The organism is Flexivirga aerilata, assembly GCF_013002715.1.
Taxonomy (GTDB): domain Bacteria; phylum Actinomycetota; class Actinomycetes; order Actinomycetales; family Dermatophilaceae; genus Flexivirga; species Flexivirga aerilata.
On the sequence record NZ_JABENB010000001.1, the window covers coordinates 111368 to 168738 of the forward strand.

Below are 57371 nucleotides of genomic sequence, written 5' to 3' on the forward strand. Positions count from 1 at the left end.
TAGGTCACCACTGCCTCCGGCACCCGCTCGCGCAGCAGCACGACATACGCACAGACGACCGCATCGACCTGGTCCTCGGCGTCGCGCAGCTGCGACTTGCGGGTCGCGCGCTCGATGCCCGCCACCAGGTCACGCCACGCCGACGAGGAGACCAGCCGCATCTGCGGCCGGGCGGTGGACAGCGACTCCAGCAGCCGCACGAGGGTGAGCAGTTCGCCGCGCAGTTGCTCCAGCGTGCGCCCCGGCTTGTTCTTGTACTTCAGGGTGCGCCCGAGCCGGAAGAGCGCAATGGTCGCCGGGTGCGGGTAGACCTCGACCGCCCGGCGTGGCGCGGTCGACTCCGGGTCCATGTCGAGGCTCAACGCCGCGCAGAGCCGGGCACCGCGCGTGCCATCCGGGAACTTGCCGGTGTTGGTCGGGTGGGCGCCGGCCTGGAAGGGCGCGAAGTCGCGGCCGAGGTCCTTCTCCGCCCGGCGGCTGCCGGTGGGGTTGGTGACGACGAGCGGTGCGTCGACACCGACCACGCACCGGTCCTGCAGGTATGGCGCAACGCTCGCCGCGATCTCGTCGTCGGAGACGACTGCGGTCAGCAGCTGCAGCGCCCCGTCGTCGTCGAGCACGGCGACGCCGGACGGGTTGCGCGACCCCCACGCCAGGTCGAGACCCACGAAATACATGGCAGGCAGCATGCCGCATCGCCCCGTTGCGGGCGCATTCAGCTGGTCCGGCCGTCCTGCGGCATCAGCCGGAACAGCCGGATGCGCCGGTCACCGGCCCACTGCACATAGCTGTCGTAGCCGGGCCAGACCCGCACGATCCGCGGCCAGAGCCGCTGCCGCTCGGCGTCGTCGAGCGGCACCGCCACCACCGGCAACTGCTCGGTGCCGAGCTGGATCTCGGCGTGCGGGTTGTGCTCGAGGTTGAGCACCCACGCCGGATGGGCCCGCTGGCCGAAGTTGGAGCCGACCACCACGTAGCCGCCGCCGTCGCGCACGTAGAGCAACGGCACCTCGCGCGGGCGCCCGGTGCGGCGTCCGGTGGTGGTCAGGGTCAGCTGGGGCAGCACCGCGGTCGGCACCAGGTGGATCCGGCCGCCGGACCAGCGGGTCACCGCCTTGTCGACCGGCACCAGTGTGCGCACGACGAACGCGACGGGTTTGGCCTTGGTCAGCCCGCCGAGGAAGGCCGGCAGGTGCGGGTCTGTCGTCATACGACGTCAGACTAGGGGGCGGCCGCGCCCGGCGACGGCTCGCGCCGGGCCGCGTCTGCGCCGGGGCACCATTCGCTCGTAGCATGGCGAGCATGTCGAACAACTGGTACGACGTGCCGACCGGCCGCGACCGCAGCGACCCGGAGGCGCAGCGGGCGGCCAACGACGACTTCCTCGCGTCCTGGGACGACGAGCCGCCGGGCCCGCCGGACGACGGATACGACCGTTACTACGGTGACGGCGACGACGAGGGTGGTGGCCGCGGGGGCGGCTACGGCGGGCTCATCCCGGGGCTGCTGATCGGCGCCGGGGTGGCCGCGCTCTGCGCGATCGGCATCTACGTGCTGGCCGACCGGGGCGACAGTTCGTCCTCGCAGCAGCAGACGGTCTACACCTACACCCAGAGTGGCGCGGCCCCGAGCACGGTCACCCAGGCGCCGAGCACCCAGACGGTCACCGGCAGCGGCGGGGGCGCCACCACCACGATGACCGTGCAGGCCCCGCCGGTCACCGTGACCAAGAACGCTGGTGGCGGCGAGCGCACGGTCACCGCGACCAAGACGGAGACCAAGACCGACAACAAGACCGCGACGGCGACGACGACCGCCACCGCGACCACGACGGTGACCGAGCAGAAGACGGTGGTTCAGCCGCCGCAGACCACCACCGTCACCGTGACCACCAAGGGCAACGGAAACGGCAACGGCAACCCCTGACGGCTGCGGCGGTCAGCGGGCGTGCTGCTGCACCACGGCGCCCAGCCGCGGCAGCGCTGCCTTGACGTTGTCCTTGGCCTTGCCGCGCAGCCCGTTGTAGGCGCGCTTCAGTGGCTCCCGGTCGGTGGCGGCGGCGCGCCGGTCGGTCACCTGCAGCAGCGCGTCGGCGACCTCGTCGCCGCGGCCGCTGAGGTAGGACCCGAAGTCTCCCGCGCCGCCGAAGTCGGCCCAGAACGGCTCGAGCGCGGCCACGAAGTCCGGCAGCATCCGGTCGGTCGCGCTCGTCGCGATCGTCGGACTCACCTTGCGGACCGCGGCATAGCCGCCCTTGATCGCGACCCCGCCGAGTCCCTTCTTGTCCTTGACCTCGGCGTCGATGACACCCACCAGGTCGGCGACGACGGCGGGCCGGGTGTCGGCGGCGAGCAGGGATTGCGACAGGGTCACGGGAGTGCGCCTTTCGGGGAGGGTATGGCGGGAGTTACGCAGTCTAAGCGCCCGTCAGGCGGCGCGGCGCATCGCGCCCGCCAGGGCTGCGGCGCAGCCGCCCGTCATGGTTGCGGCGCAGCCGCCCACGCGGCGGGAAGCACGAACGCCGTGCCCCTCGGCGAGGGGCACGGCGTTCGCGCGTGGTCGGTGCGGTCCGACCTCTGAGTCTCGCGACTCAGAGGCGACCGTAGGCGACCGGGTTGCCGTAGACGGCCTGGATCTTCACGACGTCGCCCGGCTTCGGCGCGGCGACCATCATGCCGTTACCCATGTAGATGCCGACGTGGTAGGCGTAGGACGCGCTGCCGTAGAACACCAGGTCACCCGGCTGCGGGTTGGAGACCTTGGTCGAGGCGAACATCTGCGCGGTCGCGGTGCGCGGGATCGACTTGCCCGCCTGCGCGAACACGTAGGAGGTGAAGCCCGAGCAGTCGAAGCCGGCCGGGGTGTTGCCACCGTAGACGTACGGCGTGCCGAGGTAACGCTGCGCGATGGCGACCACACCGGAGGTGGAGGGCACCGTCGGCTGCGCCTTCGGCTGGCTCACCGGACGCTGGGTCGGCTGGGTACGCGGGGTGTAGGTGCTGCGCTGGGTGGTGGTCGCCACGGTGCGGACCTGCGAGCGCGACACCGACGAGGTGCGCGGACGCACCTGCGTCCGGGTGCTGGCGGAGGCCTGCTCGGTGCGGGTCTGCGCCGCGGCGGTGGTGCGCGCGGTGTTCTGCTTGCGCGGGGTGCTCTTGGCCTGGGTGGCCGGCTTCTTCTTCGCCTTCGGCTTCACGACGAGCGACTTGGCTTGCTCGGCGACGGCCAGCTGCGGCTTTGCCGAGACGCTGGCCAGCAGCTGCTTGGCCTGCACCGACTGCGCGGGAACGGCAGCGGCTGCCTGGTTCGAACCGGAGAACGACGCGACACCGGTGGCGGCGTCAGCGGCCTGCGGGGCGGCGATCGAGGCGACGATGCCACCGGTCACGGCCACGGCGGCGGACACCCGCGCGGTCGAGTTGAAGGTGGTCGAGAGCTTGCTCGGGGCGCGGTGACGACCGCGGGGGGCAATAACGGACACGAAGTACCTCTCCTGCGCCTACGAGGTGAGCTGTCGGGCTCGGGTGGAGATACCCGGTCTCGGCGCAACAATCCCCGTGATGCTGCGACGCTACTTAGCCCCAAGGACGGCCTCGGCCGCCCGATGGTGGTTCCCCCGCTCCTGCCGGCGGTGATCAGCACTCCCGGGTGGCTGGCAGGACTCGGCGTTGCCCTCCGGGGGACCTCCGGTCGGAGGGCCGCGGAAAACGGTACACGGGAGGGATTCCAAAGTCACAGCGAGGTCACGACCTGCCGGCGAGTCTGTGTGCGACGTGTGACACACCACCCGGAAAACCGCGGAACGACGCGGATCTTCAGCCGGCGTCCACGAAGACGTGGGACGCCACGTCGCGGGGTAACGAGACGGCATCGACCGAGCCGGCCTGCACCAGCACCCGGTCCCCGTCGAGGTAGGCCCGGACGGCGGCGCCGGGGGCGATGGCGCCCGCGGTGAGCACGCTGATCGCGTCCTGGTCGGCCTGGGCGGGCTCGCCGATCCGTCGTACGACGAAGTCGCCCGCGTCGATGGTCACCAGCTCGGTGAGCGGGCGCACCCCGTCGCGGAACTTCTCGACGGTCTCGGCCTCGCCGAGCTCCTCGAGGCCCGGGATCGGGTTGCCGTAAGGCGACAGGTGGTGCTCGCTGAGCAGCGCCAGGATGCGACGCTCCACGCGGTCGCTCATGACGTGCTCCCACCGGCACGCCTCGTCGTGGGCGAATTCGAGATCGACGCCGAGGACGTCGACGAGCAATCGCTCCGCCAGCCGGTGCTTGCGCATGACCCGGATGGCGAGCACGCGACCCTCGTCGGTCAGCTCCAGGTGGCGGTCGCCGGCGAGCGTCAGCAGACCGTCCCGCTCCATCCGGGCAACCGTCTGCGAGACGGTCGGGCCGGAGTGGCCGAGGCGCTCGGCGATGCGCGCGCGCAGCGGCAGGATGCCCTCTTCCTCGAGGTCGAAGATGGTGCGGAGATACATCTCCGTGGTGTCGATCAGCTCACTCACAGGCCTAAGCCTGCCACCTCGCCCTGACGGCTGCTCTTTCGGTCGGCACCGGCGGGCAGCGACGCGTCACGCGACCGTGTCGCAGCTGGAATTTTCTCCCGCTGTCGGGGAATGGTCCGGGGATCGGCCCCGTTGTATGGGGTGGATGTCGTGGACTCCTCCCCTCTGACCTCGGCATCCCGAACCGCCGGGTTCCACCGGCGGGGTGAGCGGGCCGCTTCGGTGGCCCAGCTCGGACGGCTGGCGCACTCCCCCTGGGCGCCAGCCGCTTCCTTTTCCCGGGGCGTTTCGGCGGGGGTCCCGGGGCGTTTCGGCGGGGGTCCCGGGGCGTTTCGGCGGCCACTTCTGCCCGGACCGGTGGCGTGATCTTTAACCCGTTGCGCTCGGCCGCCCCGGCGTTTTAGCGTTGCGGCACACGGGAAAGGAGGTGGTCCAAGAGTGAATTCTCAAAGGACGCGTGAGGTGGTTGCGCGCTAGCGCAACCTACGTGTTCGTCCCGGCTACCTCCGGTCAGCCGACTCAGGACGAAACGGACGTTCGGTAGCTACTCCAACGCAGCCACCGCAGCCCGTGGGTGTGCGATTCGTCCAACGCACAAGCCGGCACCGCCGGAGCCCACGGGCTGTCCCATGCCCGGGGGGCGGTTTCGCGTGCACACCTCGCAACCGTCGCGACTTCTGCACGCCGCTGGACACTCCGGGCCGTTCGCGTGCGCACCCCGCAACCGTCGCGACTTCTGCACGCCCCGGGCCACTTCGCGTGCGTACCCCGCAACCGTCGCGACTTCTGCACGCCTCTGGCGCCGTTTCGCGTGCGTACCCCGCAACCGTCGCGACTTCTGCACGCCCCCGGGCACTCCGGGCCACTTCGCGTGCGCACCCCGCAACCGTCGCGACTTCTGCACGCGGCCCCGCCATTTCCGCCGCCGCCAGTTCCCCCGCCGCCCCGTCTCAGGGCTGCCGGCGCTCGATCCGCCAGGCGCCGGGATCGCTCAGGTCTCCGTCGGCGCAGCGCACGTAGACCAGCCGGTCGTGCAGCCGGCTGGCCCGGCCGGCCCAGAACTCCACCTCGTCGCAGCGCACGACATACCCACCCCAGTGCACCGGCAGGGGCACGTCGTCGGCGCTGCCGGTGTCCGGCCACTTCCGCTCGTATGCCGCAACGGCGTCTTCCAACTCGATGCGCCCGGCGGCGGGTTCGGACTGTCGCGACGCCCACGCACCGATCCGCGAGCCGTAGGGCCGGTTCTGGAAGTACTCGGTGACCGTTTCCCGGTCGAGCTCCTCCGCGGTGCCGACGAAGCGGATCGCGCGGTACATCGCCGGCCAGGTGAGCGCCGCCGCAATGCGCGGATTGGCTTGCAGGTCAAGGCCTTTGCGGCTCTGCAGGTTGGTGTAGAAGCCCGGACCGGCCGGCGTCAGATAGCGCAGCAGCACGGTCCGCACGTGCGGCTGGCCGGCGCCGTCGACGGTCGCCACCGAGATCGCGTCCGGTTCGGGCACGTCACCCTGCTCGCCCTGCCGGATCCGCGCGTCGTCGACCCACCGCTCCACGACCGGCCAGGGCGCGGCCGGCAGCTCGCTCTCGTCCAGTCCCTCGCCCGCGTAGTCCCACCGCTTGATCGGCTGCATGCGCCCGACGCTACCGGTGGGAGACTGCTGCGCTGTGACCACCCAGCTCGTCATCCCCGACTCCCTCAAGCCCGCTGACGGTCGCTTCGGTTCCGGACCGAGCAAGGTCCGTGCGGAGCAGTTGGCCGCGCTGCAACGCCTCAGCCCCGAGGTGATCGGCACCTCGCACCGCCAGGCGCCGGTCAAGCAGCTGGTGGCGCGCGTGCGCGCCGGCATCGCCGAGCTGTTCGGGCTGCCCGACGGCTATGAGGTCGTGCTCGGCATGGGCGGCAGCAATGCCTTCTGGGACGCGGCCGCGTTCGGATTGATCCGCGACCGGGCCGCGTTCGGGGTGTGCGGTGAGTTCGGCGGCAAGTTCGCCTCGGTCGCCACCCGGGCACCGTTCCTCGGCGAGCAGACCGTGGTCGAGGCCGAGCCGGGCACCGCGGCCGTCCTGGGGCCGGTTGACGGCGCGGACGCCTACGCCTACGCGCAGAACGAAACCTCCACCGGGGTGATGACTCCCGTCCGCCGTGTGCCCGGCGCCGGCGCCGAGGCGCTGATGCTGGTCGACGCCACCTCGGGTGCCGCCGGGCTGCCGGTCGACCTGACCGAGACCGACGTCTACTACTTCGCCCCGCAGAAGGGTTTCGCCTCCGACGGAGGCCTCTGGCTGGCGACGATGTCACCGGCGGCGCTCGCCCGCATCGGCGAGCTCAGCGCCGATCGCTGGACCCCGGATGTGCTCAATCTGCAGATCTGCGTTGACAATTCGCGCCTCGACCAGACTTACAACACACCCGCGATCGTCACGCTCGCACTGCTCGCGGAGCAGCTCGACTGGATGCTCGCCCAGGGCGGCCTGCCCTGGTGCGTCGATCGCACCGCGGCGTCGAGCCGCACCCTCTACGGCTGGGCGGACGCCGCGGACTTCGCGACGCCGTTCGTCACTGACCCGGCCTCCCGGTCGCAGGTGGTCGGCACGATCGACTTCGACGGTGTCGACGCCGCACAGGTGGCGAAAGCGCTGCGCGCCAACGGGATCGTCGACACCGAGCCCTATCGCAAGCTGGGCCGCAACCAGTTGCGCATCGGCATGTATGCCGCGGTCGACCCCGCGGACGTCGCGGCGCTCACCGCCTGCATCGACTACGTCGTCGAACGTCTCTGACGACTCCCGACCCCGTGCCACCCGGCGCGGGCGCGTCGGCCACGATGGCCTGATGACCGGCGACCTGAACCTCACCCGGGACGAGTGCGCTGCCCGCAGCGCGGCCGTCACCACGCACGACCAGACCGTCGCACTCGATCTGAGCGCGGCCGCGGACCCGTCGGTCGCCACGTTCGCGTCGGTGTCGACGCTGCGCTTCACCAGCACGACCGAGCAGACCTGGCTCGACCTGGTCGCCGACGAGGTCACCGAGCTCACGGTCAACGGCACCCCCTCCCCCATCGCGTATGACGGGGCACGCCTGCAGCTGACCGGTCTGCACACCGACGGCAGCGACAACCTCGTGCGCGTGGCCGCGACGTGCCGCTACAGCCACACTGGCGAGGGCATGCACCGCTTCACCGACCCGGTTGACGGAAACACTTACGCCTACACGCATTTCGAGCCGACGGATGCCCGGCGGGTGTTCGCCTGTTTCGAGCAGCCGGACCTGAAGGCGCGCTTCACCGTCAGCGTCACCGCGCCCACCGACTGGCTGGCGTTCGCCAATCAGCCGGCTGTCGAGGAGACCGCGACGGCGCAGGTGCGCACGACGACGTTTGCCCCGACGCCTCCGCTCTCGACCTACCTCGTCGCCGTGGCGGTCGGCCCGTTCCACCAGGCCGAGTCGAGCTGGAGCATCACCCGGCCGGACGGCACCACCCAGCAGATCGACCTGCGGGTCGGCTGCCGCGCGTCGATGGCCGCGCACCTGCCGGCCGACGAGATCTTCCGCATCACCCGGCAGGGACTCGACTTCTTCGACGCGGCATTCGAATTCCCTTATCCCTGGGGCAAATACGACCAGTTGTTCCTGCCCGAGTACAACATCGGCGCGATGGAGCACCCGGGTCTCGTGACCTTCAACGAGAACGTCTATCTCTTCCGCGGCGACCCGACCACGGCGCAGCGCGAGTCGCGCGCCGAGGTGATCATGCACGAGATGGCGCACATGTGGTTCGGCGATCTGGCGACACCGCGCTGGTGGGACGACACCTGGCTGAAGGAGTCGTTCGCCGACCTGATGGGCTATCTCGGCGCGACCGAGGCCGCCGGATTCGACGGCTCCTGGCCGACGTTCGCGCTGCGACGCAAACAGTGGGCCTACGAGCAGGACCAGCTGCCGACCACCCATCCGGTCGTCGCGGACGTGCCCGACCTGGACGCGGCGCGGGTCAACTTCGACGGCATCACCTACGCCAAGGGCGCCGCGGTGCTCAAGCAGCTGATGTCCTATGTCGGGCGGGACGCCTTCTTCGCCGGCACCCGCGCTTACTTCCGGCGGCACGCGTTCGGCAACACCACGCTCACCGACCTCATCACGTGCCTGGAGGACGCCGCGGGACGTGACCTCTCCGCATGGGTGGACACCTGGCTGCGCACGTCGGGGCCGTCGACCCTGTCGGCAGCGCTCTCGGGCGACACGCTCACCATCACTCAGCAGTCCACGGATCCGCTGACCGGAGAGCAGGTTTCGCGCGATCACCGGGTGATCGTGAGCACCTTCACCATCGACGGCGCGGGGCTGCGCCGGACCACGTCACTGCCCGTCACGATCTCCGGCGAGACCACCCGCGTGGAGCTGCCGGACGACGCCCGGGCCGACCTGGTCGTGCTCAACGACGACGACCGCACCTACGCGATCACCGCGCTCACCGCCGAGGAGGCGCAGCTCGCCGCCGCGACCGTCGGCCGGGTCGAGCCGGGACTGACCCGGGCCGTGCTCTGGTCGGTGCTGTGGAACCTCACGCGCGCGGCGCAGCTGCGCCCGGCAACGTTCCTCGACGCGGTCCATGCCAACCTGCCGCAGGAGTCCGACGCAGGACCGCTCGCGATCGTGCTCGGCATGGCACGCACGGCGATCACCGACTACCTGCTGCCGCGCGACCGCGAGGCGGCCGGTGAGCGCCTGCTTCGGCTCACCGAATCCGCTCTGGCGACTGCAGATCCGGGCTCGGACCTGCAGCGGGCGTGGGCGTTCGCACTCGCCGCCGACGCCCCGCTGACACCGGCGGGAGGTCCCGCCGCCCGCCGCGTGCTCGACGGCGGCATCGCCGGACTGCCGCTGACGCCGACCCTGCGCTGGGAGCTGGTCACCGCGCTCGCCGCGCTCGGAGAGCTCGACGACGAGGAGCTGCTCGCCCACTACGCCGCCGACTCGACGATGACCGGTGCGACGGCATACGCCAAGGCGCTGGCCTCGCGCCCCGGCGTCGCGGTCAAGCAGGAGGTATGGCGCGAGCTCACCGAGGGCACTGGCCTCACCAACGACCGCCAGCGGGCGCTGCTGGCCGGCTTCGCGCACGCCGCACCGGAGGACGTGGCCGGCTTCCGCGACGCCTATTTCGCCGGGCTCACCACCTGGTGGCAGACGCAGCCGCGCACGATGGCCGGGCGCCTCGTGACCGGGCTGTTCCCGCGCACGAGCGCCGACGAGGGCGTCGCGGACAACCCGGTCGTCCTCGCCGCGCGCGACTGGCTGGAGCGCAACGCCGACGCGCCATACGTGCTGCGGCGTGGGGTGATCGAGCAGCTCGACCACACCGAGCGGCGGCTGCGGGCACAGCGGGCCTAGCTGACCAGGGCCTAGCTGACCAGCCAGGACAGCACGGTCACGCCGATCAGCGAGATGAGCGCGACGACGACCACGATGCGCTGCGTGCGCGGCTTCATCATCTGAGGTGATCCTCTCTGTCCTCGCTGTCACCGGTGCGGGACCACTGCGGCGAGCCGGTCATGCGACGCGCTCGGTCTCGGCAACGTCACGCGGGCGCACCTCGAGATGCGGGATCGGCCGGCCCTCCAGGCGCACCCGGAGGTCCTTGCTGCGCATCAGGTAGGTCATCGCGGCCACCACGGTAACCGCAGTGGCGATGCTGCCGACCAGGATGGTCCACCGGGCGCCGAACTGCGCACCGATCCAGCCGATCACCGGCGACCCCAGCGGGGTGCCGCCCATGAAGATCGCCATGTAGAGCGCCATCACCCGGCCGCGCATCACCGGCGTGACGCTCAGCTGCACGGTCGCGTTGGCGGTGTTGAGCATGGTGATCGCACACAGCCCGGTCGGGATCAGGAACACCGCGAACAACAGGTATGACGGGGCGAGCGCGGCGAGCGCCGAGAACACCGTGAAGCCGGCGAGCGCCATGATGAGGATCCGCAGGCGCGGTCGCTGGCGGCGGGCGGCCATCAGTGCACCGGCGAGCGAGCCGATCGCCATCACCGATCCGAGGAGCCCGTATTCGGCTGCGCCGCGGTGGAACACGGTCGTGGCCATCAGCGCGATGGTGATCTGGAAGTTCATCCCGAACGTGCCGAGCATGAAGACCATGAACATCACCAGCATGATGTCCGGGCGGTGCCGCACGTAGGCGAGCCCTTCGCGCACCTTGCCCTTGCCGCGCACCTGTGGCGCGGGGTCGAGCTCGGCCGGGTGCATCGCCTTCAGCGCGATCAGCACCGCGACGAACGACAGCGTGTTGAAGATGAGGGTGGGGCCGGTGCCGAGCAGGCCGATCAGCAGGCCGGCGACGCCGGGGCCGACGAGCCGGGCGGCGTTGAACGACGTGGCGTTGAGCCCGACCGCGTTGGTGAGCAGGTCCGGCGGCACCATCTCCGACACGAACGCCTGCCGGCCGGGGTTGTCCAGGGCGGTCGCGACGCCCTGCAGCGCCGCGAGCAGGTAGACGTGCCAGAGCTGCACGACGCCGGCGAGCACCAGCGCGGCGAGGATCGCCGCGGTGATCGCGAGCGCGGTCTGGGTGCCGAAGAGCACCCGGCGCTTGGGGAAGCGGTCGGTGATCGCGCCGGCGAAGGGGGCGAGGAGCACGACGGGCGCGAACTGCAGCGCGGTGACGATGCCGAGCGCGGTCGAGTCGTGGTCGGTGAGCTCGGTGAGCACCAGCCAGTCCTGGGCGGTGCGGCCCATCCAGGTGCCGATGTTGGAGACGAGCGCGCCGGTGAAGTAGACGCGGTAGTTGTAGACGGCCAGCGAGGCGAACGTGCGACTCACCTGGCGGTCACCACACGCTCCAGGATGTCGACCGCCTCGCGGACCACGGCGCACTCGTCGTCGGTGAGTGCGCCGAGGCGGTTGCGCACCCATTCGTCGCGGGACCGGCGGATCTCGGCCAGCCGCTCCCGGCCGTCGCGGGTCAGGTGCAGTCGCACCTGACGACCGTCGTCGGGGTCGGGCTCGCGGCGTACGAGCCCCTGGTCGACCAGCGCCGCGACCGTGCGGGTCATCGAGGGTGCGCTCACGCACTCGATCTCGGCCAGCTGCCGCGGGGTGAGCACGTCCTTGTCGAGCTTGACCAGGACCGTCGCCTGGTGCGGCGGAAGGAGCCCCTCGCCGGAGAAGCGGATGCGCCGGCTCATCCGCAGCACGACCGAGCGCAGATCACCGGCGAGCTTGCGGCGTTCGGCGGAAGTCATCTACTTAGCATAGCTCATTACCCGAGCTAACTACTTTCTCTTTCGCTTTCACATTCCTCCAGCGACCGGGCTCGACGCCCCACCCAGCCGCACTCCCGGTCGATATCATCGACTTCCCAGGAAACTTCCAGGAATGCGGAGGAAGGTGGCGGCCATGAGCGCACCGGAAGCCCGCCTGCTCGTCGTCGAGGACGAGACCAACATCCGCGAACTCCTCGCGACGAGTTTGAAATTCGCCGGTTTCGAGGTGCATACCGCCGCCAACGGCAACGAGGCGATCACGGTGGCCGGGAGCCACACCATCGATCTTGCGGTCCTCGACGTGATGCTGCCCGACATGGACGGCTTCACCGTCACCCGCAAGCTGCGCGGCAACGGCTTCGACGTCCCGATCGTCTTCCTCACCGCCCGGGACGCGGTGGAGGACAAGGTCAAGGGGCTCACGGTCGGCGGCGACGACTACGTCACCAAGCCGTTCAGCCTCGAGGAGGTGGTGGCCCGCATCCGCGCGGTGCTGCGGCGCACCCACGTCGAGGACGACGCCCGCTCGACCGTGCAGGTCGCCGACCTGGAGCTCGACGAGGACTCCCACGAGGTGCGCCGCGGCGGGCACGTCATCGAGGTCTCCCCGACCGAGTTCAAGCTGCTGCGCTACCTCATGCTCAACCAGGGCCGGGTCCTTTCCAAGGCACAGATCCTCGACCACGTGTGGGACTACGACTTCCGCGGCGAGGCCGGCATCGTGGAGAGCTACATCTCCTACCTGCGCCGCAAGATCGACGTCGGCGACGTGCCGGCGCTGATCCACACCAAGCGCGGCGTCGGCTACGTGCTGCGCGCGCCGCGCGAGTGACCGCGAGTCACACTGATTGGGTGACCCAAGGCAGCACCTCTCCCCTTTCTCGCGTACGCCGCGAGCTGCAAGCGATGCCGCTGCGACTGCGGGTCAGCGCGCTGCTCGTCCTGCTGCTCGCGGTCGCACTCCTCATCACCGGCGCAGCCGCGACCGCGCAGGTGCGCAGCTTCATGACGCAGCGACAGGACGCGGAGCTTCGCGCCGCCCGCGCCTACCTGGTCGACGGCGCGGTGAAGAACCGCGCGACCGAGCAGCAGGCGTTCGCCTACGTGCCGACCAACACCTACGCGATCTCCCTGCAGTCGGTGACCGGCACCGAGCAGAGCATGATGACCGGCCCGGGCGACCCCGAGAATCCCGCGTCGGTGCCGGCCATCCCCCGCCTCACCGCGTCGGACCCGCGCGTGCGCACCGGCCAGATCTTCACCGTCTCCTCCAGGTCCGGCGGCGGCCGCTGGCACGTGATCGCCGGCACCGTCGACGACTCGGGCCAGACCTATGTCTACGCCGTGGCGGTCTCGATGGATCACACCGACGAGGTGGTCGACCACCTCGAGCTGGTGATCGTGCTGGTCGGCCTGCTCGCGCTCGCCGCGTGCGCGGTGCTCGGCTGGTTCGCGGTGCGCCGCACCATGCGGCCGCTGCGGCAGATCGAGGACACCGCCCGCGGGATCGCCGAGGGCGACCTCACCCGCCGCGTGCCGGCGCCCCGCACGCAGGACGAGGTCGGCAGCCTCAGCAAGTCGCTCAACGTGATGCTCGCGCGCATCGAGGACTCCTTCGCCGTACGCCGGGCCTCCGAGGAGCGCATGCGGCAGTTCGTGGCGGACGCCTCGCACGAGTTGCGCACCCCGCTCGCCACGGTGCGGGGGTATGCCGAGCTCTTCCGTCAGGGCGCGGTCTCCGGGGAGGCCGACACCCGCGCGGCGATGCGGCGCATCGAGGACGAGGCGACCCGCATGGCCGTCATGGTCGACGACCTGCTGCTGCTCACCCGGCTCGACCGTGCGCCGCGCGAGACACCGGGCGGCGACAAGCCGCACCTGCCGATCGATCTCACCGTGCTCGCCGCCGACGCGGTGCAGGACGCGACCGCGATCGACCACGCACGCACGGTGCGGCTGCGCGGCGTCGACGGGCCGGTGGGTCCCACCCCGGCGCTCGGCGACGAGGCCGCGCTGCGGCAGGTGGTGACCAACCTGATGGCCAACGCGATCCGCTACACCCCGCCCGGGTCACCGCTCGAGGTGGCCGTCGGGGTGCGCGAGGGCATCGCCGAACTGCACGTGGTCGATCACGGCACCGGTGTGCCCGGCGAGTTGCGCGAGCGCATCTTCGAGCGGTTCTACCGGGCCGACCCGTCCCGCAACAGCGAGCACGGCGGCAGCGGGCTGGGCCTGGCCATCGTCTCCGCGATCCTGGCGCTCCACGGCGGCGGGGTGGAGGTGCGGGACACCCCCGGAGGTGGCGCCACGTTCGTGGTGAAAATACCCTCGACGGCAGACCCGGCGGGTTCGCACGACGAGAGCGCGCAGGCACAGGAGCCCCACAGTCTCGATGAAGCGGTGCGACAGCAGAGCGGACTTGAGTAGACCTCGCCCCGAGGGACAGTGGGCATCACACATTCAGGAGGGCATGAGCAGATGTCGTTCGACCAGCACCGGTCCGACCAGCCGCAGGACGACTCCGGGCGGCGCGCCGACGCCGACGCGACCGGGGCGATCTACTCCGGCGACGAGCACACCTCCCCCATCCCGCGCTCCCCCGAGCAGCCGTATGACGCAGGCCATCGCCCGGCCGACCCCTTCGCCCCGCCGCAGTCTCAGCAGCCTCAGCAGGGCGCTCCGCAGCAGTCTCAGCCCTACGGCGCACCCCAGCCTTCGCACCAGTCTTCGCAGCAGCAGTACGGGCCGCAGTACGGCCGGCCGTACGAGCCGGGCCCGCAGCAGACCTACGGCCAGCCGGGCCAGCACGGTGCGGCGTTCGGCGCGGCCCAGCACCCACAGCAGGCCGGCCCGGCATACGGACAGGGCGGCTACGGCGGCACGACGACGACGGCGCCCCGCAAGCGCGGGCGCAACTGGGCGGCCGTGCCGATCGCGGCGATCCTCGCCGCGGCGCTCGCGAGCGGCGGCACCTACGCGCTGACGCAGGACGACAATGGCGGCTCGACCGCGACCGGCGGCAACACCACCGTCGTCAACGCCAACCCCGCCGACTTCGCCGACGCGGGGTCGGTCAACTGGTCGGCGACCGCCTCCAAGGTCACGCCGAGCGTGGTGTCGATCACCGTGCAGAGCGGCAGCAGCGGCGACCAGGGCTCGGGCGTCATCCTCGACAAGGCCGGCAACATCGTCACCAACAACCATGTGGTGACCGGGTCGGGGTCCAAGCCGACCGTGCTGGTGACGCTCAGCGACAACAAGACCTACCAGGCCAAGGTGGTGGGCACCGACCCGAGCACCGACCTCGCGGTGATCAAGCTGCAGGACCCGCCGAGCAACCTCAAACCGATCTCCATGTCGACCAAGAAGCTCGTGGTCGGCCAGCCCGCGATGGCGGTCGGCAACCCGCTCGGCCTGGCCGGCACGGTGACCACCGGCATCGTGAGTGCGCTCAACCGGCCGGTGACCACCCAGGCGGCGTCACCGGAAGGCAGCGGCGGCAACGGCAACCCGTTCGGCGGGGACAGCGGCGGCAGCGGCGGCCAGTCCTCGCGGAGCACGACGGTGACCACCAACGCGATCCAGACCAGCGCCGCGATCAACCCGGGCAACTCCGGCGGAGCGCTCGTCAACGGCTCCGGTGAGCTGATCGGGATCAACTCCTCGATCGCGACTCTCGGTCAATCTTCAGCTTCCTCCCAGTCGGGCAACATCGGCATCGGGTTCGCTATCCCTGTGCCCGTGGTTCAGAACATCACCAGCCAGCTCATCAAGAGCGGCAAGGCCAAGCACGCCCAGCTCGGGGTGCAGGTGTCGACCCAGACCAGCACGGTCAAGGTCGGCGACGCGATCGTGCAGGCGGCCAAGGTGGTGAAGGTCAACGACGGCTCAGCCGCCGCCAAGGCCGGCATCAAGGTGGGCGACATGGTGGTGCAGTTCAACGGCAACCAGGTCGTGTCCTCCGACTCGCTCGTCGGCTTCGTCGGGGCCGAGAAGCCGGGCACCAAGGTCACGCTGACCATCGTGCGCGATGGGAAGCAGCAGGACGTCCCGGTCACGCTGGGTGAGGCATCATCCTCGTGACGCGGTGACGATAAGGGTCGCCGAGCAACTCTCCCTTCCTCCGTGTTCGGCGATCCTGACGGGGTGGATCCGGCTTGTGACGGGGCCGGATCTCGCGAGGGGCGCCTCCGTGGCGAGGGTCCGTGGGAGGGATTGAGCGTATAGTCGCTCTTCCCCCACCGACAGCCACGAGAGGCGCCCCTTTCGTCATGCCTGCCTTCGACACGCCCCGGGCCGACTCGTATGCCGACGAGCTCGCCCACGAACGCGCCTACCTGACCGCCGCACGCGCCGACCTGGCCCGGATGCGGGCGAGCGCGGAGGCGCTCGACGCCTCGCGGGGCAGCGACGCCGACTCGGCCGCCGTGCTCGCCGATGTCCTCGCCCGTCGCGTCGCGGCATTGCAGGACGACCCGCACACCACCCTCTTCTTCGGCCGGATCGACGGCGACTCGGAAGCCGCGGAGAGCCGGCACTACATCGGCCGTCGTCACGTGAGCAGCCCGTCCGGCGACCCGGTGGTGCTCGACTGGCGGGCGCCGATGTCGACCGCCTTCTACCGCGCCTCGCACACCGAGCCGATGGGCGTCGCGCTCCGCCGCAGGTTCGGCGTGGACCGCGGGCAGATCACCGCGATCGAGGACGAACACCTCACGGATCAGGGCGAATCCGAGGCTTCCAGCGAGATCCTCGCCTCGGAGATCGAACGCCCTCGCACCGGCCCGATGCGCGACATCGTCTCGACCATCCAGCCCGAGCAGGACGAGATCGTCCGCGCGGACCTGGCCACCTCGGTCTGCGTGCAGGGGGCGCCCGGCACCGGCAAGACCGCGGTCGGGCTGCACCGCGCGGCGTGGCTGCTCTACACCCACCGCGACCGGCTGGACCGCACCGGCGTGCTCGTCGTCGGGCCCAACCGCGCCTTCCTCGAGCACATCAACGCCGTACTCCCCGCCCTCGGCGAGGTGCGGGTCGAGCACACGACCGCGGCCGACCTAGTCGCGCATGCACCGGCGAAGGCGACCGAGCCGACGGAAGTGGCTGTGCTCAAAGGCGATCCGCGGATGGCGACCGTGCTGCACAACGCCCTGTGGGCACAGGTCGCTCGTGCGGACGAAGCCCTCGTCATACCGCGTGGAGTGCGCAAGTGGCGCATCCCGTCCTACGAGGTGCAGGAGATCGTCGACGAGCTCACCTCGCGTGGCGTGCGGTATGACGCCGCGCGCGCCATGCTGCCGATGCGCCTCGCGCACGCCGTGCTGCTGCGCATGGAGCGCGCGGGCGACTCGCCCGACGACCGTGTGCAGGAAGCGGTCGCCAAGTCGCCCGCGATGCGCAAGTATGCCGCGGCTCTCTGGCCGGCGGCCGACCCACGCCAGGTGCTCTTCGACCTCTGGTCGTCCGCCGATCGGCTGGCCGAGGCCGCGGACGGCGTGCTCTCCGAGCAGGAGCAGGCAATCCTGTTGTGGGACAAGGCTCCTCGCGGCAAGGGCAGCGCCAAGTGGTCGCCGGCCGATCTCGCCCTGCTCGACGAACTCGGCGACCTGGTCGAGCGGACCCCGAGCCTCGGCCACGTCGTGCTCGACGAGGCGCAGGACCTGTCGCCGATGCAGCTGCGCGCGGTCGGACGACGGTGTTCGACCGGATCGGTCACCGTGCTCGGCGACGTCGCGCAGGGCACCACCCCGTGGGCGACCGACTCGTGGCAGGAGGCGATGAGTCACCTCGGCAAACCGGAGCACCACCTGGAGGTGCTCGACCGCGGCTTCCGGGTGCCGGCGTCGGTCATCGAGTTCGCGGCACGGCTGCTGCCGAGCATGGCTCCCGGGCTCGGCGCGCCGACCTCGGTGCGCAGCAATCGTGGCGTCCTCGATGTGCGGCCCGTGGACGGCGCATCGAAGATTGCTACCGAGTTGCTCCAATCCGTCTCTGCCGCAATGGAATCCGAAGGATCGATCGGCGTGATCGCGCCCAACGCGCAGATCGAGAAACTGTCGAAGGCTTTGCAGGCAGGTGGCATCGACCACGGCCGGCTCGACGCCGACCACGGAGACGACGCCGACCACCGGGTCCAACTGGTCCCGGCCACGGTCGCCAAGGGTTTGGAGTTCGACCAGGTGGTCGTGGTGGAGCCGGCCGCAATCGCCGCCGCCGAGCCCGACGAGCGCACGGGTCTGCGACGGCTGTATGTCGTTCTCACCAGGGCGGTTTCGGCTCTCACGGTGCTGCACAGCGAGCCCCTCCCCGGCGAGCTCTGTGGATAACTTCTGCGGCGGTTCGGCGCGAGTGCCTAGCGTCGTTGCATGACGTCCGCACCCCGCGGACACCGTGTGGAGGGAATGACATGAACCCCAGTGGCATCGGCGCCTACGCCGTCGACAGTGGACAGCTCGACCAGCACAGCCGCGACGTGGCAAACGTCGCGGAGGAGATCGCCCGCCTCATGCAGGTGATGGACGGCAAGCTGCACGCCTTGCAGGGCACCTGGAAGGGCCAGGCGTCCGGTCAGTACGCGCAGCTGCACAGCGAGTGGTCGGCCGCGCAGACCAAGGTCCGGACCGCGCTGACCGACATCGGCCTGGCGCTGGGCTCGGCCAGCACCGCCTACTCGCAGGTGGAGACCGACGTCGCCCGCGCCTTCACCCCAAAGTGAGCCGGCCGGGCCGCCGGCGGCCCGCCACCTGCGGTCGCCGGCGGTCCTCCCCCGGCGCGCTCCGGCCGGCCCCTCAGAGCCGCGCGGCGAGTTCGGTCGCCTGGCGGATCGCGCGCTTGGCGTCGAGTTCGGCCGCGACGTCGGCCCCGCCGATGAGGTGCCGGGCGGCGTCCTCCGGCATCGCCAGATCGCGCACCGACTCCTGGCCGGCACAGACGACGATCGTGTCGACCTCGAGCAGCCGCTGCTGCGGCACCTCCTTGCCGGAGCGCACCGTGATGTGCAGACCGGCGTCGTCGATGCGGTCGTAGCTCACGCCGCCGATCATCTCGACCTCGGCGTCCTTCAGCGCGGCCCGGTGCACCCAGCCGGTGGTCTTGGCCAAGCCCTTGCCGAGCGGCGCCGGCTTGCGCTGCAGCAGGTAGACCGTCCGCCGCGGCTCGGCGTGGCGCTTCGTCGTGAGGCCGCCGACGGCCGCCGGATCGTCGGTGACGCCCCACTGCTCCTGCCAGTCGGCGAGCTTCTTGTGCTGGTCGTCGAGCAGGAACTCGCTGACGTCGAAGCCGATCCCGCCCGCACCGACCACCGCCACGTGTTTGCCGGCCTCGACCTCGCCGCGCAGCAACGCGTCGTAGGCGACGACGGTCGGGTGGTCGATGCCGGGGATGTCCGGCACCCGGGGACGCACGCCCGTGGCGACCACCACGTCGTCATACCCGCGCAGGTGGTCGTCGGTGACGGTGACGCCGAGCCGGACGTCGACGCCGAGTACGTCGAGCCGTCGGCGGTAGTAGCGCACGGTCTCGGTGAACTCCTCCTTGCCCGGGATGCGCATCGCCAGCCGGAACTGCCCGCCGATCTCGGTGTCGCGCTCGAAAAGCGTGACCTGGTGCCCCTTTTCGGCCATCGAGACCGCTGCGGCCAGCCCGGCCGGGCCGGCGCCGACCACTGCGACCTGCTTGCGCCTCGCCTGCGGCACCGGCAGCAGCACCAGCGTGGTCTCCCGGCCGGCGCGCGGGTTGACCAGACAGCTCGCCTTCTTGTTGGCGAACGTGTGGTCCAGGCAGGCCTGGTTGCACGCGATGCAGGTGTTGATCTCGTCGGCGCGGCCCTGGCCGGCCTTGGCCACGAAGTCGGGGTCGGCCAGCAGCGGCCGCGCCATCGAGATGAGATCGGCCTGACCGGTCGCGACGATCTCCTCGCCGACCTCGGGGGTGTTGATCCGGTTGGACGCCATGACCGGGATGCCGACCTCCCGGCGCAGCCGGGCCGTCCAGTCGACGAACGCGGCGCGCGGCACGGACGTGACGATGGTCGGCACTCGCGCCTCGTGCCACCCGATGCCGGTGCCGAACATCGAGGCGCCCGCCTCCTCCAGCCGCCCCGCGAGCGTGACGACCTCGTCCCAGGTCTGGCCGTGCTCGACCAGGTCGACCAGCGAGATGCGGTAGTCGACGACGAAGCCGGACCCGACGGCGTCCTTGACCCGGCGGACGATCTCGACCGGGAAGCGCATGCGCTTGTCGGCGCTGCCGCCCCAGGCGTCGGTGCGGTCATTGGTGCGGGCGGCGAGGAACTGGTTGATCAGATATCCCTCCGACCCCATGATCTCGACGCCGTCATACCCGGCCCGCTGCGCCAGCACGGCCGCCCGCACGTAGGCGTCGATCGTCCGCTCGACGCCCTTTGCCGACAGGGCCCGCGGCCGGAAGGGCGTGATCGGGGACTTGCGGCCGCTCGCCGACCGGATCATCGGGTGGTAGCCGTATCGGCCGGCGTGCAGGATCTGCAACAGGATCCGGCTGTCGTGCCGGTGCACCGCGTCGGTGATGCGTCGGTGCTTGTCGGCGGCGCGGCGGGTCCGCAGCAGGGACCCCGCCGGCAGCAGCCAGCCCTCGACGGTGGGCGCGAAGCCACCGGTGATCAGCATGCCGGTGCCCCCTTCGGCGCGCGCCGCGAAGTAGGCCGCCAGCTCCGGGAAGTGCTTGGACCGGTCCTCGTAGCCGGTGTGCATCGAACCCATCACCACCCGGTTGCGCAGCGTGACGCCGTCGATGGTGATCGGGGACAAGAGGTGGTCGTAGGCCATCAGCACTTCTCTCAGGAGGAGGTGGACCGGACGAGCGTGTCCGGCGTCGTTGTCGCATCGGCGCCAAGCGCGGCGAGCATCTCGTCACACCACTCGACGTAACCGCGTTCCTGCCGTATGCCGCCGCGCAGCACCAGCCACGCCGGGAGTTCGTCGTCGGACAGCCTTGCCGGGTCCGGGAAGTGCCTGCGCTCGTCCGCGACGTAGTAGTCGAGCTGCTCCGCGTGCACCGCCCGCTGCCGGACGATGTCGGCGACGATCGCCGCCCGGTCACCGAACGGCATCGCCCGCACCTTGACCGCGAACTCACTGCGGTGGGTCTCCCCGGGAGTCGGCTCGCGGGTCCACTCCACCAGTCGCCCGCGACCGGCGGTCGTCAGCCGGTAGACCTTGCGATCCGGCCGCACGCCGCCACCGGACTGCCGACGGATGGTCACCAGGCCGTCCGCGTCCATGCGCGCGAGCACCCGGTAGATCTGCTGGTGGGTGGCGCTCCAGAAGAAGCCGATCGACTTGTCGAAGCGGCGCGTCAGGTCGTAACCGCTCGCGGGCTGTTCCGCAAGTGAGACGAGGATGGCGTGCTCCAGCGACATGCGCTTAGCTTCATATGCAACAAGGTGCATGTCAACGGGGCGACGGGCCGGGGCGCGGACGTTGTGCGGACCGCGGGCCTACTCCGCAAGGTGGCGCAAAGGTGGCGCATTCCCGACACGGCGGATATCCGTCGCACCGAAGCCCTTATGAACGGACGCCCGTTCAAGTAGGTTGGAGACAATGGACATCGTTGCGACTACCAAGGGAGACCGTCGGGGCCCGAAGTTCCAGGCCCGACGGCAACAGCTCGCGCAGGCGGCCCTGGTGACCCTGGCGGAGTTGGGCTATGCCCGCACCAGCCTGCGGGAGATCGCCCACAACTCCGAGTTCTCGCACGGTGTCGTCCATTACTACTTCAGCGACAAGGCCGACCTCATCACCGAGTGCGTCGCGTCCTTCCGCGAGCTCAGCACCGACGCCTACGCCGACATCCTTGCCGAGCCGATGACCGCCGAGCAGTTCCGCGCGGCCGTCGTCGAGCGGGTGAGCGAGCGCGTCTCCACTGGCTGGCCCTACCACCGGATCTGGTACGACCTGCGCACCCAGTCGATGTTCGACGACGCCCTGCGCGACGACGTGCAGTCACTCTTCTCGATGTTCTACGACACGACCTGGAAGATCGTCAGCCGTTACGCCGAACTCGCCGGCACCAAGCCGGCCGTCGGCCCGGAGCTCAGCTACTCGATGTCCGACGGGCTGGTGCAGCGCGCCGTCTCCCGCTACATCCACGGTGACACCGAGGCGATCCCCGCGCTCCGCCGCGGCGCGAACAGCCTGTTCGACATCATCGTGCCGCTCAACGACCACAGTTGACGACCACAGCCTGACGATCACAGCCTGGCAACCACAGCCTGACGACGGGATTGTCGTCGCCCGCGGAGCGGGCGGCGGCCGCTTTTGTCAGAACTTCACCTGGGCGCCCATCACCACGGTGCGGGCCTCCGGAAGCCGGTAGTACTCCGCGGGATTGGCCGCATTGTGCGCCATCGCGAGGAACAACCGCTTGCGCCAGCGCGGCATCACCCGGTCGCGTCCGCTGTGCACGGTGATCCGGGAGAGGAAGTAGTAGACCTCGTCCGGATCCACCTCAATGCCCTGCTCGCGGGCCAGGCGCAGCGCGGCCGGCACGTTCTGGTCGTCCTGGAAGCCGAAGTTGAGCCGGAGGTGCTCGATCGCGTCATACGCGTCCCCGAGCACCGACGCCTCCACCCGGTCCTTCGGCGCCACGTGCGGCACGTTGTGCGACACCGCCGAGACGATGAACACCCGCTGGTGGATCACGCTGTTGAACGACGCGTTCTCCCGCAGCGCGATCGGCACCGTCGGCACATCGGGGTGCAGGAAGACGGCGGTGCCGGGCACCTTGGTCACCGGGCACGAATGCAGCCAGTCGAGGAACTCCTCGAGCGGGCCCTCCATCTCGGTGCGCCGCTCGGTGACGACGCGGCTGCCCCGCCGCCAGGTGAGCATCGCCGTCGCGACCGCGGCCGCGATGAGCATCGGCAGCCAGCCACCGTGCACCACCTTGGTCAGGTTGGCGGCGAAGTAGGTCACCTCCAACGACCCGAACAGCACCCCGACGGCCACCAGCCGCCACCGCGGCCACTGCCAGGCGGACTCGGCATACACCAGGAACAGCGTCGTGGTGAGCAGGAAGGTCCCGGTCACCGCCAGGCCGTATGCCGTGGCCAGCTTGTCCGACGAGCGGAACACCACGAGCAGCACGATCACGCCCGCGAACAGCACCCAGTTGACCGCGGGCACGTAGATCTGTCCGCTCTCGCTCTGCGAGGTGTGCCGCACAGTGAGCCGCGGCAGGTAGCCGAGCCGCTCAGCCTGCCGGGACACCGAGTAGGCACCCGAGATGACCGCCTGCGACGCGATCACCGTCGCCGCGGTCGCCAGCACCACCAGCGGCCACTGCAGCGCCGACGGCGCGAGCAGGAAGAACGGGTTGCTGACCGACGACGGCCGCTCCAGGATCAACGCGCCCTGACCGAGGTAGTTGAACGTCAGGCACGGGAAGACCAGGAAGAACCAGGCGCGCCGGATCGGTGACTTGCCGAAGTGACCCATGTCGGCATAGAGCGCCTCGGCGCCGGTGATCGCCAGCACCACCGCGCCCATCGCCACGAACGCGACATACGGACGGTCGACGACGAACTCCACCGCGTATGACGGTGAAAGCCCTTTGATGACAGCCGGATTGGGGATGACCTTCGCCAGGCCGAGGGCACCGATGGTGACGAACCACAACACCATCACCGGCCCGAAGAATCGCCCGACCACCCCCGTGCCGAACCGCTGCACCAGGAAGAGCACGGTGATGATCAGCGCACCCAGCGGCACCACCCAGTCCCGCAGCCCGGGCGCCGGCACCTCCAGGCCCTCGATCGCCGACATCACCGAGATCGCCGGCGTGATCACGCTGTCGCCGTAGAACAGCGACGCGCCGAACACGCCGAGCAGCATCACCAGGCCGAACCGCCGCCCACCGGGCCGCACATGCTGCCGGGCCAGCGCCGCGAACGCCATGATGCCGCCCTCGCCGTCGTTGTCCGCGCGCAGGATGAAGCTGACGTACTTGATGCTGACCACCACGGTGATCGACCAGAAGACCAGCGAGATGACGCCGTACACGTCACTCGGCGTTGCCCGGACGGTGTTGTGGTCGATCGAGAAGACGGTCTGCAACGCGTAGAGCGGACTGGTGCCGATGTCGCCGAAGACGACGCCGAGCGCACCGAGTGCCATCGTGGCGAACCCGGCTCGTGGGTGACCTGACCGGTCGGGGGTGTTCACGAGGCGCCATTGTCCACCAGTTCGCTGCAGGTATGACGAAGGCGGCCGCCCTCCCTTCCGGGAGGACGGCCGCCAACTTTGAAGGTCTCGCTCGATGACTCCCAGCGGAGGCCGGGGTCCCCGCGAAGTATCGGAGCGAGGAACGAGCGGAGAACTTCGTGGGGTGGCTCAGAAACTGTGCCTTCTGGACTTCTTCCTCACCCTCCGCTCCGGCCGGCGGCTACGCTCCTACGTCGCTGCGCCGCCAACCTACGCTGCGGGTTTCGTCAGAAGCCCATGTTTTCTGGGCTTCTTCCTCACCCTCCGCTCCGGCCGGCGGCTACGCTCCTACGTCGCTGCGCCGCCAACCTACGCTGCGGGTTTCGTCAGAAGCCCATGTCGCCCATGCCACCGCTCGGGTCCGCCGGCATCGCCGGGGTCTTCTCCGGCTTGTCGGCGATGACCGCCTCGGTGGTGAGGAACAACGCGGCGATCGAGCCGGCGTTCTGCAGCGCCGACCGGGTCACCTTGGTCGGGTCCGGGATGCCCATCTTGAGCATGTCGCCGTACTCGCCGGTGGCGGCGTTGAGGCCCTCACCGACGGGCAGGGAGCGCACCTTGGCGGCGACGACACCCGGCTCGAGACCGGCGTTGGCGGCGATCTGCTTCAGCGGCGCCTCCGAGGCGACCTCGACGATGTTGGCACCGGTTGCCTCGTCGCCCTTGAGCTCGAGCGCGTCGAACGCACCCTTGCCGGCCTGCAGCAGCGCAACGCCACCGCCGGCGACGATGCCCTCCTCGACCGAAGCCTTCGCAGCGCGGACCGCGTCCTCGATGCGGTGCTTGCGCTCCTTCAGCTCGACCTCGGTGGCCGCGCCGACCTTGATGACCGCAACACCGCCGGCTAGCTTGGCCAGGCGCTCCTGCAGCTTCTCGCGGTCGTAGTCGGAGTCGGAGTTCTCGATCTCGGCGCGGATCTGGCTGACCCGGCCCTGGATCTGGTCGGCGTCGCCGGCACCCTCGACGATGGTGGTCTCGTCCTTGGTGACCACGATCTTGCGGGCCTTGCCGAGCAGGTCGAGGTCGGCGTTCTCCAGCTTCAGGCCGACCTCCTCGGAGATGACCTGGCCGCCGGTCAGGATCGCGATGTCGCCGAGCATGGCCTTGCGACGGTCACCGAAGCCCGGCGCCTTGACGGCAACGGACTTGAAGGTGCCGCGGATCTTGTTGACCACCAGGGTCGACAGGGCCTCACCCTCGACGTCCTCGGCGATGATCGCGAGCGGCTTGCCGGACTGCATGACCTTCTCCAGCAGCGGCAGCAGGTCCTTGATCGAGGAGATCTTGGAGTTGACGATCAGGATGTAGGGGTCGTCGAGCACGGTCTCCATGCGCTCGGTGTCGGTCACGAAGTAACCGGAGATGTAGCCCTTGTCGAAGCGCATGCCCTCGGTGAGCTCCAGCTCCAGGCCGAAGGTGTTGCTCTCCTCGACGGTGATGACACCTTCCTTGCCGACCTTGTCCATCGCCTCGGCGATGAGCTCGCCGACGGACGCGTCGCCACCGGCGGAGATCGCCGCGACGGCCGCGATCTGCTCCTTGGTCTCGACGTCCTTCGACGCCTTGGTCAGCTCGTCCGACACCTTCGCGACGGCCGCCTCGATGCCACGCTTCAGCGCCATCGGGTTGGCGCCGGCGGCAACGTTGCGCAGGCCCTCCTTGACCATGGCCTGCGCAAGCACGGTGGCCGTGGTGGTGCCGTCACCGGCGACGTCGTCGGTCTTCTTGGCGACTTCCTTGACGAGCTCGGCGCCGATCTTCTCGTACGGCTCGTCGAGCTCGATCTCCTTGGCGATGCTCACACCGTCGTTGGTGATGGTGGGGGCACCCCACTTCTTCTCCAGGACGACGTTGCGACCCTTCGGGCCGAGCGTGACCTTGACGGCGTCGGCGAGGGTGTTCATGCCCCGCTCCAGACCGCGCCGGGCCTCCTCGTCGAATGCAATGGTCTTGGCCATGTGCAGTCCAATCCTCACGTGATTGTCGTACGAAGTCAGGTGTATGACGCCCGCGACGGACGAGCCCAGCGCACCGCGGCATTCGGAACCGCGCCGCGCAAGCGGCTCTCGCCATACATCCGATTGTCACTCTCAAGCAGAGAGTGCTAACGCCCATTATTGGCACTCTCCACCCGGGAGTGCAAACGGATCGCGACGGATCGACCCGCTCCCCATCGAGCGGACCACAACCGCACCGAGGGGTACAGCAATGACGGTGTTCTTGCTGTACCCCTCGAAGCGTTGGTGGTCCGGTCGATCAGAATCCCAGCGACCGGCCGACGATCTCCTTCATGATCTCGGTGGTGCCGCCGTAGATCGTCTGGATGCGGGCGTCGGCGTAGGCCTGGGCGATCGGATACTCGGCCATGTAGCCGTAGCCGCCGTGCAGCTGCAGGCCGGCGTCGGCGACCTTCTTCTGCAGCTCGGTCGTCCAGAACTTCGCGCCAGCAGCGTCGGCGACACTGAGCTCGCCGGCGACGTGACGCCGGACGCAGTCGTCGACGAAGACCCGCGCGACCTGTGCCTCGGTGGCCATCTCGGCGAGCACGAACCGGTTGTGCTGGAACTTCCCGATCGGCCGGCCGAACGCCTGGCGCTCACTCGCGTAGTCGAGCGACAGCTGCAGCACCCGCTCGATCGCGGCCGCCGCGATGACCGCGATCGACAGCCGCTCCTGGGGGAGGTTCTGCATCAGCGAGACGAAGCCGCTGCCCTCGGGCCCGAGCAGGTTCTCCTTCGGCACCTTGACGTCGTCGAAGAAGAGCTCGGCAGTGTCCTGCGCGTGCATGCCGAGCTTGTCGAGGTTGCGGCCGCGCTCGAAGCCCTCCATCCCCCGCTCGACGACCAACAGGCTGATGCCCTTGTGCCCGGCGTCCGGGTCGGTCTTGCAGACCACGATCACCAGGTCGGACAGGATCCCGTTGGAGATGAACGTCTTCTGGCCGTTGAGCAGGTAGTGGTCGCCGTGATCCTCGGCGGTGGTCGCGATGCCCTGCAGGTCGCTGCCCGCTCCGGGCTCGGTCATCGCGATGGCCAGGATCTGCTCGCCGCGGCAGACGCCGGGGAGCCACCGCTGCTTCTGCTCGTCGGTGGCCAGCTGCAGGAGATAGGGAATGATGATGTCGTTCTCCAGCGCGATGCCGAGACCGTCGACGCCGAGCTTCACCTGCTCCTCGGAGAACGCGGCGTTGAAACGGAAGTCGTCGGCGCCACCGCCGCCGAACTCCTCCGGCACGGCCATGCCGAGCATCCCGGCCTGACCGGCAGCCAGCCAGACGTCGCGGGAGACCACGCCGTCGGCCCGCCACTTCTCGACGTGCGGCACCGCCTCGCGCTGCAGGAAGGTGCGCGCCGACGCCCGGAACGCCTCGTGATCGTCATCGAAGAGCGTGCGCTTCATACGCCGTCCTCGAAGCGCTCCCCGCGGGCGACCTTGTCCTGCAACAACTTCGGCACCGCGAATCGGTCGCCGTAGGACTTCTGCAGCTCACCGGCGCGACGCACGAACCCGGACAGGCCACCGTTGTAGCCGTTGATGAACTGCAGGACACCACCGGTCCAGGCGGGATAACCGATGCCGAAGATCGAGCCGATGTTGGCGTCACCCACGCTCGTCAGGACGCCTTCCTCGAGACACCGCACCGACTCGAGCGCCTCGACGAAGAGGAACCGCTCCTTGATGTCGTCGAGCGGAATCTGTTGCTCGGCAACGGGAAACAGCTTGGTCAGGCCGGGCCACAGGTCGCCGCGCTTGCCGGCCTGGTCGTAGTCGTAGAAGCCCTTGCCGGCCTTCCGGCCCGGCCGCCCCTGCTCGATCATCGTGTCGATGACCGTGCCCGCAGGGCTCTCGGGCACCGGCTGCCCTTCGGCCCGCAGTGCGTCCTCGGTCGCCTTGCGGATGCGCTGCATGAGCTCGAGGTTGAGCTCATCGCTGATCTGCAGGGTGCCGACCGGGTATCCGGCCTGCCTTGCGGCGCGCTCGAGTGAGGTCGGGTTGACGCCCTCGGCCAGCATCGCCAGCCCCTCGTTGGTGAAGGTGCCGATGACTCGTGAGGTGAAGAAGCCGCGCGAATCCTGCACGACGATGGGCGTTTTGCCGATCTGCAGCACCAGGTCGTATGCCGCGGCCAGCGTCTCGTCGCTGGTCTCGGCGCCGACGATGATCTCCACCAGCTGCATCTTGTCGACCGGCGAGAAGAAGTGCAGCCCGATGAAGTCGGCTGGTCGCTGCACCCCCTTGGCGAGCTCGGTGATCGGCAGCGTCGAGGTGTTGGTGCACAGCACCGCGTCGGGCGCGACGTGATCGACGATCTCGCCGAAGACCTTCTGCTTCAGTGCCGGGTCCTCGAAGACCGCCTCGATGACGGTGTCGCAGCCGGCGAGGGCCGCGGGGTCACCGGTCGGCGTGATGCGGGCGAGCAGCGCGTCGGCCTTCTCCTGGGTGCTGCGCCCACGAGCAATCGCCTTGTCCAGCAAGCCTTTCGAATAGTCCTTGCCCTTCTCCGCCGCGGCGTCGTCGACATCCTTCAGGACCACGTCGACGCCGGCCTTGGCCAGCGAGTAGGCGATGCCGGCGCCCATCATCCCGGCGCCGAGCACGCCCACCTTGCGCGCCTGCCGGGGTGCTGGCCCGGACGGGCGGGAGCTGCCCTTCTTGATCGCCTGCAGGTCGAAGAAGAACGCCTGGATCATGTTCTTGCTGGTCTGACCCGCGGCCAGCTGGGTCAGGTAACGGCTCTCGATGCGGCTGGCCGTGTCGAAGTCGACCTGTGACCCCTCGACCGCCGCCGCGAGGATGGCGTAGGGAGCGTCATACGGTGCGCCCTTGAGCTGCTTGGTCAGCGACGCCGTGAACGCCGGGATGAAGTCCTTGATCGGGCCGCCGGCGGGCGTGCCGCCCGGGATCCTGAATCCCTTGACGTCCCAAGGCTGCACGGCGTCCGGGTGCTCCGCGATCCACGTGCGCGCAGCCTGGATGGCGGCATCCTGGTCGGGGACGACGTCGTCGATGATGCCGACCTCGCGCGCCTGCTCCGGGCGGAACTGCTTGCCTTCGCCGAGCACCTTGGTGAGGGCGTCCGCCAGGCCGAGCATGCGCACGGTGCGGGTGACGCCGCCGCCACCGGGCAGCAGGCCCAGCGTGACCTCGGGGAAGCCGAACACGCCGGCGCCCTCGGTGGCAATGCGGCGGTGCGCGGCGAGGGCGATCTCCAGGCCACCGCCGAGGGCGGACCCGGCGAGGACGGCGACGACCGGCACGCCGAGCGTCTCGATGCGGCGCAGGTCGCTCTTCATCGCCTCGGCGCCGGTGAAGAACTCGTCTGCGGTGTCGGAGGTGACCTCACGCAGGCGGGTCAGGTCGCCGCCGGCGAAGAAGGTCTTCTTCGCGCTGGTCAGCAGCACGCCGACGATCTCGTCCTTGTGCTCCACCAGCCAGTCGGTGGCCTCACGCAGCGAGCGGCGGAAGGCGTCGTTCATGACGTTCGCGGAGCCGCTGGGGTCGTCGAGGACGAGGGTGACGACGTTGTCGTCGTCCTTGCGAAGGGTGATGGTCTCGGTCTGCAGCACGTCGGCCACGGTGATTCCTCTCGAAGCTGGTTGGTCAGGTGCGGCCGCGGTCAGTGGAGCGACTCGACGATGGTGGCGATGCCCATGCCGCCGCCGACGCAGAGCGTCGCGAGGCCGAATCGCTTGTCCTGGCGCTCCAATTCGTCGAGCAGGGTGCCCAGGATCATCGCGCCGGTGGCACCGAGCGGGTGGCCGAGCGCGATCGCGCCGCCGTTGACGTTGACGATCTCGTGGTCGACGTCGAGGTCGCGCATGAAGCGCATCGGCACCGCCGCGAAGGCCTCGTTGACCTCGAACAGATCGATCTGGTCGACGGTCATGCCAGCCCGGGCGAGCGCCTTGCGCGCGGCCGGCGCCGGGCCGGTGAGCATGATCGTCGGGTCCGCGCCGGACACCGCGGTGGCGACGATCCGCCCGCGCGGGGTGAGCCCCTGCGCCGTGCCGGACTCCTCGGAGCCGATGAGCAGCAGTGCCGCGCCGTCGACGATGCCGCTGGAGTTGCCCGCGTGGTGCACGTGATCGATGCGCGGCACCCAGTGGTACTTCTCGAGCGCGACGGCGTCGAAGCCGGCCTGGTCGCCGATCGTCGCGAACGACGGCTTGAGGGTCGCAAGGCTCTCGACCGTGGTGTCCGGCCGCAGGAACTCGTCGCGTTCGAGCACCGTGACGCCGTTGTTGTCGCGCACCGGCACCACCGCGCGGTCGAAGCGGCCGTCGGCCTGCGCCTTGCCGGCGCGGCTCTGGCTCTCGGCCGCGTAGGTGTCGACGTCCTCGCGGCTCCAGCCCTCGATGGTGGCGATCAGGTCGGCACCGATCCCCTGCGGCACGAAGCCGGTCGCGTGCGCGGTCTCGGGGTCGAAGGCCCAGGCGCCCCCGTCAGAGCCCATCGGCACGCGCGACATCGACTCCACGCCACCGGCGAGAATCAAGTCGTGCCAACCCGATCGGACCTTCTCGGCGGCAGTGTTGACTGCCTCCAGGCCGCTGGCGCAGAAGCGGTTGAGCTGCACGCCGGCGGTCGTCGGCGGCAGTCCCGCCGCGAGCGCGGCCGTCTTGGCGATGACCGATCCCTGGTCACCGAGCGGGCTCACGACGCCGAGGATGACGTCGTCGATGGCGGCCGGGTCGAGTCCGGTATGCCGCTGCCGCATCTCGTCGATCAGGCCGGTCACCAGCTTGACCGGTTTCACCTCGTGCAGCGAACCGGTCGCCTTGCCCCGGCCCCGAGGGGTGCGGATCGCTTCGTACACATACGCTTCCACAGGCATCAGGATCTTCCTTTCGGTCCGGCGGATGCCGGGTTGATCGCTCCGGCATTCGCCAGCGCTGTCAGTTGGTCGTCGGTGTAGCCGAGGTCGTGCAGGATGGTGGCCGTCTCGTCGTCCCCGCCCGCGTCGGGCAGCTGCGTGCGAGTGCGGCTGAAGCGCGGCGCGGGTGCCGGATGCCGCAGCCCGTCGCACTCGACATACACCTCACGGTCGGCGAGGTGGCTGTCCGTGGTCACCTCGGCCGGCTCCAGCACGGGTGCGACGCACGCGTCGAGACCGTCGAACGCCGCGACCCACTCGTCGCGGGACTTCTCGGCGATGCGTGCGGCAAACGCGGATCTGGTTGCCGGCCAAGCGGATTGGTCGAGCTGAGCGGCAGGGTCGAGATCGAGCTCGAGTCCCTGCAGGAGCTGGGCGTAGAACTTCGGCTCCATCGCCGCGACCGACAGCCAGCGGTCGTCCGCGGTGCGATAGGAGCCGTAGAAGGGTGCGCCGCCGTCGAAGACATTGCCACCGGGCGCCGCCGCCCACAGCCCCGACGCCAGCATCGCCTGGTGCATGCCGGTGAGCAGCGCCGCGCCGTCGACGATCGCCGCGTCGACGACCTGCCCTTCGCCGGTGCGAGCCGCCGACCACAGGGCGCTGAGGACGCCGACCGCGAGTAGCATCCCGCCGCCTCCGAAGTCGCCGAGCATGTTGAGCGGCTGAGTGGGCGTGCCGTCCGGAGCGACGCACGGGGCGAGCGCTCCGGCCAGTGCGATGTAGCCGAGGTCGTGGCCCGCCGTTGCTGCGCGCGGGCCGGTCTGCCCCCAGCCGGTCATCCGGCCGTAGACCAGCCGCGGGTTGACCGCGAGAAGTGCGTCGGGGCCGAGCCCGAGTCGCTCGGCGACGCCCGGGCGGAAACCCTCGGTGAGCACGTCGGCGGTCGCGGCGAGCTTACGGACGGCCTCCTGCGCATCGGGCTGCTTCAGGTCCAGCTGCATCCACCGGCGGCCGCGGTTGAGCACACCGTGCGTCGGTCGCATGGACGCCTCGTCGTCGCCGGCGAGGCGGCCGACGCGGATCACCTCGGCCCCGAGATCGGCTAGCAGCATGCCGGCGAACGGCGCCGGCCCGATCGCCGACAGCTCGACGACCCGAACTCCGTCGAGCGGCCCGGTCACTTCTTGCCTCCCGCGACGAAAGCCGCTGCCAACGCGACGAATTCGGGATCGGCGAGACGGCCCACCTGGCCGTCGCGCTCCAGGTCCAACGCGGCGTCCAGGCCACCGATGGTCGCCTGGTTGATCGCCCGCTTGGTGGCCGCGAGCGCACCCGCCGGGCGATGCACGAGAGCCGTGCAGATCTGCGCGATCCGATCGTCCAGCCGGTCGGCCGCGCAGACCTCGCTGATCAGGCCGGCGGCGACCGCGTCGGCTGCGGAGATGCGTTCGCCGAGCAGGGCCGCACGCATGGCGCGTGAACGGCCCATCGACGCCGCGAAGGTCAGCGTGGTGCCCCCGTCCGGCATCAGCCCGATGCCGGTGAACGGCAGCAGCAGGTAGGCGTCCTCGACCGCGATCGCGATGTCGGCAGCCAGGGCATAGCCGGCGGCAACCCCGGCAGCGAGCCCGTTGAGAGCAGCGACAACGGGTTTCGGTGATCCGGTGATGCGCCGGATCACCTCTGAGGTCGACTCCATGGCCGCTGCCGGGCTGGCGCTGAGCTGGTCCGCACCGGTCAGGTCGGCACCACTGGAGAAGGCGCGGCCGGTGCCGGTGAGGACCAGCACGCGCAGCTGATCGTCGGCCTCGACCCGGTCGAGGCCGGCCAGCACGGCGTCCTTGACCTCGGTGTCGACGGGGTTGAGCCGGTCCGGGTTGGTGAAGCGCACGGTCAGCACCTGACCGTCGGCGCTGACCGCGGCGTGGGCGGTCTCACTCATTGCTGCACTGTCCCCTCGTCGGCCGCGACCTGTTGTCGCAGAGTGGCTTTCACGACCTTGCCGGAAGCATTGCGGGGCAACGCGTCGAGCAGGTGCAGCTCGGTCGGCTGCTTGTAGCGCGCGAGCCGGCCGTCGGCGAAGTCACGCAGTTGCTCGATGGTCAGTGAGGCGCCAGGTCGCAGGGCGGCGACCGCCACGACGGTCTCGCCCCACTTGTCGTGCGGACGGCCGACGACGGTCACCTCGGCGATGTCGGGGTGGTCGGCGAGGGCGTTTTCGACCTCGACGCAGTAGACGTTCTCGCCGCCGGTGATGACCATGTCCTTGACCCGGTCGATGACGTAGACGAACCCCTCGTCGTCGACCCGCACGAGGTCGCCGGAGTGAAACCAGCCACCCTCGAATGCCGCACTGGTTGCTTCCGGTTGGCGCCAGTAGCCGAGCATCTGGGTCGGGCCGCGGTAGAGGATCTCGCCCACCTCGCCGGGTGCGACGTCCTGCCCGAGCGGATCGACGACCCGGGTCGCCAGGGTCGAGATCGGCTTGCCGACGGAGCCGAGCTTGCGGATCGCGTCCCGCTCGCCCAGCATGCAGGTCACCGGGCTCATCTCGGTCTGGCCGAAGACGGCGACGTTGGCCCCGCCGGGGAAGGCCTGCGTCATGCCGCGCAGGAGTTGTTCGGTGGCCGGTGCCGCTCCCCAGCTCAGCACCCGCAGCTGCAGGTCGCGCGGCGACCGCGACTGCTCGGCGACCATCGCCTGCCATTGCGCCGGCACCAGGAACGTGCCGGTGACGTGCTCGTCGCGCATCAGGTCGAGCGTCTCGCCGGCGTCGAACGCCGCGGTCGGCTGGAGCACCACCGTGGCCCCGGCCAGCACCGCGCCGCTGAAGACGCCGAGGCCACCGATGTGGAACAGCGGCGTGCCGAGCAGGGTGATGTCGTCGTCGTTGCTCTGCCACGCGCGCAGGCAGGTCACGCCGTTGCCGTGCAGGTTGAGGTGACTGAGCACGGCGCCCTTCGGGCGACCGGTGGTGCCCGAGGTGAACATGATCAACGCCGGGTCGTCCTCGGCGACGTCGACCACCGGATGCTCCGGATGGTCGGCGCCGACGAAGTCCTCCCAGGTGACACCCGCGGCGGGAGCGTCGCTCGCGGCAGTCACCACCACTCGCGGCGCGATGTCGGCGTCGGCGAGTGCCGCCTGCAGGCTCGGCAGCAGCGCCGCATCGACGACCACGACCGCCGGCTCGGCGTCGCCGAGCAGCACCGCGAGCTCGGGCGGGGTGAGGCGGAAGTTGAACGGGACGGCGATCGCGCCGAGCTGCTGGGCTCCGACGACCGCGTCCAGGAACTCGGGTCGGTTGAAGGTGAGGAGTGCGACGCGGTCACCCTTGCGGACGCCCTCGGCATACAGCGCATCGGCGAATCTGCTTGCGCGCTCCTGGAATTGGCGCCAGGTGATCGTGTCGCCCTGCCAGCGGAACGCCGGCTTCTCCGGCTGCTGGAAGGCGTGCCGGGCCACCAGGTTGGGCCATGTCGTACGGCGCCGGGCACGGGTTGCCGCGTCGAGCGGCGGCACATCGGGAACGACGGTCATCGGCATTTCCTCCGGGGAGCACTACACCTGTGCAGCGCCATACTTACATAGCGATCGCTAAGCTGGCTAGAGTTTGCGTCAGAAAGGAGCGCGATGACCACGAAAACGGCCGACTGGCGGGTCTACCCCGCCGCCGAGCTCACCCCGATCCTCGCCGCGTCGCTGACCGAGTTTGCCGAGCACGGGTATAACGGCACCTCCGTCCGCTCGATCGCCGGCCGCGTCGGAGTGACGGTGCCCGCGCTCTACTACCACCACGAGAACAAGCAGGCGCTGCTCGTCGCGCTGCTCGACCAGGCGATGGAGCTGATCACCAGCCACAGCGAGGCAGCGGCTGCGGAGGCCGGTGACGATCCTCGCCGGCGCCTCGGCGCGATCGTCGAGGCGATCGTGCACTACATGGTGCAGTGCCGTGACCTGGCCTTCCTCAACTCCGAAATGCGCTCTCTCACAACGGAAAACCGAGCGCGCTACGTCGCGCAACGCGACCGGGTCGACCGGTTGCTGTGCGACACCATCCAGGCCGGCATCGACGACGGGAGCTTCGGCGTTCCGTGGGCCAGCGACGCCACCCGCGCCATATTGTCGATGTGTCAGGGCATCGCCGGCTGGTACGACCCGGCCGGAACCGAAACACCGCAGGTCATCGCCGACCGCCACGTGCACCTCGCACTGGCGATGGTGGAGGCCGGCGGCCCCCGCCTCACCGAAGGAGCGAAGAAGGCATGAAAGGTCTGTCCGGAAAGACCGCGATCGTCACCGGCGCGAGCCGCGGCATCGGGTTCGCCGTCGCACAGCGGCTCGTGGAGGAGGGCGCGAACGTCGTCATCACCGCCCGCAAGGAGGACGCCCTCGCCGAGGCGGCTCGCTCCCTCGGCGACCGCGCGCGCTACGTCGCCGGCAAGGCCGACGACCTGGCGCACCAGGACGAGGTCATCGCCGCAGCGCTCGACGCCTTCGGCAGCCTCGACTTGATGGTCAACAACACCGGCATCAACCCGGCGTACGGCCCGCTGATGAACATCGACACCGGCGCGGCCCGAAAGATCATGGAAGTCAACGTGATTGCGGCCCTGTCCTGGGTCCAGAAGATCCAGGCGGCCTGGCAGCGGGAGCACGGCGGCGCGATCGTCAACATCGCCTCGGTCGCCGGGCAGCGACCCGCGCCGGGCATCGCGATGTATGGCGTCAGCAAGGCCGCGCTGATCCATCTCACCGAGGAGCTCGCCTACGAACTCGGCCCGAAGGTGCGGGTCAACGCGGTCGCCCCGGCCGTGGTCAAGACCGACTTCGCCAAGGCTCTCTACGACGGCAAGGAGGAGCAGGTGGCTGCGCCATACCCGTTGAAGCGGCTGGGCGTGCCCGACGACATCGGCAGCGTGGTGGCCTTCCTGCTCTCCGACGACGCGGGCTGGATGACCGGACAGACGCTGACGATCGACGGCGGTGTCCTGCTGAACGGCGGTGCGGGATGAGTGACGCTCCGGAGCGTCGTGAGCTTCCCGGCCTCGATCTCGAGCGGCTGCAACGGTTTCTGGCCGAGGAAGCACCGACGCTCTTCGACGGTCCGCTGACCGGTGAGGTGATCGCCGGCGGCAAGTCCAACCTCACCTACATCGTCACCGACGGCACGACGGAGGCCGTCGTGCGCCGGCCTCCGCTCGGCCACGTGCTCGCGACCGCCCACGACATGGGCCGGGAGCATCGGGTGATGGCGGCCCTCGCCGACACTCCGGTGCCGGTGCCGACGATGTATGCCGAGTCGACGGACACCGACGTGATCGGTGCGCCGTTCTACGTGATGGAGCGGGTGCAGGGCACGCCCTACCGCACGGCCGAGGAGCTCAATCCCCTGGGTCCGCAACGGGTTCGGGCGATCGCCGACGACGTCACCGACACGCTCGTCGCGCTCCACGCGGTCGAGCCGGCCGCGGTCGGGCTCGGCGACTTCGGTCGCCCGGACGGCTACCTCGAGCGCCAGGTGCGCCGCTGGCGCAAACAACTGGACGGCTCGCGCAGCCGCGAGCTCGCCGGCGAGCAGGAGCTGCACGAGCGGCTCGCCTCCTCGATCCCCGCGCACAGCGACGCGACGATCGTGCACGGCGACTACCGCATGGACAACACCCTGGTCGACGCCAACGACAAGGTCACCGCCGTGCTCGACTGGGAAATGGCGACTCTCGGCGATCCCCTCGCCGACGTGGCGCTGATGCTGGTCTATCAGTCGCTCGCCGAGTTCGCACCGCACGCCGTTTCGACCGTGTCGCAGGCGACCGGGCACCCGAGCCGCGCGGAGATCGTGCAGCGCTACGGCGAGAAGTCGGGCCGGGACGTGAGCCATCTGGCGTTCCACGAGGCCCTCGCCTTCTACAAGCTCGCCGCGATCCTCGAGGGCATCTATTACCGGCATCAGCAGGGGCAGACCGTCGGCGCCGGTTTCGAGCAGATCGGTGAGTCGACCGAGCCGCTGATCGCGGCGGGGCTTGCCGTCATACAGGACTATTCGGCGAAAAATTGAGGAGTGCCAATGGATTTCGGCTACGACGAGAAGACTGAGGAGCTGCGCGGCCGAGTGCGTGCCTTCCTCGACGACGAGGTCACGCCGGCGGAGCCGGTCTTCGACGAGCAACTCGCCGCACAGCCCGACCCCTGGGCGTGGAGCACCGTCCCGGTGCTGGAGGAGCTCAAGGACAAGGCAAAGTCGCAGGGCCTGTGGAACCTCTTCCTGCCCGGTGACAAGGGCGCCGGTCTGACCAATCTGCAGTATGCGCCGCTCGCCGAGATCCTCGGGCGTTCCACGTTGGCGTCGGCCACGATGAACTGCGCTGCGCCGGACACCGGCAACATGGAGGTGCTCAACGAGTTCGGCACCCCGGAGCAGCAGGAGCAATGGCTGAAACCGTTGTTGGCCGGGGAGATTCGCTCCTCGTTCGCCATGACGGAGCCGGACGTCGCCTCATCGGACGCGACCAACATCGGGACCCGGATCGAGCGCGACGGTGACGAATATGTGATCAACGGTCGCAAGTGGTGGATCACCGGCGCGATGGACCCCAACGCCAAGATCTTCATTGTGATGGGCAAGACCGACCCCTCCGCCGAGCGTCACCGGCAGCAGTCGCAGATCCTGGTGCCGCGCGACACCCCCGGCCTGACGATCAAGCGGGGGATGACGGTCTACGGCTACGACGACGCCGACCACGGTGGTCACGCCGAGTTGGAGTTCACCGACGTGCGCGTGCCGGCGAGCAACCTGATCGGCGACGAGGGTTCGGGCTTCGCGATCGCGCAGGCCCGTCTCGGGCCGGGCCGCATCCACCACTGCATGCGCTCGATCGGCTTGGCGGAGAAGGCAATCGAGCTGATGTGCGAGCGCGCGGACGGCCGCACCGCGTTCGGCCGGCCGCTCAGTGAGCAGGGGGTGATCCGCAATTGGATCGCCGAGTCGCGGGTCAAGCTCGAGCAGCTGCGGCTGCTGGTGCTCAAGACCGCCTGGCTGATGGACACCGTCGGCAACAAGGGTGCGCACACCGAGATCCAGGCGATCAAGATCGCGACGCCGGAAACCGTGCAGTGGATCCTCGACAAGGCGATCCAGACGCACGGCGCCGGCGGTCTGTCGCAGGACTTCCCGCTCGCCCGGGCGTATGCCGGCATCCGCACGCTCCGCTTCGCCGACGGCCCGGACGAGGTGCACAAGGCCTCGCTCGCGCGGCGGGAGCTGCGGCGGCAGGCGGCCGAGCGCGAGGGCCGCGCCAACTGACCCGCGACTGACGGCTCCCTCGCCGAGCGACGGTCCCACCCGACCGTCGCTCGGCGCATGGACCGTCACTCGGCGTGCCGGGCGGCTTGGCGGCAAGCTCCTGCGCGACGAGGGGGACCACCCGCGGGTGGTCCCCCTCATGTCGTGCGGCGTGGCCGGCCGCTCAGTCGCGGTCGCGGTCGAGCTCGAACCCGAGCCGGCGCGCGGTGCGCTGCCGCATCCGGCCGGCCCGCAGCCGCTGCAGTCGCTTGACGAGCATCGGGTCGTGGCGCAGCGCGGCGGGAGTGTCGATGATCGCGTTGAGCACCTGGTAGTAGCGGGTGGAACTCATGTCGAAGGTCTCGCGGATGGCCTGCTCCTTGGCGCCCTGGAGCTTCCACCAGTTGCGCTCGAAGGACAGAATCGCGGCATCGCGGTCGCTCAGCTCGGCGTCACCGGTCGGCATCACCTGCTGGTCGGCGGCAGCCATGCGGAAATCCCTTCGTCGTGGTCGATGTCCGGCCACGATGATATGCCCGAATCACAACGATGTCATTCCGGCAAGCACCCGCATCGGCATGTCGTGGCGGATGTGACTGGAGTGATCTGGGGCGGTCACTTCGGGCCGGGGACGTCCCGCATCGTGCGCACCGCGAGGAGCGGTGTGCCGCGCAGCCACAAGGCCTCGGCCGCCCCGAGCACCCCGCCGGTGACGATCGCCGGGCCGATGCCGATCACCGACCCGGCCGCCCCGCAGATGAGGGCCGCCGCAGCGCGAGGAGACTCTCACGTCATACGGCGTGGCGGCAAGGTGGACTTGTCACGTGGGGATGGCACTTGTCACGTGAAGGCGGACTTGTCACGTGGAACGGGACTTGTCACGTCAACTAGGGACTTGTCACGTGCTGCAGCACGTGACAAGTCGCCAAATCGTGGACACGTCCCCTGACCGTGGACAAGTTCCGAAATCGTGGACAAGTCCCAAAATCGCGGACGAGTCGCCTACTCCATCGAGTCGAGGATCGCCGCGATGTCCTCGGTGCTGGTGTTGGGGTTGACCACCGCGAAACGGGCGAGCGTCTCGCCGTTGTGGGAGGTGGGTACGACGAACGCCGACTGCTCCTCCAGCAGCTTGTCCGACCACGCCTGGTAGTCCTGCGAGCTCCAGCCGGTCCGGCGGAAGACCACCACCGACAGGTCCGGCTCGCGCACCAGCTCCAGATAGGGGCGTTGCTCGATCTGGTCGGCGGCGAAGCGGGCGACCGACAGGGTGTGCTCGATCGCCTCGGTGTAGGCGTCGGTGCCGTTGGCCACGAGCGAGAACCAGAACGGCAGACCACGGGCCCGGCGGGTCAGCCCGATCGAGTAGTCGGTCGGGTTCCAGTCGGGTGCCTCGGTCAGCACGTCGAGGTATGACGCGTGCTGCGTGTGCGCGGCGCGAGCGAGCGCCGGCTCGCGGTAGAGCAGCGCACAGCAGTCGAACGGCGCGAAGAGCCACTTGTGCGGGTCGACGATGAAGGAGTCGGCGCGCTCGACCCCGGCGTACTTGTCGCGGACGCTCGGTGCGGCGAGGCCGGCTCCGCCATACGCGCCGTCGACGTGGAACCAGATGCCGAACTCCTCGCACACGTCGGCCACCGACTGGAGGTCGTCGATGATGCCGAGGTTGGTCGTGCCCGCGGTGGCGACGACCGCGAAGAACGTCTCCGGGCCGTGCTCGACGATCGCCTTGCGCAGGTTGTCGCCGGTCAGCCGCAGGTCGTCGTCGACCGGCACCTGCACCAGCTCGGCGTCCATGACTTCGCAGGCCGACTGGATCGAGGAGTGCGAGCCCACTGTCGCAGCCACCCGAAAAGGCCTGGTGTTGTTACGTGCTCGGGCAGTCGCCCGCGCGGCGACGAGCGCCGAGAGGTTGCCGATCGTGCCGCCCTGCACGAACGCCCCGCCTGCCGACTCGGGCAGCCCCGCGAGGTTTGCGATCCAGCGCAACGCCTGGTTCTCGGCATACACGGCGCCGGCGCCCTCGAGCCAGGACCCGCCATAGATCGACGACGCACCGACCACGAGGTCGAACATCGCGGCCTCGCGCGTGGGCGCGCACGGGATGAAGGACAGGTAGCGCGGGTGGTCGGTCGACAGGCAGGCCAGCGCCAGCTCGTCCTCGAAGAGCCGAAGGGCAGCCTGCCCGCCCATGCCCTGCGCCGAGATCGCGCCGCCGGCAACGGATTCGAGTTCGCTCTCGGTGCGCGGGGCGTCGAGCGGCACCGGGTCGAGCGCGAGTCGGTCGGCGGCATACTTGAGGATCGCCTCGCCGAGTTGCGAGGTCTCTTCGGTGAACCTGTGCACCCGCGAAGTCTAGGACCCCTGGGCGCCCTCCGAGACCGCCTGGTTAGCTGGACGTATGACGGTGCGACCCCTGCAGGAACTCGTCCACCCGTCCTGGCTGCCGGTGCTCGAACCGGTCGCCGACAAGGTCACCGCGTGCGGCGAGTTCCTCCGCGAGGAGGTCGCATCCGGCAACGGCTACCTGCCCAGCGGGGACAAGGTGCTGCGGGCGTTCGGGCAACCACTCGATGACGTGCGCGTGCTGATCGTCGGCCAGGACCCCTACCCCACTCCCGGCCACGCCGTCGGCCTGTCCTTCTCGGTCGCGCCCGACGTCACCCCGATCCCGCGCAGCCTGCAGAACATCTACCAGGAGCTCGCCAACGACCTCGGCTGTGCGCGGCCGACATCCGGCGATCTGTCGCCGTGGGCGGACCGGGGCGTGCTGCTGCTCAACCGGGTGCTCACCGTGCGCGCCGGCAAGCCGGCCAGCCACCGCGGCAAGGGCTGGGAGCACGTCACCGCCGCCGCCATCAACGGGCTCGTCGCCCGCGGCGGGCCGCTCGTGGCGATCCTCTGGGGGCGCGACGCACGCAGTCTTGCACCCCACCTCGGGCAGGTGCCGTATGTCGAAAGCGCCCACCCCTCACCGCTGTCCGCACATGCCGGCTTCTTCGGCTCCCGGCCGTTCAGCCGGGTCAACCAGCTGCTGACCGAGCAGGGAGCCGAGCCGATCGATTGGAGTCTGCCGTGAACCCGGCACCGCGCCACTGGGAGAGATTCGTCGCGATCGGTGACTCGTTCACCGAGGGCATGGTCGACCCGTCGCCCACGAGGACGGATGAGTATGTCGGATGGGCGGATCGTCTCGCCGCCTGCCTCGCTGACCGAAACGCTTCTGCCGGAAAGGATTTCGGCTACGCCAACCTGGCAATCCGGGGCAAGCTTCTCGCCGATGTCACCGGGCGCCAGCTGCAGGGCGCGCTGGAGCTGCAGCCGGACCTGATCAGCATCGTCGCCGGCGGCAACGACTGCCTGCGCCCGAAGGCCGACCTCGACGCCCTCGCCGACGAGCTCGAAGGTGCTGTGGCCACGGCGCGCGCGACCGGCGCGGATGTGTTGCTGTGCAGCAGTTTCGACCCGTCCGCCGCGCCGCTGGTGCGCAAGGCGCGGCCGCGTGCCGCCATACACAGTGCGAATGTGTGGGCCATCGGCCAGCGGCACGGCGCGTATGTCGTCGACCTCTGGACCCTGCGGTCGTTGCGGGACCCTCGGATGTGGGGCATCGACCGGCTGCACCTGTCGACCCAGGGACATCAGCGGGTGGCGGCGCAGGCCGCGTGGACGCTCGGGCTGCGAGAGGGGGACCGTGACTGGGCGGTGCCCCTGCCGCCCGCTCCGCCGCTCGGCCGGCTCGAGGCCGCGCGCGGGCACGCCACCTGGGCGCGCGAATATCTCGCGCCGTGGCTGCAACGACGGCTGCAGGGGCGCAGCTCCGGCGATGGTCGATCGGCCAAACGCCCTCAGCTCCAACCGTTCTCGCCGGAAGAGGCCGTCCATGACTGACAACCGCGGCGCCTTGATGGCCGCCGAGATCGCTGAGCAGCCGCAGATGCTGGAGCGCGTCCTCAGCAGCCAGCAGGGCGTGCTCGCACCAGTGGTGCAGCGGCTGCGCGACTACAACCCGCACACCGTGCTGCTGGTCGCGCGGGGCACGTCGGACCACGCGGCGCTCTACGCGAAATATCTGATCGAGACCCGGCTCGGCCTGCCCGCCGGGCTGGTCTCCACCTCCGCCTACACCGTGTACGACGAATCTCCGCACCTGCAGGGCGTGGTGTGGATCGCGGTCAGCCAGTCCGGCGGCTCCCCCGATCTCGCGCAGTCGACCAGGGCGGCACGCCAATCCGGTGCGCTGACAATCAGTCTCACCAACACCGAGTCGTCGGCGGTGCAGGATGCGGCCGAGATCGCGCTCCGCCTCGACGCCGGGGAGGAGCGCTCGGTCGCGGCCACCAAGACCTACACCGCGAGCCTGCTCTGGTTGTGGCTGCTGGTCGAGACCTGGGCCGGCGGGGACACCTCCGCGGCCGACCCGGTGCCGCGGTGGGCGGCCGAATCATTGGACCTGCCGACAGTGCCCGAGGTCGCCTCCCGCTACCGCTTCGTCGACAAGCTGGTGACGACGTCGCGCGGGTTCGCCTACCCGACGGCGCGCGAGTCGGCGTTGAAGCTGATGGAGACCTGTTATCTGTCGGCGCACGCCTTTTCGGGTGCCGACCTGATGCACGGGCCGCTCGCGATGATCGACGAGGACCGGCCGGTCATCGCGATCGTCCCGGAGGGTCGCGGCGGAGCCGCCCTCGAACCAGTGCTCACCTCCCTGCGCGAACGCGGCGCCGATGTCTGCGTCGTGGGTCCGTCTGCGGTGCAAGGAAACTCGCCGATCTCGATCACCCTGCCGAGCGGCATGCCGGAGCAGCTCGCGCCGATCGCACAGATCATCCCGCTGCAGCAGCTGGCGCGGCTGATGGCGTTGTCCCGCGGGTACGACCCGGACCACCCACGCGGCCTGCGCAAGGTGACCGAGACCCACTGACCGGGGACGACGCGGAGCGCGGGGATCCGGACCGCACGGCCGGAGCGCACGCCCTGACCGCACGCCCGGCAAAAGTCGACCCTCGGCATACATCCACGCCGCGACGCACCGGATTATCGGCGCGTTGGTGTGCCGAGGGTCGACTTTTGCCGGACGCCGAGGGTACAGAAATGCCGGCCGCCCGCGCCCGTCGACGGTCCAGAAGTGCCGGCCGCGTGGGTCCAGAACGCCCGCCGGCGACGCCCGCCGGCGCTGCCCCCGGCGCTTTCGCTACTGCGCGAGCTCGGCCGTGATCGCGGCGACGAAAGTGTCGATGTCGGCCTCGGTGGTGTCGAAGGTGCACATCCACCGCACCTCGCCGGTCGACTCGTCCCAGAAGTAGAACTTGAACTTCTCCATCAACCGCAGCGAGACCTCGCGCGGCAGGATCGCGAAGACCGCGTTGGCCTGCACGGGACGCGGCACCGTCAGGCCCGGCAGCCCGCGCACGGCCTCGGCGAGCCGCTGCGCCATCGCGTTGGCGTGGGTTGCGTTGCGCAGGTAGAGATCTCCCGACAGCAGGGCGATCAGCTGGGCCGAGACGAAGCGCATCTTCGAGGCGAGCTGCATCGACTGCTTGCGCAGAAACTTCACGCCCCGCACGCGGTCGGGGTTGAGCACGACGATGGCCTCGCCGACCATCAGACCGTTCTTCGTGCCGCCGAAGGACAAGATGTCGACGCCGGTGTCGGAGATCAGCTCCTGGAACGAAACTCCAAGAGTGGCAACGGCATTCGACAGCCGCGAGCCGTCGACGTGGAGGGCCCAACCTTGCTGGTGCGCGTAGTCGGCAATCGCCCGGATCTCGTCGATCGTGTATGCCGTGCCGAGCTCGGTGGTCTCGGTGATCGACACCACGCCCGGCTGGGCGAAGTGCTCGTCCCCCATACGGTCGGGCACGGTGCGCAGCAGGTCCGGAGTGAGCTTGCCGTCCGGGGTGTCGATCACGTGCAGCTTGAGCCCGGCGACCTGCTCCGGCGCGCCGCCCTCGTCGACGGTGATGTGCGCCGTCGAGGTGCAGATCACCGACTCCCACCGGTGGGTAACCGATTGCAGCGCAACGACATTGGCGCCGGTGCCGTTGAACACCGGGAACGCCTCGGCCTGCGGGCCGAAGTGGTCCCGGAAGACATCCTGGAGCCGCTCGGTGTAGACGTCGTCGCCGTAGGCGGTCTGGTGACCGTCGTTGGCGGCGGCGATCGCGGCGAGCACCTCGGGGTGGATGCCGGAGTAGTTGTCACTGGCGAACCCGCGCAGCGCAGGGTCGTGCAGCGGCTGGGGTGCGGTGTCTGGCGTCGTCACGGCTTCATCGTCTCAATCGACCCGTTGACCTCGTCGGCCGGCCGATCGAACAGCTGGACCATCCAGGTCGCGAGCTCGGCGACCGGGGTGAATTTCTTGTAGCCGTCGGGCTTTTCGGCCTGCATTGCCGGGGTGACGAGCGCCAGGATGCGCACGATCGCAGCGGCCGCGTCGGTGTCCTTGTATGACGCGGCGACGCTCCGCAGCCACATCTCTGCGCCGGCCTTGGCGGTCAGGTAGGCCGCGTTGGTCGCACTCGGCTTGTCCAGCCCGGTGGTGGAGACGATCGCCATCCGGCCGCGTGGGGACTTGCCGATCGGCTCGTGCAGCGCGCGTGTGGCGTGTTGCAGAGTGCGAATCAGGTTGGCCTGCAAGAACTCCCAGTCGGCGAGGTCGCCCTCGACGATGCCCCTGCCGCCGCGCCAGCCGCCGACCAGGTGGAGGAGGCCGTCGACGCGACCGTGCTGCCGCACCAGCTCGGCACCCCATTCGACGGTGGCCGGCTCGTCGAGCAGGTCGACGACCGAGGCGATCACGCGATCGGGTGCGATGGCAACGACCTCGTCGAGGCGCTTCCGGTCGCGTCCGGCCGCGATCACGGTGGCCCCGGCGGCGGCCAGCGCCTCGACCGTCGGGCGGCCGAGGTCGCCGGCGGCGCCGGTCACGACGACGACGGAACCCTGCAGGGTGCTCATGCGGGTGCTCATGCGGCGGCGGGTTCGGGAGTGGCGGTGGTGATGCCGGCGGTGGAGTCGATCACGTCCTTCATCTTCTTACGCAGCGCTTCGTAGAAGACGTTCAGGGGGAACTCGTCCGGCTGCACGAGGTTGGTCAGCTCCTTGACCGGTCCGTCGAGCGGGAGCGCCGAGGCGCCCTTGGCCCAGGTCGAGGCGGGGTGCGGCGCGACATACGAGCTGACGAACTCGTAGGCGGCGAGCCAGTGTCCGACCCGCGAGCGGTCGATGCCGCTGCGGTAGAGGCGTTCGACGTCCTCGCAGAGTGCGACGACGACCTCGGGCACCCGGCGCCAGTCGAAGGACAGCTTGTTGTCGGTCCAGTGCAGCGCGTTGTTCTTGTGCAGGTAGGCGAACATCAGCTGGCCGCCGAGCCCGTCGTAGTTGCGCACCCGGTCACCGGTGATCGGGAAGCGGAAGAGCCGGTCGAAAAGGATTGCCAACTGGACGGATCGGGCGTAGGGCTGCCCTTCGGCCTCGAGCGCAACCGCCTGGCGGAAGGTGTTGAGGTCGCAGCGCAGCTCCTCCAGCGCGTACATCCAGAACGGCATCCGCTGCTTGATCATGAACGGGTCGAAGGGCAGGTCGCCGTGGCTGTGGGTGCGGTCGTGGATCAGGTCCCACATCGCGAAGGTCGACTGCGCGAGCTGCTGCGACGCGATGAGGCGTTCGCCGTCCGGCGGCAGCTGCAGCGACAGCAGCTCGGAGGCGGCGCTGACGACGCGGCGGAAGCGGGCACCTTCGCGGTCGCAGAAGATCGCGCCCCAGTGAAACTTCGGAACCTCGCGCATGGCAACGGTTTCCGGGAAGAGCACCGCGGAGTTGGTGTCGTAGCCGGGGGTGAAGTCGATGAAGTTGACCGGCAGGAACATCGGGTTGTCGTAGGTCTGCTCGACCTGCGCCAGCCAGTCGGGCCAGGCGACGGTGATCAGCAGCGCCTCGAAGACCCGGTCGAGGTTTCCGTTCTGGGTGTACATCGGGAAGACGACCAGGTGCTCGGTGCCGTCGGCGCGCGACTGATCGGGGCGGAAGAGCACGAGCGAGTCGAGGAAGTCGGGCACCCCGAAACCACCGTCGACCCACTTGGCGAAGTCGGCCGGCAGGGCGTCGAGGTAGGCGGCGTCGTGCGGGAATCGCGGTGCCAGTGCTGCGATTTCGCCGACGATGGTCTGCACCAGCTCGGCCGCGCGGGCGTGCGACTGCTCGTCGGGGATCGAGCCGTCCTTGACCTGCAGCAGGCGCAGCTCCTCGACGGCGGCCTTCAGCGAGGCCCACTCGTCGGTGCGCTCGACGCCGGACCCCAGCGGGGTGACGCCGGTCTGCGGCCGGCGACCGGCGGCGGCCCAGGTGACCAGGTTGGTCCAGAAGCGACGGTGGTCGAGCTCGTCGATCGAGTCGTCGCCGACCAGGTCGGAGTCGGCCAGCACGACGACGCGGCCTGCGCCATACGGGAGGGCGACGGCGAGTGGCTGCCGGGCGGGGTATGCCGTGTCGCTGGTCCGCGCGAGCACCTGCGCGCCGAGCGCCGCGGAGGCGTCGAGCACGCCGGCGCGGTAGAAGCACAGCTCGTCGACGCCGGCGAGCAGGCCCTGGCCGAGGCCGCCCTCGACATGCGCGAGCACCCAGGTGGCGTTGTCGTGGAAGCGGCGGCCGCCATCGCGGGACTCGTGGACGGTCGTGCTCACGACGCGGACGCCGAAGCGGGCGAGCAGCTCGCTGACGTTGTTGCCGTAGGTGTCCTGGTCGCATTCGGCGAGGACGACGAGGCCGCCGCCCTGTTCGACGTACTGCACGACCGTGTCGATCTCGGCCTCGTCGAAGACCGGCGGCAGATCGCCGGTGACGCGCTCGGCCTGCTCACCGGCGAGGTGGTCGATCACCAGCACGTCGGCGCCGGCGAGCGCGGCGTCGTCGATGCGGCCGGTGTCGTGGCCGGTCACCTCGAAGCCGCGGGCGCGCAGGGCGTCCGCGGCGAGCTCGAGCGAAGAGTCGGCCGGGTTGGCGGGGTTCATCCGCGCGGCGGTCTCCCGGCGCAGCGCCCATGCGCTGCTGTGTGCCTGCTCGACCACGACCTTCGGGAAGACGCTCATATCGGCCACCTCTTTCGCTCTCCGTCGGAAATTTTGCCGCCCGGTTCATCGTAGGCAGTAAATCTTGCGGTCGCCAACCCGGGTGCGCTTGGGCGTGTGACCCGCATTACGCTCCCTCGTATGCCGGTCGAACGCGTCCTTCCCACCTCCGATGCCGCCGACCTGATCGAACTCACCCAGGAGATCGCGCGTCGCGAACTCGCGCCCAAGGTCGAGCAGGCGGAGGCCTCGGCCACTCCTCCGCGGGAGGTCTTCCGCACTCTCGGCCGGGCGGGTCTGCTGTCGCTGCCCTACCCGGAGGAGTTCGGCGGGGGAAGCCAGCCCTACGAGGTCTACCTGCAGGTGGTCGAGGAGATCGCCGCCGCGTGGATGAGCGTCGCGGTCGGCGTCTCGGTGCACTCGCTGACGGTGTTCCCGGTCGACAAGTTCGGCACCGACAGCCAGCGCAAGACGCTGCTGCCGGACATGCTCGGCGGCGAATACCTCGGCGCCTATTGCCTTTCCGAACGCGAGGCCGGCTCGGACATCGCGAGCATGCGCACCCGCGCGACGATCGGCGACGACGGCAGCGCCACGGTGAGCGGCACCAAGAGCTGGATCTCGCACGCCGGGGAGGCCGACTACTACACGTCGTTCCTGCGCACCGATGACACCGGCGGCAAAGGGATCTCGTGCTTCGTGGTGCCGGCTGACGCCCCAGGCCTGAGCTTCGGCTCACCCGAGCGCAAGATGGGGCTCGACGGCGACCCGGTGGCCGAGGTGCACTACGAGAAGGTGCCGGTCGCGGCCGACCAGATGATCGGCGGGCGCGGGCAGGGTATGCCGATCGCGCTCGCCGCACTGGATGCCGGTCGCCTCGGGATCGCTGCTGCCGCAACGGGATTGGCTCAGTCCGCCGTGGAGCTGGCTGCGTCATACGCCATGGAGAGGGTGCAGTTCGGGCGGCCGGTCGCGGACAACCAGGGCCTGACCTTCCTGCTCGCCGACATGGACGCGGCGACGGCTGCGGCGCGGGCGACGTATCTGCACGCGGCGCGGCTGAAGGACGCCGGCCGGCCGTACAGCAAGGAGGCGGCGATCGCGAAGCTGGTCGCGACCGATGCCGCGATGAAGGTGACGACCGACGCGGTGCAGGTGCTCGGTGGTGCCGGCTACACCAAGGACTTCCCCGCCGAGCGCTTCATGCGCGAAGCCAAGGTCGCCCAGATCTTCGAGGGCACCAATCAGATTCAACGACTTGTCATTTCGCGGCAGCTGCTGCGTCAGGTCGGCAACGGAAAGGGCAGCAACGCATGAAGATCGACAACCAGACCGTGGCGCTGGTGACCGGCGGGGGCTCCGGCCTCGGCGAGGCGACCGCGCGGCGGCTGCACGATGCCGGCGCCTCCGTCGTGCTGCTCGACCTGCCGTCGTCGGCCGGCCCGCAGGTCGCCGAATCCCTCGGTGAGCGTGCGCGATTCGTCGCCGCCGACGTCACCGACGAGCAGCAGGTGCAGGCGGCCGTCGACGCCGCAACCGAGCTCGGCACCCTCCGCATCGTGGTCAACTGCGCGGGGATCGGCACGCCGGGACGGGTGATCAGCAAGCGCGGTGTCCTGCCGCTGGAGGACTTCCGCAAGGTCATCGAGGTCAACCTGATCGGCACGTTCAACGTGTTGCGGCTGGCGGCGGCCGCGATGGTCGGCAACGAGCCGATCGACGGTGACCGCGGGGTGATCGTGATGACCGCGTCCATCGCCGCGTACGACGGGCAGATCGGCCAGGCGGCATACGCCTCGTCAAAGGGCGGCATCGTCGGCCTCACGCTGAGCGCGGCACGCGACCTGGCAGACAAGGGGATTCGCGTCGTCACGATCGCGCCCGGCACGTTCGAGACCCCGATGCTCGCCGGCCTGCCGAACGACGTGAAGTCGGTGCTCGAGGCTCAGGTGCCGCACCCGTCCCGCCTCGGGCAGCCGGCCGAATACGGGTCGCTCGTCGCCCACATCGTCGACAACCCGATGCTCAACGGCGAGGTCATCCGCCTCGACGGCGCGCTCCGCATGCCGCCCCGCTGACCCGACCCGGGCTGGTCGAGTAGCGGCGAGGAACGAACCGCGTATCGAGACCACCCCGCGGAGGCGCTGGTCGAGTAGCGGCGAGGAACGAACCGCGTATCGAGACCACCCCGCGGGCAGGGCTGGTCGAGTAGCGGCGAGGCACGAGCCGCGTATCGAGACCACCCCGCAGGTCTCGATATGCCTCCCCCGCTACGCTCCTCCGGCTACTCGACCAGCGGGTTCTCGAACTCCGGCTACTCGACCAGCGGGTACATGAGTTGGCGCGTCAGGCCTGGGACGACTTCTGCCAGAGGTTGATCCCCTCGTCGACCGCGTGCCGGTCGATCTTCTTCAGCTCGTCCTCACTGAAATCGAGGTTGTCGAGCGCACCGAGGCTGTCCTCGAGTTGCTGCACGCTGGAGGCACCGATCAGCGCCGAGGTGACCCGCTTGTCGCGCAGCACCCAGGCGATCGCCATCTGTGCGAGCGTCTGACCACGCTTCTTCGCGATGCGGTCCAGCGCCCGGATGTGCTTCAGGGCCTCATCGCTAAGCATCTTCGGATCGAGTGACTTGCCCTGCGCGGCACGGGAGCCGTCCGGCACTCCCTTGAGATACTTGTTGGTCAGCATCCCCTGCGCGAGCGGCGAAAACGCAATGCAGCCAACGCCGTTCGCACCCAACACGTCGAGCAGATCCTCCTCGACCCACCGGTTGAGCATCGAGTATGACGGCTGGCTGATCAGCAGCGGCGTGCCCATCTCACGCAGGATCCGCACCGCTTCCCTGGTGCGCTCCCCGCTGTAGGAGCTGATCCCGACATACAGCGCCTTGCCCTGTCGCACGGCCGTGTCGAGCGCACCGAGCGTCTCCTGCAGCGGCGTGGTCTCGTCGAAGCGGTGGCTGTAGAAGATGTCGACGTAGTCGATGCCCATCCGCTGCAGGGACTGGTCGAGCGAGGCCAGCAGGTATTTGCGCGACCCGCCGCCCTGGCCGTACGGCCCCGGCCACATGTCGTAGCCGGCCTTGCTGGAGATGATCAGCTCGTCGCGGTAGCGCTTGAAATCCTGAGCGAAGATCGTGCCGAAGTTGCGCTCGGCCGAGCCGTATGGCGGGCCGTAGTTGTTGGCCAGGTCGAAGTGTGTGACACCGAGGTCGAACGCCCGGCGCAGCACCGCTCGCTGCCGGTCCAGTGGCACGTCGTCCCCGAAGTTGTGCCACAGGCCGAGCGAGATCGCCGGCAGGTCCAATCCACTTGTGCCGCAACGGCGGTAGACCATGTCGTCGTACCGGCGCTGATCTGCTTGGTAGTCGTCCACACGAAAAGTCACCGCAATATTCAATCGCACGGCCGCGGCCGGTGGGGTCCGGTCCGCCGCAACGATTCGTCCCGGCCCGACGCCGCCCGGTAACATCGTGCCCGCTCCGGACCGACCGTCAGGCCCTCCGCAGCATGCCGGTGTAGCTCAGTTGGTAGAGCGCTTCACTTGTAATGAAGATGTCGCGGGTTCGACTCCTGTCACCGGCTCCGCAGTCTGCGCGCATGCGCAACACTGACCCCATCGACACCACGACCCGCCCCGACACCCACGGCCCCGGCCCGAGCCGGCTGCGGCCGTGGACGTTCGTGATCGCGTTCGGCGTGGTGAGCCTCCTCGCGGACATGGTCTACGAGGGCGCGCGCAGCATCATCGGCCCCTATCTCGCGACCCTCGGTGCGTCGGCGGCGGTCGTCGGACTCGTAGCCTGCGCAGGCGAATTCATCGGATACGGCCTCCGCGTCATCTCCGGGTATGCCGTGGGCCGCACTCAGCGCTACTGGACCTGGACGATCCTCGGCTACGCGCTCACCGTGCTGAGCGTGCCGCTGATCGGGGTGACCAGCGCCGTCATACCGGCCCTGCTGCTCTACGGCACCGAACGCCTCGGCAAAGCGGTGCGGTCCCCCGCCAAGGACACCCTGCTGTCCTACGCGTCCGCCGGCACCGGCCGAGGCAGCGCGTTCGGGGTCCACCAGGCGCTCGACCAGACCGGCGCCGTCGCCGGGCCGCTGTTGCTGGCCGCCGTGCTCGCCTGGCGTGAGGGGGACTACCGGCTGGCCTTCGGCGTGCTGATCGTCCCCGGCCTCACGGTGCTGGCTGTGCTCTTCTGGCTGCGGCGCCGCGTGCCCGACCCGACCGTCTACGAGGACGAGGCCCGCAGTGCGGCGCCGGCGAAACCCGACACACCCCTCGACGACGGCCGGCTGCCACGCCGCTTCTGGTCCTACACCGCGCTGGTCGGGCTGCTCTCCTGCGGCGTCGCGTCCTTCCCACTGCTGGCCTTCCACGCGCAGACGCAGGGCCTGCTGACCGACGCACAGGTGCCGCTGCTCTTCGCCGCGGCGATGGTCGTCGACGGCGCGACGGGCCCGATCGTGGGCCGGCTGTATGACGCGCGCGGCCCGATCGTGTTGCTCGCGGTGCCGATCGCGGCCGGCCTGTCCGCGATCGCCTTCACCGACAACGCCGTGCTCGTCTGGGTCGGCGTAGCCATCTGGGGCGTGGTCAACGGCGTGCTCGACTCGACGGTGAAGGCGGTGGTCACCGAGCTCGTCCCCACCACCCGGCGCGCGGTCGCGTTCGGCTGGCTCGCGCTCTTCCGCGGGGCCTCGCTGCTGGTCGCGGGCGGCGTGCTCGGCTTCCTCTACGACCGCGGCCGCGTCGCGACCATCGTGGTGATCCTCGCCGCCAACCTGGTCGCGCTCATCGGACTTGCTCCGTTGCTGCGGCGCTTGCAGCCTGCTCGATCCGGGTGACTGTCGCCGCCCCGGCGCCGCTCAATCTGGCACCGCAACCACCCACCGGCCGTCGTCACTCAACCACCGATCCAGCCTGAGACCGACCCGGGCCAGATCGGCGCCGAGCTGCTCGTCGTCGAGCACCCGGGTGGTGTAGGCGTGCTCCCACCGCCGCCCGCCCAGGGTGTATGCCGCCCGCACGGCCACCAGGTCGGTCCCGGCTGCCGGCATCACCGCCACTTCGCTCACGACGCCACCACCCAAATCGGTTCGCCCGCTTGCGGTTTCGACCCATTCACGGGTGTAGCGCTGCACCAGGACCACCCCGGTTGTGGCGACGTGCGCCCGGCAGGTCGTGAGGAGCTCAGCCCGCTTGTCGTCGTCGGGCACGTTGACCAGGTGAGAGGCGAGCAACACCGCGTCGAACCGGCGCCCCAGCCGCAGGTCCTCGATCGTCGAACGCACCGTCTCAGCACCCTCGATCAGGTCCAGCATGTCGGGCGGCTCGTCCACCGCGGTGACCGAATATCCAGCAGCGACAAGCGGATGCGCCAGGCGACCCACACCCGCGCCGAGGTCGAGGACCGACCCACCTGCCAGGATCGCCGACGACAGAAGCTCTGGGATTGCGCCGGCCGGCAGCGCAGACCAGAGTTCGACCGGGCAGCCGTCGGGCGTCATACGGCCAGGACCGTGGCCGGTCACATGCGAGTGCCGCGGGCTCATGCGACCCGCTCCGATCGGCTCGCCCGCTGCCACGGCCAGGTCATCAGTGCCCAGAGGACCACCAGCACGACCGCCTCGACGCCGAGGTAGACCGGCCACGGGCCCATGTAGTCCAGCACCGAGCCGGAGTCGGGTTTGCGGTTGAGGAAGCCGAAGTTGGTGCCCGCCAGCGCATTGAAGATCATCGCGAGCGCCGCCCAGGCGACGGTCGCGAGCAGCGCGCACCGATAGTCCCGCCACGTCGGGCGCATCCGCCGACCCCACGCCAGGTAGATCGCGGTCCACACCAGGAAGAGGTGCAGCAGGAAGAAGCTGACGAACGTGCTGTCCGGGAAGTCACCGCTGTCGAGGTCGGGGGTGATCAGCGCCTGCGATCCGAGCACGAGCGCCCAGAAGTAGGTCAGCCCGAACGCCCAGTGCCGACCCGACCAAAGCGCATACGCCGCAACGATTTCCGAGACATCACTCAGCTGCAGCGGAAGCTCCGACAACGTCGCCCGCTGCATCAGCTTGTCGACGGCGCCGGCGACGAACGTCACCGCGAACACCCCTGCCGCGGCCCGCGAGAAGACCCGCGCCTGACGCTCCGACTGCCGTCGGCCGAGCCACACCAGCCCGCACGCGCCGACCGCGAAGACGGCGAGCACGACCAGGTGCGAGGTGCCGAACGTTGCAAACTCGCGCTGCGCCATACCGACAGCTTCGGTCATCGGCGATGAGTTTCCCAGCAACCCGCGGTCTGATCGGGTATGACGCAGACCCCCGCCCGCCGCGTCCTACTCTTCACGATCTGCTCGCTCGACGGCGCCGTCGACGACCCGACGCGCGGCTTCCCGGCCGAGACCGACGGCCCGGCACCGCCGTCATACGACGAGGTGATGATCGAGCAGGAACTGAAACTGATCGAGCGCCAGGACGTCGTGCTCCTCGGTCGCGGCATGTATGACGAGTGGTCCCGCTACTGGCCGACGTCGGATGCCCAGCCGTTCGCCGACTTCATCAACGGCGTCCGGAAGTATGTCGTCACCTCTCGCCCGCTGGACCGCGACTGGGGTGACACGACCGCGGTTTCCGGTCCGCTGCCCGACCTCGTGGGCGAGCTCAAGGCACTTCCCGGCACCGGCGACATTGGGGTCCACGGCAGCATCACCCTCGCCCAGTCGCTGCTCGCCGAAGGACTGGTCGACGAACTGCAACTGGCGGTCGCGCCGGTGCTCGACCCGGTCGGCCGCCGGCTGAGCGACGGCCTGGGCGACCTGAGCCGCTTCGAGCTGGTCGACTGCGTCCGCGCGCCGTCGGGCGGCCTGTGGCTCACCTACCGGCCCGCGGCGGTATGACGGGAGCCGTCTCCGGCATACGAAACGGCGACGGGCGCCGGCGATCCGCGAAGGATCGGCCGGCGCCCGCGCACGTCAGGGCGAAAGGTCACATGCCCTTGGAGTTGAGGTACTGCTGCAACGCCATGACCGTGCGCGCGTTGAACTGCGACGCACCGTCGCGCGGCACACCGAGGTAACGCTGCATGGCGGCCGTGGTGATCGGACCGATGATGCCGTCCTGGTTGACCCCGAGCCGGGCCTGCAGGGCGATGACGGTCCGCGCGTTGTAGTAGTTGGCGCCGTCCTGCCGGATGCCGAGCCAGTGCTGGGTGGAGCGGGTGGTCAGCGGGCCGACGATGCCGTCGATGACGAGCGCGCGGTTGGTGCTGCGGGAGACCGGCGGCTGCGGAGTCGGGGTCGGCTTCGGCGTCGACACCGGGCCGCTGCCGTCGACGCGCACGGCGAGGCCGTTGGCGCGGGTGAGACCGGCATACTTCGAGCACACCGGCCACGCACCCGGGCCCTGCACGGCAAGGGTCTTCTGCGCGATCAGGATCTGCTGGTCGCGGGTGGCGTACTGCGCGCTGGACGCGTACTGACCGCCGCCGAAGCCGAGCCAGGTCTGCTGGGTGAACTGCAGCCCGCCGTAGAAGCCGTTGCCGGTGTTGATCGACCAGTTGTTGCCCGACTCGCACGTCGCGACACGGTCCCAGACGTTCCAGGGCGTGTCGGCCTTCGCGTGCGACGCGGTGGCGAGGCCGGTGCCGACCGTGGCGCTGGACGCCATCACGACACCCATCGCGCGACGACCCGCGGTGAACGGGCGCGCGACCTTGTGACGAGGTTGGTACGACAAGATCAAAGTCCTTTCTGACGAACGCCTGCGGGGTCAGCTGTCGGGTTCGGGCGCGTGAGCCGCCGGCCGGTGGTCGGCCGTGTCATCAGCTCTCCGCACCACGAGCAACGAGTCGTCGGTGCGGGTGCCCGGCCGGTAGGTGCCGGCTTCACCCCAAGGCGGGCAGGTGCCCGCCGTAGTTGGGTCCCCCGCCCTCTACGTCCGGCATTCGGGGTATGCCGGTCGTTGCGCCCACAAGGTTCGGCGTCCGGGCGCGCGGATGAAGCAGCGATGAAGCAAGCCATCTGCAGAGTGCGGTTGGTGATCCGATGTGCAGTTGTGATCCGACGAATCCGCCGGCTCCGGGCCGAAGCTCGAAGGCGGTAGCACGTTACGGGATTGACGGATGTGACACAAGGGACGAGTTGGAAAACTGTGGACAGCGCAAGTGGACACGCCGGGATGTGGATGATTTCTTCGGCCAGGTGTTCGATGGCGCAGTGTGACCGCGCAGCGTGACGTGGCGCTACCGCCGTCGCGCGCGCCGGCGGCGGATCGCCTGGCGGTCCAGCGGCGCGGACATCACGTCGCCCAGCACCACCCCGGTGCTGATGGCGAGCGCGACTGCCGCCGCGCCCATCATCGTGCTGATCGCCTGCGCCTGCGTGGCGACCGACGAGCTGACGATGCTGCCGGCGACCGCTTCGTACATGCCGCGGAAGATGCGCATGCCGGGCAGCAGCGGGGACACCGCCGGGACCACCATCACCAGCGCGGGCGCCCCGAGCCGCAGCCCGATCATCCGACCGAGCACGCCGATCGCCACGGCGGCGATCGCGATCGACGTGGTGGCACCGAGGCCACCGGAGGAGATGCCGAAGAGGTGGAACGACTTGGGCAGCCCATTGGCGAGGAACAGTCCCAGGCCGCCGAGGAGGCCGGCGGGCAGCAGGTGCTTGGGCAGCACCCGCATCGTCACCGCACCCGAGACGCCACCGATCGCGCCGCCGATCACCTGCAGCCACAACGACGCCGGAGCCGCGGTGAGTGAAAGTGCCTGGGGTGCGGTCAGTTTGAGGTCGAGCGCCTTGTCGATGCGCAACGTGAGCGACAGGCCGGCGGCCACGCCGACGATGATGCCCGACGTCTTCAGCAACACCGTGAGCAGGCGGCCGGCGCCGGTCACCGGATAGCCGGTCACCGCGTCCTCTACCGCGGAGACCATCGCCCGCCCGGGCAGCAGCACCACGATCCCGGCAGCGATGGCATATCCGAAATCGTTTGTGGTCATTTCCAATCCGATCCAGTGATGGACCGCGACGAGATAGCCGAGCCAAGCGAGCAGGACCGACACGGCCGCGCCGATCGTCGCCTCGTAGAAGGACGGCACCGCCCGCTTGCTGAGCCAGCGACCGATGCGATCGACGAGCAGTGTCGACACGATCGCGACGACGATCGCCATCGTGTGACCGCCGAGCAGCGCACAGACGGAGCCGGCCAGCCCGGCATACCCGAGCGAGACCAGCCACCTCGGGTAGAGCCGCGACGAACGCTGGATGCGGCGCAGCTTCTTGGTCGCCGCCTCGACGTCGTCGATGCCTCCGGAGACGAGCTCCTCCACCAGCCCGTGCACGGCGGTGAGGCGGGCGAAGTCCCGGGTGTTGGAGCGCACCACCCGCAGCAGCGTCACCGGCACGCCGGCCGGCGTCGGCGCCTGCACCAGCAACGACTGGTTGGTGATGTCGACCTCGACCCGCCGCAGACCGGCGGCCGCGGCGACGGCGACGACCGCCGCCTCCACGTCGCGCGTGCCCGCGCCGCACCGCAGCAGGAGTTCGCCGACGCGCACCGCGAGCTCGAGCGCGCTCCGCACGGACGCCTCCTGCTCGGGCGCCTCCATCGTCCGGGGATCCCGGTATGGCGTGTGCCGCAGCGAGTCCGCGATCGGCAGGGGTTCGGTGACGGGCTCACCTTGCAGAAATCGCAGCCGTCCCGAGATCGGCAAACCTGCGGGATCGGTCTCCTGCTGCTCCATCCGGACAGCGTATGACGATCGGGTGGCCGCCGGATATGACGCGCCTGAGGACGAACTGAACGCCTTATCTACCAGGCGGATTGGGCAACACGCCCTGCATCGGCACGCTGCTGTCGGTCTGGAACGGCCACCAGCTCACGTCCGACGAGAGATGGGTCAGCCCCCACAGACCGCACACGACGGCGACCGCGATCAGCAGCCCGACGATGATGCGGGTGACCGGCTGTCCACGCACGACACCGCGCACGATGCTGCGCGAACCTCGGCGCAACGGGATGCCGCCGGGCCCCCACCACATCACCAGCAGGGCGATCAGCATCCCGACCGCGAGCGGCGCCGGCCGCGCCAGATAGGCCGAACCGCCTTGCGTCATCGACCAGCCCAGCGCGACGACCGCCGCTGCGCAGGCTCCGACGAATGCCGGGATCA

50 protein-coding genes, 1 tRNA gene and 2 riboswitches (2 of these 53 running past the window's edge) are annotated in these 57371 nt (G+C 69.7%); of the genes, 21 read left to right on the forward strand and 30 right to left on the reverse strand.

The annotated features are described in order from the left end of the window. Together HJ588_RS00565 and HJ588_RS00570 are read right to left on the reverse strand one after the other, a co-directional pair. Positions 1–677, reverse strand: the 5' end (the start) of a protein-coding gene (locus tag HJ588_RS00565) for a DUF429 domain-containing protein (protein WP_171150960.1). The gene continues 1069 nt to the left of window position 1, outside the view; 677 of the gene's 1746 nt are visible here — the first part of the coding sequence; its start codon is at positions 675–677; its stop codon lies beyond the left edge, outside the window. A gap of 38 nt (positions 678–715) precedes the next feature. Beyond that, a complete protein-coding gene (locus HJ588_RS00570) occupies positions 716–1210 on the reverse strand; it encodes a nitroreductase/quinone reductase family protein (protein WP_171150962.1) in 495 nt (164 codons plus the stop codon). Positions 1211–1302: 92 nt separating this feature from the next. On the opposite strand from HJ588_RS00570, the gene HJ588_RS00575 reads away from it, so the two are divergent. Next, complete coding sequence (locus HJ588_RS00575) at positions 1303–1926, forward strand: hypothetical protein (RefSeq protein WP_171150964.1); 624 nt, start codon at positions 1303–1305, stop codon at positions 1924–1926. 12 nt (positions 1927–1938) lie between these two features. Here HJ588_RS00575 and HJ588_RS00580 read toward each other — a convergent pair whose 3' ends face one another. From HJ588_RS00580 to pdxH, 4 genes are all read right to left on the reverse strand, one after another. Next, positions 1939–2373: a DUF6918 family protein gene (locus HJ588_RS00580; protein WP_171150966.1), complete on the reverse strand. Its 435-nt coding sequence runs from the start codon at positions 2371–2373 to the stop codon at positions 1939–1941. Between the two features lie 217 nt (positions 2374–2590). Then, positions 2591–3481, reverse strand: coding sequence for a C40 family peptidase (locus HJ588_RS00585; RefSeq protein ID WP_343036531.1), 891 nt, complete (start codon positions 3479–3481; stop codon positions 2591–2593). Beyond that, positions 3482–3641, reverse strand: a riboswitch (cyclic di-AMP (ydaO/yuaA leader). It abuts the gene before it with no gap. Between the two features lie 174 nt (positions 3642–3815). After that, the gene (locus HJ588_RS00590) at positions 3816–4505 is read right to left on the reverse strand and encodes an iron-dependent transcriptional repressor DtxR (RefSeq protein WP_171150968.1); all 690 of its coding nucleotides are present in this window, start codon (positions 4503–4505) and stop codon (positions 3816–3818) included. A 950-nt stretch (positions 4506–5455) separates the two neighbouring features. After that, complete coding sequence (gene pdxH / locus HJ588_RS00595) at positions 5456–6136, reverse strand: pyridoxamine 5'-phosphate oxidase (protein ID WP_171150970.1); 681 nt, start codon at positions 6134–6136, stop codon at positions 5456–5458. 34 nt (positions 6137–6170) lie between these two features. Here pdxH and serC point away from each other — a divergent pair, with 34 nt between their 5' ends. Next, positions 6171–7286: a phosphoserine transaminase gene (gene serC, locus HJ588_RS00600; RefSeq protein ID WP_425483523.1), complete on the forward strand. Its 1116-nt coding sequence runs from the start codon at positions 6171–6173 to the stop codon at positions 7284–7286. 52 nt (positions 7287–7338) lie between these two features. Further along, complete coding sequence (gene pepN, locus HJ588_RS00605) at positions 7339–9900, forward strand: aminopeptidase N (protein WP_171150974.1); 2562 nt, start codon at positions 7339–7341, stop codon at positions 9898–9900. A gap of 159 nt (positions 9901–10059) precedes the next feature. On the opposite strand, the gene HJ588_RS00610 is transcribed toward pepN, so the two are convergent. After that, on the reverse strand, positions 10060–11340 hold the full coding sequence (locus HJ588_RS00610) for an MFS transporter (RefSeq protein WP_171150977.1): 1281 nt from the start codon (positions 11338–11340) through the stop codon (positions 10060–10062). Next, on the reverse strand, positions 11337–11762 hold the full coding sequence (locus tag HJ588_RS00615) for a MarR family winged helix-turn-helix transcriptional regulator (protein WP_212755232.1): 426 nt from the start codon (positions 11760–11762) through the stop codon (positions 11337–11339). The genes HJ588_RS00610 and HJ588_RS00615 overlap by 4 nt, the downstream gene beginning before the upstream one ends. A gap of 154 nt (positions 11763–11916) precedes the next feature. Here HJ588_RS00615 and HJ588_RS00620 point away from each other — a divergent pair, with 154 nt between their 5' ends. From HJ588_RS00620 to HJ588_RS00640, 5 genes are all read left to right on the forward strand, one after another. Beyond that, positions 11917–12615 (forward strand): response regulator transcription factor, encoded by a 699-nt coding sequence (locus HJ588_RS00620; protein ID WP_171150979.1) that lies wholly within the window; start codon positions 11917–11919, stop codon positions 12613–12615. Positions 12616–12635: 20 nt separating this feature from the next. Next, a complete protein-coding gene (locus HJ588_RS00625; RefSeq protein ID WP_343036532.1) occupies positions 12636–14210 on the forward strand; it encodes a sensor histidine kinase in 1575 nt (524 codons plus the stop codon). Positions 14211–14261: 51 nt separating this feature from the next. Continuing rightward, entirely contained in the window at positions 14262–15866 is a 1605-nt protein-coding gene (locus tag HJ588_RS00630; RefSeq protein ID WP_171150981.1) for a S1C family serine protease, read from the forward strand. 188 nt (positions 15867–16054) lie between these two features. Beyond that, positions 16055–18109: a HelD family protein gene (locus HJ588_RS00635; protein WP_171150983.1), complete on the forward strand. Its 2055-nt coding sequence runs from the start codon at positions 16055–16057 to the stop codon at positions 18107–18109. Between the two features lie 80 nt (positions 18110–18189). Next, the gene (locus HJ588_RS00640; protein WP_171150984.1) at positions 18190–18498 is read left to right on the forward strand and encodes a WXG100 family type VII secretion target; all 309 of its coding nucleotides are present in this window, start codon (positions 18190–18192) and stop codon (positions 18496–18498) included. A 73-nt stretch (positions 18499–18571) separates the two neighbouring features. Here HJ588_RS00640 and HJ588_RS00645 read toward each other — a convergent pair whose 3' ends face one another. Beyond that, complete coding sequence (locus HJ588_RS00645) at positions 18572–20587, reverse strand: NADPH-dependent 2,4-dienoyl-CoA reductase (protein WP_171150986.1); 2016 nt, start codon at positions 20585–20587, stop codon at positions 18572–18574. Positions 20588–20598: 11 nt separating this feature from the next. Further along, a complete protein-coding gene (locus tag HJ588_RS00650; RefSeq protein ID WP_171150988.1) occupies positions 20599–21180 on the reverse strand; it encodes a PadR family transcriptional regulator in 582 nt (193 codons plus the stop codon). 181 nt (positions 21181–21361) lie between these two features. On the opposite strand from HJ588_RS00650, the gene HJ588_RS00655 reads away from it, so the two are divergent. Beyond that, positions 21362–21994 (forward strand): TetR/AcrR family transcriptional regulator, encoded by a 633-nt coding sequence (locus HJ588_RS00655; RefSeq protein WP_171150991.1) that lies wholly within the window; start codon positions 21362–21364, stop codon positions 21992–21994. Positions 21995–22081: 87 nt separating this feature from the next. On the opposite strand, the gene HJ588_RS00660 is transcribed toward HJ588_RS00655, so the two are convergent. The 8 genes from HJ588_RS00660 to HJ588_RS00695 form a co-directional block, all read right to left on the reverse strand. Then, a complete protein-coding gene (locus HJ588_RS00660; protein ID WP_343036533.1) occupies positions 22082–23983 on the reverse strand; it encodes a potassium transporter Kup in 1902 nt (633 codons plus the stop codon). 365 nt (positions 23984–24348) lie between these two features. Beyond that, positions 24349–25980 carry a chaperonin GroEL gene (gene groL / locus HJ588_RS00665; RefSeq protein WP_171150992.1) on the reverse strand — a complete coding sequence of 544 codons (1632 nt, stop codon included), beginning with the start codon at positions 25978–25980 and terminating at the stop codon, positions 24349–24351. Positions 25981–26278: 298 nt separating this feature from the next. After that, entirely contained in the window at positions 26279–27421 is a 1143-nt protein-coding gene (locus HJ588_RS00670) for an acyl-CoA dehydrogenase family protein (RefSeq protein ID WP_171150995.1), read from the reverse strand. Further along, positions 27418–29598 carry a 3-hydroxyacyl-CoA dehydrogenase NAD-binding domain-containing protein gene (locus HJ588_RS00675; RefSeq protein WP_343036534.1) on the reverse strand — a complete coding sequence of 727 codons (2181 nt, stop codon included), beginning with the start codon at positions 29596–29598 and terminating at the stop codon, positions 27418–27420. The genes HJ588_RS00670 and HJ588_RS00675 overlap by 4 nt, the downstream gene beginning before the upstream one ends. A 41-nt stretch (positions 29599–29639) precedes the next feature. After that, complete coding sequence (locus HJ588_RS00680; protein ID WP_171150997.1) at positions 29640–30857, reverse strand: acetyl-CoA C-acetyltransferase; 1218 nt, start codon at positions 30855–30857, stop codon at positions 29640–29642. Continuing rightward, positions 30857–32020, reverse strand: a complete 1164-nt coding sequence (locus HJ588_RS00685) for a CoA transferase (protein ID WP_171150999.1) — start codon at positions 32018–32020, stop codon at positions 30857–30859. Before HJ588_RS00685 ends, HJ588_RS00680 begins: the two co-directional genes overlap by 1 nt. Further along, on the reverse strand, positions 32017–32781 hold the full coding sequence (locus HJ588_RS19140; RefSeq protein WP_171151001.1) for an enoyl-CoA hydratase-related protein: 765 nt from the start codon (positions 32779–32781) through the stop codon (positions 32017–32019). Before HJ588_RS19140 ends, HJ588_RS00685 begins: the two co-directional genes overlap by 4 nt. After that, complete coding sequence (locus HJ588_RS00695; RefSeq protein ID WP_171151003.1) at positions 32778–34379, reverse strand: long-chain-fatty-acid--CoA ligase; 1602 nt, start codon at positions 34377–34379, stop codon at positions 32778–32780. The genes HJ588_RS19140 and HJ588_RS00695 overlap by 4 nt, the downstream gene beginning before the upstream one ends. 93 nt (positions 34380–34472) lie before the next feature. On the opposite strand from HJ588_RS00695, the gene HJ588_RS00700 reads away from it, so the two are divergent. From HJ588_RS00700 to HJ588_RS00715, 4 genes are read left to right on the forward strand one after another with little or no spacing between them, the layout of a single operon-like run. Next, positions 34473–35108, forward strand: coding sequence for a TetR/AcrR family transcriptional regulator (locus HJ588_RS00700; protein ID WP_171151005.1), 636 nt, complete (start codon positions 34473–34475; stop codon positions 35106–35108). Further along, positions 35105–35854: an SDR family oxidoreductase gene (locus HJ588_RS00705; RefSeq protein ID WP_171151007.1), complete on the forward strand. Its 750-nt coding sequence runs from the start codon at positions 35105–35107 to the stop codon at positions 35852–35854. Before HJ588_RS00700 ends, HJ588_RS00705 begins: the two co-directional genes overlap by 4 nt. Next, entirely contained in the window at positions 35851–36897 is a 1047-nt protein-coding gene (locus HJ588_RS00710) for a phosphotransferase family protein (protein ID WP_171151009.1), read from the forward strand. Before HJ588_RS00705 ends, HJ588_RS00710 begins: the two co-directional genes overlap by 4 nt. 9 nt (positions 36898–36906) lie before the next feature. Beyond that, entirely contained in the window at positions 36907–38142 is a 1236-nt protein-coding gene (locus HJ588_RS00715) for an acyl-CoA dehydrogenase family protein (protein WP_171151011.1), read from the forward strand. Positions 38143–38305: 163 nt separating this feature from the next. Here HJ588_RS00715 and HJ588_RS00720 read toward each other — a convergent pair whose 3' ends face one another. The 3 genes from HJ588_RS00720 to HJ588_RS00725 all read right to left on the reverse strand — a co-directional run bounded on the left by HJ588_RS00720 (position 38306) and on the right by HJ588_RS00725 (position 40467). Next, positions 38306–38611, reverse strand: a complete 306-nt coding sequence (locus HJ588_RS00720) for a DUF3263 domain-containing protein (RefSeq protein ID WP_171151013.1) — start codon at positions 38609–38611, stop codon at positions 38306–38308. 125 nt (positions 38612–38736) lie between these two features. Continuing rightward, positions 38737–38859 carry a hypothetical protein gene (locus tag HJ588_RS19680; RefSeq protein WP_281358785.1) on the reverse strand — a complete coding sequence of 41 codons (123 nt, stop codon included), beginning with the start codon at positions 38857–38859 and terminating at the stop codon, positions 38737–38739. A gap of 264 nt (positions 38860–39123) precedes the next feature. Continuing rightward, entirely contained in the window at positions 39124–40467 is a 1344-nt protein-coding gene (locus HJ588_RS00725) for an aminotransferase class V-fold PLP-dependent enzyme (RefSeq protein ID WP_171151015.1), read from the reverse strand. Positions 40468–40522: 55 nt separating this feature from the next. On the opposite strand from HJ588_RS00725, the gene HJ588_RS00730 reads away from it, so the two are divergent. The 3 genes from HJ588_RS00730 to HJ588_RS00740 are packed head-to-tail and all read left to right on the forward strand — an operon-like array spanning position 40523 to position 43045. Beyond that, the gene (locus HJ588_RS00730) at positions 40523–41200 is read left to right on the forward strand and encodes a uracil-DNA glycosylase (protein ID WP_171151017.1); all 678 of its coding nucleotides are present in this window, start codon (positions 40523–40525) and stop codon (positions 41198–41200) included. Then, positions 41197–42012 carry a GDSL-type esterase/lipase family protein gene (locus HJ588_RS00735; RefSeq protein WP_171151019.1) on the forward strand — a complete coding sequence of 272 codons (816 nt, stop codon included), beginning with the start codon at positions 41197–41199 and terminating at the stop codon, positions 42010–42012. The genes HJ588_RS00730 and HJ588_RS00735 overlap by 4 nt, the downstream gene beginning before the upstream one ends. Next, positions 42005–43045, forward strand: a complete 1041-nt coding sequence (locus HJ588_RS00740; protein WP_171151021.1) for an SIS domain-containing protein — start codon at positions 42005–42007, stop codon at positions 43043–43045. The genes HJ588_RS00735 and HJ588_RS00740 overlap by 8 nt, the downstream gene beginning before the upstream one ends. A gap of 270 nt (positions 43046–43315) precedes the next feature. On the opposite strand, the gene HJ588_RS00745 is transcribed toward HJ588_RS00740, so the two are convergent. From HJ588_RS00745 to HJ588_RS19860, 3 genes are read right to left on the reverse strand one after another with little or no spacing between them, the layout of a single operon-like run. Beyond that, on the reverse strand, positions 43316–44386 hold the full coding sequence (locus HJ588_RS00745) for a beta-eliminating lyase-related protein (protein ID WP_171151023.1): 1071 nt from the start codon (positions 44384–44386) through the stop codon (positions 43316–43318). Further along, the gene (locus HJ588_RS00750; RefSeq protein WP_246241730.1) at positions 44383–45081 is read right to left on the reverse strand and encodes an SDR family NAD(P)-dependent oxidoreductase; all 699 of its coding nucleotides are present in this window, start codon (positions 45079–45081) and stop codon (positions 44383–44385) included. The genes HJ588_RS00745 and HJ588_RS00750 overlap by 4 nt, the downstream gene beginning before the upstream one ends. Before the next feature lie 8 nt (positions 45082–45089). Beyond that, the gene (locus HJ588_RS19860) at positions 45090–47210 is read right to left on the reverse strand and encodes a DUF6421 family protein (RefSeq protein ID WP_171151026.1); all 2121 of its coding nucleotides are present in this window, start codon (positions 47208–47210) and stop codon (positions 45090–45092) included. A 120-nt stretch (positions 47211–47330) separates the two neighbouring features. Here HJ588_RS19860 and HJ588_RS00760 point away from each other — a divergent pair, with 120 nt between their 5' ends. Together HJ588_RS00760 and HJ588_RS00765 are read left to right on the forward strand one after the other, a co-directional pair. After that, positions 47331–48506: an acyl-CoA dehydrogenase family protein gene (locus HJ588_RS00760; RefSeq protein WP_171151028.1), complete on the forward strand. Its 1176-nt coding sequence runs from the start codon at positions 47331–47333 to the stop codon at positions 48504–48506. Next, positions 48503–49267 (forward strand): 3-hydroxyacyl-CoA dehydrogenase, encoded by a 765-nt coding sequence (locus HJ588_RS00765; RefSeq protein WP_171151031.1) that lies wholly within the window; start codon positions 48503–48505, stop codon positions 49265–49267. The genes HJ588_RS00760 and HJ588_RS00765 overlap by 4 nt, the downstream gene beginning before the upstream one ends. A gap of 268 nt (positions 49268–49535) precedes the next feature. On the opposite strand, the gene mgrA is transcribed toward HJ588_RS00765, so the two are convergent. Beyond that, positions 49536–50579 carry an L-glyceraldehyde 3-phosphate reductase gene (mgrA, locus tag HJ588_RS00770; RefSeq protein WP_343036535.1) on the reverse strand — a complete coding sequence of 348 codons (1044 nt, stop codon included), beginning with the start codon at positions 50577–50579 and terminating at the stop codon, positions 49536–49538. 124 nt (positions 50580–50703) lie between these two features. Here mgrA and HJ588_RS00775 point away from each other — a divergent pair. Then, positions 50704–50776: transfer RNA gene (locus HJ588_RS00775), tRNA-Thr, on the forward strand. A gap of 15 nt (positions 50777–50791) precedes the next feature. Continuing rightward, the gene (locus HJ588_RS00780) at positions 50792–52045 is read left to right on the forward strand and encodes an MFS transporter (protein WP_171151035.1); all 1254 of its coding nucleotides are present in this window, start codon (positions 50792–50794) and stop codon (positions 52043–52045) included. 21 nt (positions 52046–52066) lie between these two features. On the opposite strand, the gene HJ588_RS00785 is transcribed toward HJ588_RS00780, so the two are convergent. Further along, complete coding sequence (locus HJ588_RS00785; protein WP_171151037.1) at positions 52067–52708, reverse strand: class I SAM-dependent methyltransferase; 642 nt, start codon at positions 52706–52708, stop codon at positions 52067–52069. A gap of 41 nt (positions 52709–52749) precedes the next feature. Next, on the reverse strand, positions 52750–53463 hold the full coding sequence (locus HJ588_RS00790; RefSeq protein ID WP_212755234.1) for a YwaF family protein: 714 nt from the start codon (positions 53461–53463) through the stop codon (positions 52750–52752). Between the two features lie 39 nt (positions 53464–53502). On the opposite strand from HJ588_RS00790, the gene HJ588_RS00795 reads away from it, so the two are divergent. Then, complete coding sequence (locus HJ588_RS00795; protein WP_171151040.1) at positions 53503–54090, forward strand: dihydrofolate reductase family protein; 588 nt, start codon at positions 53503–53505, stop codon at positions 54088–54090. Positions 54091–54178: 88 nt separating this feature from the next. On the opposite strand, the gene HJ588_RS19685 is transcribed toward HJ588_RS00795, so the two are convergent. From HJ588_RS19685 to HJ588_RS00810, 3 genes are all read right to left on the reverse strand, one after another. Beyond that, on the reverse strand, positions 54179–54928 hold the full coding sequence (locus tag HJ588_RS19685) for a transglycosylase family protein (protein WP_281358786.1): 750 nt from the start codon (positions 54926–54928) through the stop codon (positions 54179–54181). A gap of 5 nt (positions 54929–54933) precedes the next feature. Continuing rightward, a riboswitch (cyclic di-AMP (ydaO/yuaA leader) is annotated at positions 54934–55145 on the reverse strand. A gap of 288 nt (positions 55146–55433) precedes the next feature. After that, on the reverse strand, positions 55434–56942 hold the full coding sequence (locus HJ588_RS00805; RefSeq protein ID WP_171151042.1) for a threonine/serine exporter family protein: 1509 nt from the start codon (positions 56940–56942) through the stop codon (positions 55434–55436). A 64-nt stretch (positions 56943–57006) separates the two neighbouring features. Beyond that, positions 57007–57371 carry the 3' portion of a serine/threonine-protein kinase gene (locus tag HJ588_RS00810; protein ID WP_171151045.1) on the reverse strand. It continues 1456 nt past the right edge of the window, so 365 of the gene's 1821 nt are visible here — the last part of the coding sequence; its start codon lies off the right edge, out of view; it ends in the stop codon at positions 57007–57009.

Bases quoted from the DNA above. Each gene is read 5' to 3' on its own strand.
- HJ588_RS00570 (WP_171150962.1), bottom strand. From the start codon at position 1,210: ATGACGACAGACCCGCACCTGCCGGCCTTCCTCGGCGGGCTGACCAAG.
- HJ588_RS00575 (WP_171150964.1), top strand. From the start codon at position 1,303: ATGTCGAACAACTGGTACGACGTGCCGACCGGCCGCGACCGCAGCGAC.
- pdxH (WP_171150970.1), bottom strand. From the start codon at position 6,136: ATGCAGCCGATCAAGCGGTGGGACTACGCGGGCGAGGGACTGGACGAG.
- pepN (WP_171150974.1), top strand. From the start codon at position 7,339: ATGACCGGCGACCTGAACCTCACCCGGGACGAGTGCGCTGCCCGCAGC.
- HJ588_RS00615 (WP_212755232.1), bottom strand. From the start codon at position 11,762: ATGACTTCCGCCGAACGCCGCAAGCTCGCCGGTGATCTGCGCTCGGTC.
- HJ588_RS00620 (WP_171150979.1), top strand. From the start codon at position 11,917: ATGAGCGCACCGGAAGCCCGCCTGCTCGTCGTCGAGGACGAGACCAAC.
- HJ588_RS00630 (WP_171150981.1), top strand. From the start codon at position 14,262: ATGTCGTTCGACCAGCACCGGTCCGACCAGCCGCAGGACGACTCCGGG.
- HJ588_RS00635 (WP_171150983.1), top strand. From the start codon at position 16,055: ATGCCTGCCTTCGACACGCCCCGGGCCGACTCGTATGCCGACGAGCTC.
- HJ588_RS00640 (WP_171150984.1), top strand. From the start codon at position 18,190: ATGAACCCCAGTGGCATCGGCGCCTACGCCGTCGACAGTGGACAGCTC.
- HJ588_RS00645 (WP_171150986.1), bottom strand. From the start codon at position 20,587: ATGGCCTACGACCACCTCTTGTCCCCGATCACCATCGACGGCGTCACG.
- HJ588_RS00650 (WP_171150988.1), bottom strand. From the start codon at position 21,180: ATGTCGCTGGAGCACGCCATCCTCGTCTCACTTGCGGAACAGCCCGCG.
- HJ588_RS00655 (WP_171150991.1), top strand. From the start codon at position 21,362: ATGGACATCGTTGCGACTACCAAGGGAGACCGTCGGGGCCCGAAGTTC.
- groL (WP_171150992.1), bottom strand. From the start codon at position 25,980: ATGGCCAAGACCATTGCATTCGACGAGGAGGCCCGGCGCGGTCTGGAG.
- HJ588_RS00670 (WP_171150995.1), bottom strand. From the start codon at position 27,421: ATGAAGCGCACGCTCTTCGATGACGATCACGAGGCGTTCCGGGCGTCG.
- HJ588_RS00680 (WP_171150997.1), bottom strand. From the start codon at position 30,857: ATGCCTGTGGAAGCGTATGTGTACGAAGCGATCCGCACCCCTCGGGGC.
- HJ588_RS19140 (WP_171151001.1), bottom strand. From the start codon at position 32,781: ATGAGTGAGACCGCCCACGCCGCGGTCAGCGCCGACGGTCAGGTGCTG.
- HJ588_RS00695 (WP_171151003.1), bottom strand. From the start codon at position 34,379: ATGACCGTCGTTCCCGATGTGCCGCCGCTCGACGCGGCAACCCGTGCC.
- HJ588_RS00700 (WP_171151005.1), top strand. From the start codon at position 34,473: ATGACCACGAAAACGGCCGACTGGCGGGTCTACCCCGCCGCCGAGCTC.
- HJ588_RS00705 (WP_171151007.1), top strand. From the start codon at position 35,105: ATGAAAGGTCTGTCCGGAAAGACCGCGATCGTCACCGGCGCGAGCCGC.
- HJ588_RS00710 (WP_171151009.1), top strand. From the start codon at position 35,851: ATGAGTGACGCTCCGGAGCGTCGTGAGCTTCCCGGCCTCGATCTCGAG.
- HJ588_RS00715 (WP_171151011.1), top strand. From the start codon at position 36,907: ATGGATTTCGGCTACGACGAGAAGACTGAGGAGCTGCGCGGCCGAGTG.
- HJ588_RS00720 (WP_171151013.1), bottom strand. From the start codon at position 38,611: ATGGCTGCCGCCGACCAGCAGGTGATGCCGACCGGTGACGCCGAGCTG.
- HJ588_RS00730 (WP_171151017.1), top strand. From the start codon at position 40,523: ATGACGGTGCGACCCCTGCAGGAACTCGTCCACCCGTCCTGGCTGCCG.
- HJ588_RS00740 (WP_171151021.1), top strand. From the start codon at position 42,005: ATGACTGACAACCGCGGCGCCTTGATGGCCGCCGAGATCGCTGAGCAG.
- HJ588_RS00750 (WP_246241730.1), bottom strand. From the start codon at position 45,081: ATGAGCACCCTGCAGGGTTCCGTCGTCGTCGTGACCGGCGCCGCCGGC.
- HJ588_RS19860 (WP_171151026.1), bottom strand. From the start codon at position 47,210: ATGAGCGTCTTCCCGAAGGTCGTGGTCGAGCAGGCACACAGCAGCGCA.
- HJ588_RS00760 (WP_171151028.1), top strand. From the start codon at position 47,331: ATGCCGGTCGAACGCGTCCTTCCCACCTCCGATGCCGCCGACCTGATC.
- HJ588_RS00765 (WP_171151031.1), top strand. From the start codon at position 48,503: ATGAAGATCGACAACCAGACCGTGGCGCTGGTGACCGGCGGGGGCTCC.
- HJ588_RS00780 (WP_171151035.1), top strand. From the start codon at position 50,792: ATGCGCAACACTGACCCCATCGACACCACGACCCGCCCCGACACCCAC.
- HJ588_RS00785 (WP_171151037.1), bottom strand. From the start codon at position 52,708: ATGACGCCCGACGGCTGCCCGGTCGAACTCTGGTCTGCGCTGCCGGCC.
- HJ588_RS00790 (WP_212755234.1), bottom strand. From the start codon at position 53,463: ATGACCGAAGCTGTCGGTATGGCGCAGCGCGAGTTTGCAACGTTCGGC.
- HJ588_RS00795 (WP_171151040.1), top strand. From the start codon at position 53,503: ATGACGCAGACCCCCGCCCGCCGCGTCCTACTCTTCACGATCTGCTCG.
- HJ588_RS00805 (WP_171151042.1), bottom strand. From the start codon at position 56,942: ATGGAGCAGCAGGAGACCGATCCCGCAGGTTTGCCGATCTCGGGACGG.